The organism is Croceibacterium xixiisoli (assembly GCF_009827305.1).
Classification (GTDB): domain Bacteria; phylum Pseudomonadota; class Alphaproteobacteria; order Sphingomonadales; family Sphingomonadaceae; genus Croceibacterium_C; species Croceibacterium_C xixiisoli.
In genome coordinates, this window is sequence record NZ_WTYJ01000001.1 from 1,640,462 (window position 1) to 1,696,879 (window position 56,418).

Genomic DNA, 56,418 nt, shown 5'->3' on the forward strand with positions numbered 1-56,418 from the left:
TCCGACCGGTCGCCATTGCCTGCGGCCCAGCTGACGATGGCCACGATCTCCGGCCGCTCTGTGCCGAGCAGATGATCGTAACGCGCCTTCAGCCCGGCAAGCCCCGCCGGGGTGATGAGATTGGTTTTTTCAGCCATGCAGCGATGTTCGAAAGTTTCCGGCAGCAACGGACGGCGGCGCGCGCCGCCCGTGGCCTGCGATCAGCGGAGGAATTCATCCACCCCGCGGGCGCGGCCCCAGGTGGATTTGTCGGGATGCAGCGCTTCATACACCACGGCGTTTTCGATCACGCGGGTGACGTAGTTCTTGGTTTCGAAGAACGGGATCTTCTCCACCCAGTCCAGCCAGCTGATCGCGCCACTGCGCGGGTCGCCGTTCTGGTTCAGCCATTTGTTCACATTGCCGGGCCCGGCATTGTAGGCGGCAATGGCCAGCGGATAGCTGCCGTCATAACGGGCGAGCAGCCGCTGGAAGTGATTGCTGCCCAGCTGCACATTGTAACCGGCATCATCGACCAGCGACGCCGACAGATAGCTCATCCCGGCCTTCTGCGCTTCTTCCCGCGCGGTGCCCGGCATCAGCTGCATCAGCCCGCGCGCGCCGGCATGGCTGACGGCGTTCTGCGCAAACTGGCTTTCCTGCCGGGTGATCGCATGCACGATCGTCCAGTCGGTGCCGGGCGGGGGCACCAGCGTGGGGAAACCGATCTGGATGAAGCCCGGATGCCCATCGGCAGCGGCGGCATCGGCCAGATTGACCGCCAGATCGCGGCGACCGATGTTTCGCGCCAGTTCGGCCACCAGCACATGCTGGCCGATGGTTTCGGCCTGATCGGCAATTGCGCGATAGAACCTTATGCCGGTGCTCCACGGCGCGTCGCGTGCCACTTCGCTCACCGCCAGGGTGATCGGCGCAGACTGGAACGCGGCGCGTTCCTCGGCGGTCGGCTGGCCCTGCGGCGCATCGGCGAAATTGGGCAGCGGGCGGCCCAGTTCCTTCAACGCCATCTGGCCATAGAAACGGTCGCCATATTGCGCAGCCATTTCGTAATAACGCTGTGCCCCGCCGGCGTCACCGGCCTGCGCCATGGCGCGCCCGGCCCAGAAGAAGCCCTTGGAACGGGTCTGCGGCGTGCGGGCCGCGGCGCCATAACGATAGAACAGTGGCGCGGCAGAGGCGGCATCGCCCAGTTCCCACAGCGCGCGCGTGCCGCCCAGCCACATCAGCGACGTGTAATCGTCGCGCAGGCGGAAGCTCTTGGTCGAAACATCGTCACCCGGGGCAAACGCTTCATCGATCCGCGCCGCTATCTGCACCGCGCTGCGCGCGCCCGTGCCCTTGGCAACATTGAGCTGTTCGGTCACCCAGGCGGTCTGGTCGAACGGCAGCTGGGCCAGCGGTGGCCGGTTGGCCAACATGGAGGCGGCCTCCTGCGTGCGGCTCTTCTGCCGCAACTCGCGGCTGCGGTTGTAGAGATATCCGGGGTCGGACATGGCGGCCGCATCGCTGGTGCTGCCATCGGCACCCTGCAAAATCGCCAGCCGCGCCCGGAACACTTCATATCGGCCGGGGGAAGACAGCCCGATCTGCCGTTCTGCGCCGGCACGGTCACGCTGCCACAGCAGCGCATCCATGCGCGCGTCCTGATCGTCGGTCGTGAAGCTGGATCCGTAACGGCCCAGGATCGCGGCGGAGGCATTGCTGCCCATTTCCCCGCCGCGCCAGGATGCGCGCGCCAGCGGTTCGGCGGCATCGGGGCGTACGCTCATCAACGCCAGGGCATAATGCGCCTTGGCCGAATTGGTCACCGGCGGGAACCGGTCGAAAAAGGCGACGATTCGTTCCGGGGGCACGAATTCCTGGTTCAGTCGCCCTTCGGCATAGCCGCGCAGCTTGGCCTCATCCGGAAATCCGGGGTAGCTCATCAGGAAGCCCGAATAATCGTCGAACCCCATGTTGGGCGTGGCCGAAAGCTGTTCCCAACGGGCAATGCCCGCCGCGATCGCCCCCGGTTGCCGCGCCACGAGGCTGGCGCGGGCCTGATCCCATTCATTCCCCTGAGCAAGGGCCGGGGATGTTACGAAAATGCCGCTGGTGAGCAGTGCGGCGATGCATGATGAGCGAACCATGCTGGACATCTTGGGGGGCGGCTCCTTATCAGGCGCTGAACGGGGCTGGTCCCGACTGTGTGGGGAATGCTGTCTCATACAGAATAAATGTATTTTCTGGAGCGGTGCAAATGTTCTCTGGCTCAATTCCGGCACTGGTCACGCCATTTCGCGATGGTGCCGTGGATGAAGCGGCCTTCCGCCGGCTCGTCGACTGGCAAATTAAAGAGGGTTCCAGCGCGCTGGTTCCCTGCGGCACCACGGGTGAAGCCTCCACGCTGGACAATGATGAACATCATCGCGTCATCCGCATTTGCGCCGAACAGGCCGCCGGGCGCGTGCCGGTCATTGCGGGCTGCGGCAGCAATGATACGCAGACGGCGCTGTGGCACATCAAGGAAGCGACCGTTGCCGGTGCCGATGCGGCGCTGATGGTCGCCCCCTATTACAACCGGCCCAGCCAGGATGGGATGATCGCGCATTTTTCCTGGCTTGCCGAACGCAGCGAACTGCCGATCGTGCTTTACAATGTGCCCGGCCGCACCGTTACGGACATGCTGCCCGATACCGTCACGGAACTGCACCGCCGCTTCCCGGGGAAGATCGTGGCGATCAAGGATGCGAGCGGCGATCTGGCCCGCGTCACCCAGCACCGTCTGGGCGCAGGGCCGGATTTCTGCCAGCTGTCGGGCGATGATCCGCTGGCGCTGGCCGGCTATGCGCTGGGGCAGGTGGGCTGCATTTCGGTCACCGCCAATGTCGCGCCGAATCTTTCCGCCCGCTTCCACGCCGCTGCCGCCGCCGGGGATTTTCCGGCCGCGCGCGAATTGCATGATCTGCTGTTCCCGCTGCACAAGGCGATGTTTGCCGATGCCAGCCCGGCGCCGGCCAAATATGCCCTCAGCCGCCTGCATGACTGGGTCAGCGAAGAGGTGCGCCTGCCGATCCTGCCCTGCAATGAAGCCGGCCGTCAGGCGGTCGATGCGGCCCTCAGCCGGGCCGGGCTGGCTGTGGGGCTGGCCTGAGGCCAGCCCACGCCGGGTCAGAAGCGGGCGCGCAGCCCCACCGTGTAATAGCGGCCGATGGTGTCGAAATAGACCGGATTGGTTGGAAACTGGGTTTCCGGCACGATCGGCGGATCGGTGTTGAGCAGATTGTTCACGCGATAGAACAGCTGAAACCCGCGCCCTTCCTCGGCATCCGGACCCAGGTTCACCGTGCCTGACAGGTTCAGATAGAACCGGCTCGGCACGCTGTTGTCATTGATCGTGTTCAGCGCGCCGGCAACATAGCCGTCATCGCCCGGCTGGGTGTACAGCGCATCCAGCACGCCCTTGTCGATGTAACGCCCCTGCAGCGTCAGGGTGAAGCGCGGATTGACGAAGGTGACGAAGCCATTGGCGCTCCATTTCGGCGCGGCGATGGCCCCTGCCACCCCGGTCTGCCCGGCGCGGTCGATCGTCTGGCCGAAGGCGATGCTGGTCAACTGGTCGGTATAGGTGGCCAGCCCCCGCAGCATCAGCTGGTTGCGCCCGCCCAGATCGAACCGGTAATCCGCTTCGATATCCACCCCGCTGGTGCGCAGCTCTTCGAGGTTGAGGGAGATGTTGCGCACCTCGGTAATATCGTCGCCAGCCGCAATGCTGCCGTCGTTGATCAGCGCGCAGGCCGATGCCAGCCCACTCTGGTGGCAGACATTGATGATGTTCTGGAACCCGCCGGGCGGGGTGCCGATGTAATCCTTCACATTGATCTTGAATTAATCGACCGACAGCCGCAGCCCGTCGAGCGCGCCCTGCGGCTGCAGGATCATACCGATGCCCAGCGTATCGGCCTTTTCCGGGCGCACGAAGGGGCTGCCGCCATTATAGAGATCGGGGTTCTGCGCGATATTGCCTTTGAACGGATTGACGATCGGGGTGAAGGAACTGGCCGATGCCAGGAACAGCTCGGCAAAATTGGGCGCCCGGATATCGCGTGATCGGCTCACGCGGAACCGCAGCCAGTCGTTAACCTCCCAGTTTGCGCTCAACTTCCAGGCGGTCGCATCGAAGGAATTGTTGGCTTGCGTCTGCAGATAGCTGCCGAAGCCGGAAATGCGGTAATGCGTCTGCCGGATCGCGGCGTTGAGTTCCACCGCCTGCGCGCCCGGCTCATCCTTGAACACCGGCACGCCGATTTCGGCAAAGCCTTCGATCACCTCGGTCTTGCCGTTGTAGTCCGAACCGAAGTTCTGGAAATAGGCATAGAGGTTGGACAGATCGTCATGCGTCACGTCGATCCGGTCGACGCGATATTCCCCTCCCAGCGCCAGGCTGATCGGCCCGGCCGGCAACTGGGTCAGCTCGCCGGCGACATTGGCCGCCACCACATGCTGTTCCAGCTTGATGTCCTCGATCAGCGTCCCATAGATGTAATCCTTGGCCGCCGGATCGTAATTGTTAGCCCCGAACAGATTGAGCGGCACGCAGCCCTGCGCTGCCGCCCGCAAGTCCGGATCTGCACTCAGCAGCGCGCGGCAGGTCGGATTGCCGGTGGCCGGATCGACCACCGCATCGGCCGCGAAATAGAACAGCGCATTGCTCTGCGCGATCGTGGCCGGGTTGCCGATCGGAAACGCCGCCGCGCCGACGATCAGATTGTCTTCCACCCGCTGGTTGCGGTCGGTGCGGCTGTATTGATAGCTGGCGTCCCAATTCCAGCCGCCGCCGAACTTGCCGTCGATCCCCGCCGCAATGCGATAGGTGTCGGCCTTGGATGTGCTGTATCCACGGGCAAAATCATCGAAGCTGCGCGCCATGCTGAAGGCGGCCGCGCCCGGTCGCACCAGCGAAGCCGGCCCGGTCGGCTGGGTGTTCTGCCCCGCCGGCAATTGCGCCCGAACTTCGTCGGGGATGAAGGGATTGTCGGCAAAGATCGGCATGCCGGCGGTGAAGAACGATGTCTGCAGCAACTGCCCCGCCACATGGCCATAGGTGCCATCGACGAAGATCCGCAGATTGTCCGACAATTCGTAATCGGCAAAGGCGTTGAAGGAATAGCGCTGCACGGGGACGGTGATATTGGCGTTCAGATAGGTCGGGGTGTGGTCGCCGCCGATCTGGGTCAGGCCAAACGCGCGCGTGCCCGTGTCATAGGCGATCGGATTGCCATTGGCATCGAAGGTAACCCCGCCCGTGCCGAACAGATTGGTCGCGCTGCCGATGGCGCCGCCTTTCAGCACCCCGCTGCTGTTGAAGGCAAAACCACCATCATTGTTACTGCGGATGAAATTGTTCGGCCCGCCCGGATGGGTGACGATCGCGCCCGATGTGCACCAGTCGCGGGTGAAGCAATTGCCGATCCCCTTCTGGTCGGCCCATTCGCCCCCGATCACGAAATGCCCGCGATCCCCGATCGGCGAGCCGAAGGCGAGTGCGGCATGATAGCGATCGCCATCCCCCTGTTCCGATACACCATAATCGGCCTCCGCCTTCAGTCCCACCAGATCTTCGTCCAGGATGACATTGACCACCCCGGTGATCGCATCTGAACCATAGGCGGCAGAGGCACCACCGGTAACGATCTCGGTCCGTTCGATCAGGATCGAAGGAATGAAGTTCAGATCGACCGAACCTTCGCGCGTGCTGGGGGCAAACCGGCGGCCGTTCACCAGGATCAGGTTCCGCGTCACGCCCAGGCCGCGCAGATTGACGATGCGCGCGCCGACATTGAAACTACCGAAACCCTGCGTCTGCGGCCCGGTGCTGTCGCGGAAAGACGGCAGTTCGGTGATTGCTTCGGCAATATTGGTAATCCCGCGCCGCGCCAGATCATCGCTGCCCAGCGTGGTGACGGGGGAAGGGGTATCGAATGTGGTGCGCTGCAGCCGCGATCCGGTGACGACGATCGGCGCCTCGCTGGCTGGGCTTTCCGTCGGCGCGGGCGTCTCCTGCGCCATCGCGGGCATGGCGATGGTCGGTATCAGCGCGCTGGCCGCCATCAGCAGGGGGCGCGTTCGCAAGGGCTTCGGGTGGTTCACTGTGTCTCTCCCCATCGTGCAATTCTGACGAGGAGGGCGGCGATCGCCGCATCGTTCAGGCGCGCATCGCCATGCACCGGAAATCCAGCGTCGCGGCGTACAATCCTCTCCTCACCCGCTGTCGTTCAGCCAGCCTGTGTTTTTGTTTTATGCGGAAACTATTGCAGTTTTGACTTAGTCAAAGTCAAGCATCAATTGATAAGGTCAATAAGGCGGCGCAAAACGGATGGAGGAGGGGGCTTCCCGTTCGCCTTCCGGCTCACTACATGCACTCGATCTATGGCGCGTCCCAAACCCTCCACCTTCGACAAGGTCAAAACCGTCGCCGAAAACCGGCGTGCGCGGTTCGACTATTTCATAGAGGACAAGTTCGAGGCGGGCATCGCCCTGTCCGGCACCGAAGTGAAGAGCCTGCGCTTCGGCGAAGGCTCGATCGCGGAAAGCTATGCCGAGGTTCGCGGCGGAGAGGCTTTCCTGGTCAACGCCAACATCCCCGAATTCAGCCACGGCAACCGCTACAACCATGAACCCAAACGCCCGCGCAAGCTGCTGCTGCATCAGCGGGAGATTGAAAAGCTGGTCGGCGCGGTGGAGCGCAAGGGGATGACGATGGTTCCCCTGTCGATCTACTTCAACTCGCGCGGCCGGGCGAAGGTCGAACTGGCCCTGGCCAAGGGTAAGCAGAACCATGACAAGCGCGCCACGATCAAGGATCGGGATTGGCAGCGGGACAAGGCGCGCCTGATGCGGGAACGCGGGTAGTTCGGCTCCGTTGAACGGCTGTTCGACGAATCCTCTCCCGCGTCCGGTATCGGTCTGGTTCGAAAGGTGTAAGAAGGCTCCATGGTGAGCAGATTGGGTCAATGGTTGCGGCGCAGGATGCCGGAAATGCCGACGCGAGAGGATATGGCGCAGAACCGCTATCTCGCCCCGATCGCGCACCGGTTCCTCAGCCCGGAACTCTGGCGCTTTACTCGCCGCTCCGTCCCGCGCGGGGTGGCGCTCGGCCTGTTTGCCGGCTTCATCGTTCCGGTCGGGCAGATTTTCCTCGCCGCCTTCCTGGCCATGCCGGCTCGCGCCAATGTGCCGATCTCGGCGCTGATGACCTTCCTCACCAATCCCTTCACATTGCCGTTCTGGCTGCTGCTGGCCAACAAACTGGGCGGCTTCGTGTTGCGGATCGACGCGGTGGCCGGCGGGGATATCTATGCCGATATCATGGCCGGCCATTGGGGCGGCTTCGGCTGGTTCCTGGAAACCGCGGGAGTCACGGCCTTCGGCTTCATCGTGCTCGCCGTGCTGAGCGCGGCGCTCGGCTATGCCGCATCGGTGCTGGTCTGGCGCCTGATCGTGTCGCGCAAATGGACCCGGCGCAGCGCGCGGATCCTGCGGCCATCCCCCGCGCAATGAGGCCAGCACAATGAACCGGGCACAATGAGCATAGAGGTTCGGGACCCTTCCCGCCGCCTGCTGGACACTGTCGCCGTGGCGGCTGCGGTGCTGGCCAGTATTGGCCTGATTCAGTTCGTCACCAGCAGCACCCAGGTGACCATGGCCTTTGCCTGCGGGCTGGTGGTCCTGGGGCTGATCGCCTTTTCGGCTGGGCGGCGGAGCCATGCGCCGGCTGCGCGGGAAGAAACTGCCGTTCCCGACTGGTCGGTCACCGTGGCCGCGATCGAACAGCCGGGCGTGGCCGTGGCGATCACCGATCGGGCCAACCGGCTGGTCTGCGCCAATGCCGCCTATGAACTCTGGTTCGGATCCGCCTTCGCCCCGCCGCGCGTACCGGTGGACGGGGCATCTGCCGATCAGCTCAATCGCCTCGCCCGCGCCGCCTGGCGCGAAGGGGATGGCGGCACAGCGACAATTGCGGATGAAAACCGTTCCTGGGTTGCCGCTGCCGTGCGCGCCGGCCGGGCCGGGGATCATCTGATCTGGCGTTTCGCCCCGATCGACCGCAGCGATCCGCTGGGCGGGGTGGGCAAGCATATTGCGGGGCTGTTCGGCCGGGTGCTCAGCGCCGGCGGTATGGAGGTTGCACTGGTCGGGCCCGATGGCGCGATCCGCGCGGCCAATGAAGGCTTCGCCCGCCGGGCCAGCGGTGACCCTTCTGCCAGCATGGCCGGTCAGGATTTCGTCAACCTGCTGCGAACCGATGAACGCGACCGGATCTATTTCGCCCGCGAAGGGGTGAAGGGCACGCCGCAGACGCTGGTACATCTGCCGCTGATCGATCCGACGCAGGATGGGCGCAATCCCGACGAAGCGCCGCAGCTGATGCTGCTGCTCGATTCAAGCGTCGGCATGGGCGGCTGGGGCAGCGATGCTTCGGGCCAGACCCCGCAGCTGGAAGCTTTGCTCGAACAATTGCCGCTTGGCCTGGCGATGACCGATCGCGACGGGCGGCTGCTGTTCGCCAATCCAGCCTTCTGCCGCGCATCGGGCTGCGAAGGGCGGGCCCTGCCGCCCTATCCTTCCGATCTGGTCGTGCGGCAGGACAAGACCGCCATGGCCGACGCCGTCCGCCGGTTCGGTCAGGGCCCGGCCAGCAGCGGCGACATCGCCATCCGGCTGCGCAATGAACCCGAAGAGCCGGTGTCGCTCGGCCTGGCCGGCGTGCGCGGTCTGGGGGAAGCCGCCGTGCTGCTCAGCCTGGCCGACACGACCGAGGAAACCCGCCTCAAGCGGCAGGTCGCCCAGGCCAGCAAGATGCAGGCCGTGGGCCAGCTCGCCGGCGGCGTGGCGCATGATTTCAACAATGTCCTGACCGCCATCATCGGCTATTGCGATCTCATGCTGCTGCGCCACACACCGGGTGACAGCGATTATGATGACATTCAGCAGATCAAGGCCAATTCCAACCGCGCCGCCTCGCTGACCCGGCAATTGCTGGCCTTTTCCCGTCAGCAGACGCTGCAGCCGGCCGTGCTGCAATTGCCCGACGTCATCACCGAAGTGGGCCAGCTGCTCAAGCGGCTGCTCGGCGCAAAGATCACGCTGCGCACCCACCACGATCGCGAACTGGGCGCCGTCCGCGCCGATCCGCGCCAGCTGGAGCAGGTGATCATCAATCTGGCGGTCAACGCCCGCGATGCCATCCAGTCCAAATTCGGCGAACATGCGCAGGGCACGCTGACCTTTTCCACCCGCCGCGTCGCCGCGCGCGATATCGGCCGGCTGGAAAGCGAGATCATCCCCACCGGCGATTACACCGCGCTGATTGCGGAGGATACCGGCGGCGGCATCCCGCCCGAGCTTCTTTCCAAGATCTTCGAACCCTTCTTCACTACGAAGGAACTGGGCAAGGGCACGGGCCTGGGCCTGTCGACCGTCTATGGCATCGTCAAGCAATCCGGCGGTTTCATCTTCGCCGACAATGCGCAGAATCCCGACGGGACGATCAAGGGCGCGCGCTTCACCATCTATCTGCCCGTCCACCATGCGACCGAGGAAGAACTGCGCGCCGCTGCCGCCGGCCCGGAAGAGGCCGTGCGGCAATGGTCGGGCGGCGGGCGCATCCTGCTGGTGGAAGACGAAGACATGGTGCGCGCCGTCGCCGAACGGGCGCTGACCCGCCACGGCTACACCGTCGTCACCGCCAGCGATGGCGAGGAAGGCGTGGCCGCCATGCGCGATGGCGGCGATTTCGATCTGGTCGTCAGCGATGTGGTGATGCCCACCATGGACGGCCCGGCCATGGCCCGCGAAATCCGCCAGGAACGTCCGAGCATGCCGGTGCTGTTCATGTCCGGCTATGCCGAGGAACAGCTGCGGCGAGAGATCAATATCGAAAAGATGCACTTCATCGCCAAGCCCTTCGGCGTGCAGCAGATCGCCGACAAGGTCGCCGAAGTGCTGCGGGCTGAGCGGCGTTAGGAGCGTTTTACTCGGAGCTTGGGAAGACCCAGGCGGGGCCGGGGCGGCCAGAAGGCGGCAGGTGAGACTGCAGCAGCGTCAGCAGTTGCTGTGAGATGCCGAAGAAAAGCTGGCCTTCCTGCACTACGCCGCCGCCATGACTGGCAATTGCGTTCCGCTGGCGCTCGAACGTGATCGAAGTTCCGTGGAACAGCTGACTTGGCGGCAGACTGTCGCCCCGGTGCGTCGCTGTTTCCGCATCGAAGCGGGCAAGAAACGGTTGCCAAACATCCGCCGGAACATCGAAGCGGACCGGGCCGATTTCCGAATATGCGCCACCGGCTCGCCCTTGCGACAGATAGCCGATACTGGCCGATTGGTCCGCATAGATATCGATCGCCAGCCAATAGCCTGCCGCCTTATCGAACGCGACCACCTCTATCAGCAGTGAATTAGGGGAACGACCGGATATGGCGGTCTCCTGATGGATCAGCGCAAACGCCATTTGGGTCCGACGCACGATCAAATCTTCATCAGCGGCGTTGACAGCGGTTGTTTCGAACCGCGTCCCTGGGCACGTGCCCGTGCATTTTTTCGGCAAATACAGGACGATCGCCAGCGCAACCATCGGCACGATGACCATCATGAGCAATCGAAAATGGCGAGAAGAGAGGCTTCCAGCGGTTTTTGTCATTCGTCTTGCATTCAGTTTGCAACACGCATTCAATAGCACGGTAACGGAGAATTGCTCGCTCCGAACAGGACAACAGGGAGAATTGGGAATGGCACGTCAGGCATCGTTGGTTTTGCGCGCGGCATGCTTTGCCATCCCCGCCATCGTCCCTGTTATGTCCCATGCCCAGACCGCTCCCGAAACCGAACAGACCTCTCAGGGCGATGTCTCGGTCACCATATACAACAACAACCAGGCGCTGGTGCAGGATATCCGCCAGCTCAACATCGCCAATGGCCGCAGCACCGTGTCCTTCCCCGATGTTTCGGCGCAGATCCGGCCGGAAACGCTCAGCTTCGCGGCCGCCAACACCGCAATCGTCGAACAGAATTTCGATTTCGATCTGCTCACGCCCGGCAAGCTGATGGAAAAGGCGATCGGCCAGACGATCACGCTCGTGCGCACCAATCCGGCCACCGGCGTGGAAACCCGCGAACGCGCGACCGTGCTGTCCACGGCCGGCGGCGTGGTGGTGCAGATCGGTGACCGGATAGAGGTGCTGCGCGATGACGGCCTGCCCGTGCGCGCCGTGTTCGATCGCGTGCCGCCCAATCTGCGCGCGCGCCCGACGCTCTCGGTCACGCTGCAGAGCACGCGCGGCGGCGCCCGTCCGGCCTCGATCCGCTATCTCACCCCCGGGCTCGGCTGGGGCGCCGATTATGTCGCGCTCTATGATGAAACACGCGGCACCATCGATATGCAGGGCTGGGTCACGCTGACCAACAACACCGGCACCACCTTCCATGCGGCCAACACGCTGCTGGTTGCGGGCGAGCCTGGGGAGGGCGGCGGGTATCAGCCGCCCCGGCGCGGAGTGACCTCGCGCGGTCGCATGGCCCCCGGCACGCAGACCGCCGATCGCGAACGGCTCGGCGATTTCTACCTTTATCCGATCGCCGAACGCACCACGATCGCCAATGCCCAGACCAAGCAGGTCAGCTTCCTGGATTCGCAGGGCGTTCCCGCGCGCAAGGTCTATGGCCGGGAAGTCGGCTGGCTCAGCAGCGACGACGCGCCGGTTGCGGTCAGCAGCCAGATCGCCTTCTCCTCTTCCCGTGAAGGCGGGCTGGGCGACGCGCTGCCCTCGGGTACGGTGCGCTTTTATCAGCGCGATGCGCAGGGCAATCCGCAGTTCATCGGCGAAAACGGTATCGGCCACACCCCCATGGGCAGCGAATTGACGCTCCGCACCGGCGATGCCTTCGATATCTTCGTCCAGGCGGAGGTTGAGGCGCGCGACAAGATTACCGCGGCCGAATATGAACGCAGCGCCCGCTATCGCGTGATCCAGGATGGCCAGGTTACACGCGAAGTCGAGGTGGAACAGGCGGTCGATTTCTGGCGCACCACCATGCGCTACACCCTGACCAATGCGAAGCCCGAACCGGTCGAGGTCGAACTGCTGCAGGGTGGGCTGGACCGGGGCTGGTGGGGCCGCGATTTCCGCGTCGTGAATGAAGATGTCGCCGGCACGCAGATCAATGCCGACCGGCGCAAATATGTCATCACCGTGCCGGCCAACGGCAAGCGGGAAGTGCGCGTCACCTACGAAACCCGTTATTGAGGGCGACGGCGATGCGCCGCCTTGTCACACCCCCACGCTGCGGCTGGCTGATCCTCGCCGCCGCTGTCATGTCGGGCATCCCGGCCGTGCCCGCCACCGCGCGGGAGACTGTGGACGCCTCCGCGCCCCAGTCGCTCGCCGTCACGCTCTATCGTGATCCCAATCGCGGAGAGAGCCAGGCGATGAATCGCAACTGGCCGCAGGGTTTCGCGATGATCACCGAAACCCGGCAGGTCACCGTGCCGCCGGGTGAAACCACGATCCGCTTCGAAGGCGTGGCCGAAGGCATGGTCGCGGTCAGTGCCATCGTCACCGGCCTGCCTGGCGGAACGCTGGAGAAGAACCGCAACGCCGATCTCCTCAGCCCGGCGGCGCTGGTCGATGGCACGCTGGGCAATCGCGTCACCATCACCCGCACCAATCGGGCGACCGGGGCTGAGGTCGCGGAAGAGGCTGTCGTCCGCACCCGCGCCGATGGCGGGCTCGTGCTGCAGACTGCCGACGGTTTTGAGGCGGTGCGCTGTTCCGGGCTGCCCGAACGACTGACCTTCGACCGCGTACCGCAGGGGCTCTCCGCGCAGCCGGTCTATTCGATCAACACCAACAATGCCGCCGGCGGCACCTACACCATCCAGCTGACCTATCTGGCCTGGGGCTTCGACTGGCAGGCGCATTATGTCGCGCAACTGGCCGAAGGGGGCGATGCGCGGAACATGCGCATGGGGCTCACCTCCTGGCTCACCCTGCTGAACGACAATGGCCAGAGCTTCCCCGATGCCGAGCTGCTGGTGGTGGCGGGTAAACTCAATGTCACCAGCGATTACCGCACCCTGGCCGCCGCCCCCCAGGCGCGCGGGCTGCAACTGACCTGCTATCCGCTGGGCAGCACGGCGGCCGGCACCCCGGTCGAAAGCCTGATGCCTCCGCCACCGCCGCCCCCACCGCCGCCGGCCCCTGCCATGGCTGCGCCGATGATGGAGGAGGTCGTCGTCACGGGAAGTCGCCTGCAAAGGGCCGGTGCGGCCATGGTCGCGGTGGAAGAACAATTGGGCGATCTCAAGCTCTTCCGCGTTCCCGAACGAGTCACCGTCTCGGCCAAGGGCCTCAAGCAGGTCGCCTTCCTCCAGCGCGACGAGGTGAAGGGCCAGCTGGTTTATCAGGGGCAGTGCGATCCCTGGAATGCCGATGAAGACGCGGTCGCCGCGCGGATGCGGTTCGAAACCGTCAATGACAAGGCGCATGGCCTGGGCGTGGCCATGCCGATGGGCGGGATCAGCTTCTTCGAACCCTCCTCGGCGGGTGAACTGCTGGTCGCGGAACAGCAATTGCGCGATCATGCCGAAGGGCAGGATGTGGAGATCGATATCGGCGAAAGCGCGCAGGTCTTTGTTACCTGCGATCTCGTCGGCGACGCCGATCCGCAGGCGGGCTGGGCCAATATGCGCGCCACCATCACCAATGCCAATCCAACGGCCGCGCCCTTCCGGCTGCAATTCGGCCAGCCGGGCGAATGGGTGTTCCGCCAGCTTGCCGGCCTGCGGGTGAAGGACGGCATGCAAGTGAAGGATGTCACCGTGCCCGCCAATGGCCAGCTGGTGGTGAACTGGCGTATCCGGAGCGCCTCGCTTGGCAGCTGACTATCGGCCAATGGCGCAGATTTCCTACGTTTTGCAGGGAAACGTAGGAAATTTTCGTTCTCCTCTTGTTCTTATGGAACAAAGTGGGTACATACACCTTCGTTGAAGAACACCGGGGCAACCCTAGCTAACTGACGGAGGCCATGTCATGGCAGCGGAACTGAAGCTGGTTTTTGAAAAGGAATCCAAAGTGGACCGTCAGAAGGCGCTCGACGCAGCGCTCGCGCAGATTGATCGCGCGTTCGGCAAGGGCTCGGCGATGAAGCTCGGCCAGAAGGAAGCGATGCAGGTGGAAGCGATTTCCACCGGTTCGCTCGGGCTGGATATCGCGCTGGGCGTGGGCGGTCTGCCGCGCGGCCGCGTGATCGAAGTCTATGGTCCGGAAAGTTCGGGCAAGACCACGTTGGCGCTGCATGTCATCGCCGAAGCGCAGAAGGGCGGCGGCACGGCGGCTTTCGTCGACGCCGAACACGCGCTCGATCCGGTCTATGCGAAGAAGCTGGGCGTTGATATCGACGAACTGATCGTGTCTCAGCCCGATACCGGCGAACAGGCGCTCGAAATCGTCGACACGCTGGTCCGCTCCAACGCGATCGACGTGCTGGTGGTCGATTCGGTTGCCGCCCTGGTGCCGCGCGCTGAAATCGAAGGCGAAATGGGCGACAGCCATGTCGGCCTGCAGGCGCGACTGATGTCGCAATCGCTGCGCAAGCTGACCGGCTCGATCAGCCGTTCGCGCTGCATGGTGATCTTCATCAACCAGCTGCGCATGAAAATCGGCGTGATGTACGGCAACCCGGAAACCACCACCGGCGGCAACGCGCTGAAGTTCTACGCCTCCGTCCGTCTCGACATCCGCCGCACCGGGCAGATCAAGGATCGGGACGATATCATCGGCAACGCCACCCGCGTGAAGGTGGTGAAGAACAAGGTTGCCCCGCCGTTCAAGCAGGTCGAATTCGACATCATGTATGGCGAAGGGATCTCCAAGATCGGCGAAATCCTCGATCTCGGCGTGAAGGCCGGCATCGTCGAAAAATCGGGCAGCTGGTTCAGCTATGATTCGATCCGCATCGGTCAGGGGCGTGAAAACGCCAAGAACTTCCTGCGGGAAAATTCCGAAGTTTGCGACAGGTTGGAAGCCGCGATCCGCAGCCGCACTGACGCTGTCGCCGAAGAGATGATGACGGGCCCGGACGCGGACGACGACATCTGATCTTCAAGAAGCGGCGCCTGCCTGATCACATCGGGCAGGGCGGTCGCTTGCGGAAACGGGGCCGGCGTGCATTCCTTGCGGGGAACGCGCCGGCCTCTTCCGTTTCGGCTCAAACATTTCCCCAACCAAAAGCTTACCTCTTGTTGCGAATTGATCGCAAAATTGCCATGATCGCGACCTGTCGAAGCGAGGGAACGAACAATGGCACTGGCGCATGACTGGCGCGGCAAGACGGGCGACAGCTGGGCCGCCGAATGGCGCCGGACCGATCGCAGCTTCCATGCGCTGACCGCCGAACTGCTGCGCCGCGCCAGCGCCCATCCTTTCACGCAAGCCCTGGAAATCGGCAGCGGAGCGGGGGAACTCGCCATCGCCTTGGCCGACCGATCGCCCCAGGCGCAGATCATCGGCGTCGATCTGTCGGACAGTCTGACGCAGACCGCCATCGCCCGCGCCCCGGCCAATGCCAATCTCGCCTTCGTCGCAGCCGATGCCACGCTGTGGCAGGCGCCCGACGGCTTTGCTCCGCAGCTGCTGCTCTCACGCCACGGCGTCATGTTCTTCGATGATCCCGTGGCGGCCTTCCGCCATTTCCACGATCTCGCGGCGCCGCGCGCGCGGCTGCTGTTTTCCTGCTTCCGCAGCCCGGCGGAAAGCCCCTTCTTCGCCGATGTCGATGCCCTGCTGCCCAACCCGGCAATCTCCGCCGATCCGCTGGCGCCGGGGCCCTTCGCCTTTGCCGACCCTGCGCGAATCGAGCTGATTCTCGGGGCATCAGGCTGGCGCGATGTCACGATCACCCCCTTCGACTTCGCCATGATCGCCGGCGCAGGCGAGGATCCGGTGGCCGATGCCATGGACTATTACACCAGCATCGGACCGGCCGCGCGCAGTATGGCCGCGCTCGATGATGCCGCGAAACAGGCACTTCGCGCGCAATTACGGCATTATGCTCATGCAAATCTGCACGGCGGGCAGATTTCCGCCGCGGCCGCAATCTGGATCGTCGAGGCACAGAAAGGCTGAATCGGGCCTCGATTGGGGCATTTGTGTCGCTGATCGGCTATATCTGTTACACACAGCGCCTTAATCCGCTTGTCGGGCGGGTTCGCGCGCCTTAATTCGTGGCCATGAACTCTACCAACGATATCCGCCGCACATTTCTGGATCACTTTGCGGCCAATGATCACGTCATCCGGCCGTCTGCGCCGCTGGTGCCCTATAATGATCCCTCGCTGATGTTCGTGAACGCGGGCATGGTGCCGTTCAAGAATGTCTTCACCGGGCTGGAAACACCCCCGGCACCACGCGCGGCCAGCAGCCAGAAATGCGTCCGCGCCGGCGGCAAGCACAATGATCTGGACAATGTCGGCTATACCGCGCGTCACCTGACGCTGTTCGAAATGCTCGGCAATTTCAGCTTCGGCGATTATTTCAAGGAACGCGCCATCGAACTGGCGTGGGATCTGATCACGCGCGAATTCGGCCTGCCCGCCGATCGGCTCAGCGCCACCGTCTATCACACCGATGATGAAGCCTTCGAACTGTGGCGCAAGATCGCCGGCCTGCCCGAAGAACGCATCATCCGCATCGCCACGAAGGACAATTTCTGGGCCATGGGTTCGGATGGTCCCTGCGGCCCCTGTTCGGAAATCTTCTGGGATCACGGCCCCGATGTGCCCGGTGGCCCCCCCGGCTCGCCGGATGAGGATGGCGACCGTTTCGTCGAAATCTGGAACCTCGTCTTCATGCAGCATATGCAGGAAAACGATCAGATTGTCGCGGATCTGCCGCGCCCCAGCATCGACACCGGCATGGGTCTGGAACGTATCGCCACCGTGCTGCAGGGCGTGCACACGGTCTTCAAGACAGACACATTCCGCAAGCTGATCGCCGCGAGCGAGGATCTGACCAGCACCCGCGCCGAAGGGGCGCAGCAGGCCAGCCACCAGGTGATCGCCGATCATCTGCGTTCCACCAGCTTCCTGATCGCCGATGGCGTGCTGCCCTCCAACGAAGGGCGCGGCTATGTGCTGCGGCGGATCATGCGCCGCGCCATGCGCCATGCCCATCTGCTCGGCGCGAAGGAGCCCTTGATGCACCGCCTGGTGCCTTCGCTGGTCAGCGAGATGGGGCAGGCCTATCCCGAACTGCCGCGCGCCCAGGCGCTCATCACCGAAGTGCTCGAACGCGAAGAAACGCGCTTCCGCCAGACTCTGGAGAAGGGGCTGCGGCTGCTCGACGATGCCACCGAGGGTCTTGGCGAAGGCGACAGCCTGCCCGGCGCGACCGCCTTCCGCCTCTATGACACCTTCGGCTTCCCCTATGATCTGACCGAAGACGCCCTGCGCGCGCGCGGCATCGCCGTCGATCGCGGCGGTTTCGATGCCGCCATGGCCGAACAGAAAGCCGCCGCCCGCGCCGCCTGGAAGGGTTCGGGCGCGGCTGCCGATGGCGAACTCTGGTTCGACATCGCCGAACGCGAAGGCGCCAGCGAATTCACCGGCTACGGTGCCACGGCCGGCGACGGTCGCGTGGTCGCCCTGCTGGTTGACGGCGCCGAGGTGGAAAGCGCCTCTGCCGGTACGGACGTCACCGTGCTGACCAACCAGACGCCGTTCTATGGCGAAAGCGGTGGGCAGGGGGGCGATGCCGGCACCATCCGTGATGAAAAGGGTCTGTCGATCCTCATCTCGGATACGGCCAAGCCGCTCGGCCGGCTGCACGCGATGCAGGGCCGGATCGAAAGCGGCACCATCACCCGTGGGGAAACCGTCCATCTGGCCGTCGACGCCGATCGGCGCGATCGCATCCGGGCCAACCATTCGGCCACCCATCTGCTGCACGCCGCCTTGCGCAACCGCCTGGGTGATCATGTCACGCAGAAGGGGTCCTCCGTCGCGGAAGATCGGCTGCGCTTCGACTTCTCCCATCCCAAGCCGCTGACGGCAGACGAAATCGCCGCTGTCGAGGCGGAGGTGAACGCTGAAATCCGCCAGAATGAGGAAGTCCTCACCCGGCTGATGAGCCCGGACGATGCCGTTGCTGCCGGCGCCATGGCCCTGTTTGGGGAGAAATATGGCGAAGAGGTTCGCGTGCTCTCCATGGGCCGCTCGGATTGGCAGGGCAGCGGCCGCAATTATTCGGTCGAACTGTGCGGCGGCACCCATGTCCGCGCCACCGGCGATATCGGTCTGTTCCGGATCATTTCCGAAGGCGCGGTGCAGTCCGGCGTTCGCCGGATCGAGGCGCTGACGGGTGAAGCCGCCCGCCAATGGGTCGTGGGTCGCGAAGATCAGCTCAAATCGGTCGCCGCCGTGCTGCGCACCAGCCCGGACGAGGTCGAAGGCCGCGTCGTCGCCCTGGTGGAAGAACGCCGCCGGCTCGAACGCGAACTGGCCGACGCGAAGAAGCAGATCGCTCTCGGTGGCGGCGGCGGCGCAGCCGCGCCGGCCGCAGACGAGGACATCGGCGGGGTGCGGTTCTCCGGTCAGGTGTTCGACGGCATGGATCCCAAGGAACTGCGCGGCCTGCTGGATGAAACCAAAAAGCGGATCGGTTCGGGGGTGGCTGCCATCGTCGCCATCAACGAAGGCCGCGCGGCCTTTGCTGCTGCGGTGACAGAGGATCTGGTCGGCCGCTTCAGCGCGGTCGATTTCGTCCGTGCCGGGGTCGAACAACTGGGCGGGAAGGGCGGCGGCGGCCGGCCTGACATGGCCCAGGGCGGCGGCCCCGATGGCACCCGCGCCGCCGATGCACTCAACGCCGTGCGCGCGCTGCTGTCAGGCGAAACCGTTGCCTGATCTGAGAATCACATAATACGAAAGGGCGCCTTCCATCAGGAATGGCGCCCTTTTTGTTTCCGCGCTCCGCATCGGCCTCCGAACCATTGCGCTGACTGAATTCTCGCCTTGGCAAAAATGCGAGGCTAAGTGATTGCTTTAATTCGCCATTCCCGCGAAGGCGGGAATCCAGTTGCAACCTTGCAACCCGGCACGGCGGCCCAAACATTGCCCACTTTGCCGTCTGCAGGTGAGGTGAACCCGTGAAGTTCTTTGGTCGCGCAGCGGGGGCCGATATTGCCGACGGTCAATGTATAGTGCAAAATTGACAAATGGCCGATCTGTCCAAATCTGAGCGCATGGAATTGCGGCGGGCGTCTGGAAACCGGGTCGTCCATCAGCCGCATGTGCCACTTCTGCATCGCGGTCCGGCATGCCTCTGGCCACATGCTTGCTTCGAATGCCGAAAGTCTTGGAAGCTGGCTGAGGAAGCAAGTGCCATCTGCCCTGAATGCAAGGCCGATCTTCATTGGATGGGGCGTGCATTCAAGGTGCCTCGAAAATCAGATGTTGAGCAATGGGCCAAAGTCCAGGCGCTCTGGAATGCAGGATTTCGCTTCATCAATCATACGAGATGGCGAGATGTCGAGGCTATGCCAGAACGGTTACGCGACGTAGAGGATTTCATCCGCCGCAATTCAGAACATCCCTTCCGAATTGGCGCATAAGCTCCGCTATCGCTGGATTTGCGAATGGCAGCACACGAAAAAGGGCGCCATTCCCCCCGGAACGGCGCCCTTTGTGCCGGCTCTGTCAGCCTCAACGCCCGCGACTGGCGCCGCGCGTCTGGGGCTCGCTGCCACGCGCCAGATCTTTCTCCGGCATCTCGCGGTCGGTCATGCCCTCGCTCTTGACCGCGCCCTTGGTTTCGGCGGTCTGGTTCTGCGGCTTGCGGCGCTCTTCGGCCGCTTTTTCAGCATCGGTGATATCGGTCATGGGGTCATCCTTTCCACCTGGCCAACGTCCGATGGCGTGGGGCCGTTCCCCATTGCCTGGTTCCGTTCTTCAGCCAGCCGCTCAATCGGCAAAGGTACTGGTCCGCAATTGCGGCTTGGTGGCCAGTCCGGCGTCCTCGCGAATCTGTTCCCGGAACTGGTCGCGCCGTTCATGGATCGATGCGATCACCGGCCCCATCGCCACGCCCAGATCGGCCAGCACCGCTTCGGACAATTGCAGCGAACTTTCCAGCGTCTCGGGCACCGCCGTGCTGGCCCCGGCCTTGTAGAGTTCGGCTGCATGCACCGCGTCGCGGGCGCGGGCGATAATCGCGACATCGGGATATTGCGCGCGCAGGCGGCGGGTCAGCCGCTGGGCCAGCACCGGCTCATCCATGGTCAGGATCACCGCCGGGGCATGGCGCACATCCAGCCGGTCGAACGTGTCGGCGCGCGCCGCATTGCCGAACACCGCGCGAATGCCGTCGCGCCGGCAGCCCTCGACCAGCTCGGAATCGCTGTCCACCGCGACATAGGCCTTGCCATGCCGCGTCAGCATCTCTGCCACCAGCCGCCCGACACGGCCGCAACCCACGATGATCACGCGCCCCTGGTCGCTGTCGTCTGGCTGGTGCTGCGCGGTCATGCCGGCCGGCTCTACCCGCGCGGCGATCTGGCGCCCCAGCATGGCAAGCAGCGGGGTGATGGTCAGCCCGATGGCGGTCACGATCTGCCAGAACTGCGCCGTGCCGGGCTGGATCAGCAGTGCCGTGGTCGCCGTGGTCAGCACGATCAGCGTCGTCTCGGACGGGCTCGCCATCAGGATTCCGGTCTCGATCGCCGTGCTGCGGCGCGTGCCCATCATTCGCAGCAGCACGGTGGTGACCACGGCCTTCAGCGTCACCACGCCCACCACCGCCAGCGTGATCATGCCCAGATTGGCCCAGATCGCCTTCAGATCGATACCCATGCCGACCGTGATCAGGAACACGCCCAGCGCCAGCCCCTTGAAGGGTTCGATGATCCCCTCGACCTCGGAATGATATTCGGTTTCCGCGATCAGCAGTCCGGCGATCAGCGCGCCGACAATGGGGGAAAGTCCGGCCAGCGCGGTCGCCAGGCTGGCACCGATCACCACCAGCAGCGATGCGGCCAGAAACAGTTCGGGGCTTTTCGTGCGCGCCGCCTGGGCGAACAGCCGGGGCAGGGCCAGTCGCCCGATCACCATCATCAGCGCGATCACCAGCACGCCTAGCAGCACGGTATCGAGCAGGCCCTCCATCCCTTCGCTCTGGGCGAAGGGGGCCATCGCCCCCAGGATGAAGATGATCGGCACCAGCGCGATATCCTCGAACAGCAGCATGGACAGCGCCGCCTTGCCCACTGCCGTCTGCGTACCGGCAATCGGCAGCACCAGCGCGGTGGAAGACAGCGCCAGCGCCAGCCCCAGGCCCAGCGCCCCGGTCCAGAACTGCCCCATCATGGAAAGCACGGCCGCCAGCAGCCCGGCAATGATCATCAGTTCCAGCGCGCCCAGGCCGAACACCAGCCGCCGCATCGCCCACAATCGGTTGAAACTCAGCTCCAGCCCGATCACGAACAGCAGCAGCACGATGCCGAATTCGGCGAAGGGAGCCAGCCGTTCGGGATCGGTGATGGTCACATAGAACAGCCATTCATGCTGATAGACCATGCCCCCCAGCCCATAGGGGCCGACCAGCAGCCCCACCAGGATGAAGCCGATGACGGGGGTAATGCGGAAACGGGCGAATACCGGGATAACGATCCCTGCCGCACCAAGGATGACCAGCGCATCCGACAGCAGGGGAGACAATGTTTCGCCGTGCATGCGCCTTGATCAATCCCCTGTGTCAGCCGCCGCCCGGGCCGCTGCGTGTCGTCGGCGGCGCGCCGGTGTGCTCTCCGCCCCCTTTGGAGGCTTCATCCCATTCAATTCGATAGAGGTCAAACCGCCGGTCGGCCAGATTCTTCACCGTACCTTCGGCGCGGGCCCAGGCGATATCGGCCAGATTGACGTCGCTGATGGTCAGCGTTTCCACATTCTCGCTCGCTTCGGCGGCGATGCCGTCGCGGGCAAACGGGAAATCGCACGGCGTCAGGATGCAGCTCTGCGCATATTGAATATCCATGTTGGCGACATTGGGCAGATTGCCGACATTGCCGCTCATCACCACGAAGCACTGGTTCTCGATTGCGCGGGCCTGCGCGCAATAGCGCACGCGCATGTAACCCTGGCGGCTGTCGGTGCAGAACGGCACGAAGATGATCCGTGCCCCTTCATCCACCAGCCGGCGGGCCAGTTCGGGGAACTCGCTGTCATAGCAGATCAGCACCCCGATCGGGCCGCAATCGGTCTGGATCACGTCGATCGAATCGCCGCCCTTGATGTTCCACCAATAGGCTTCGTTGGGGGTGGGGTGGATCTTTTCCTGCTCGTGGATCGATCCGTCGCGCAGGCAGACATAGGCGACATTGTGAATGTCGCCATCGGGCATGCGGGTGGGGTGCGAACCGCCGATGATGTTGATGTTGTAATTCAGCGCCATGTCGGACAGCGCCTTGCGAATCTTGGGCGTATAGCGGCTCAGCGCCTCGATCGACTGCTTGGAAGACAGCTCTTCCGGCTCGGCGCTCAGCAGGGAGAGGGTGAACAACTCGGGGAACAGGATGAAATCCGCCTCGTAATCGGCGGCCACGTCCACGAAATATTCGATCTGGCGGATGAACTCGGCGTAATCCTTCACCGCCCGGGCCTGCAACTGGCAGGTGGCGATGCGCACGCTTTCCACCCCGCGCGGCACGCGCGGTTTGGTGCTGTCTTCCTGATCGACGAAGGGGTTGCGCCACACCATCTGCACGGCAAAGGCGCGCGACTGGCGGTCTTCGGGCAGGTAGTTTTCCAGAATGCCGATCGGCTCGAAACCATTGGCCAGCTGGAACCGCAGCACCGGGTCGTGCAGCTTGCCCGCCACCACGCGGTCGAGATAATCCTGCGGCCCGTCCACCCGGCGCCATACACGCGCCAGATTGGGCATCCGCCCGCCGAAGACGATGCCTTTCAGTTCCAGCCGTTCGGCCAGGGCGCGGCGTTCTTCATACAGCCGCCGCCCGATCCTGGTGCCGCGCACCTTGGGATCGACACACAATTCATAGCCATACAGCCAGTCGCCAGCGGGATCATGCCGGCTGCCATAACCATTGCCGGTGATCGAATCCCAGCTGTGCTGGGCCAGCGCCAGCTCTCCGCGCAGCCGCATCGACGCGCAATAGCCAACGACCTTGCCATCCAGCACGGCCAGGAAACAGCCTTCGCCGTAATTGTTCAGCTGCCCGCGCAATTCGCTGCGGGTATAGGGCGGCAGGTCGTCATAGGCTCGCCGGACGAGCGCCGCGATCGCGGCGACATCGCCCGGCTTGGCCTGCCGTACCTCAAGGCGCGCCTTGGTCATGACTTGGGGCGCGCCTTTCCGGCCATCGGGGCTTACGCCCAGCTGGCCATTTCCTTTTCGAGGTTTTCGACAATCGCTTCGAAGAACTGCTCGGTCGTCATCCAGCTCTGGTCGGGGCCGATCAGCAGCGCCAGATCCTTGGTCATCTTGCCGCTTTCGACGGTTTCGATGCAGACCTTTTCCAGCGTTTCGGCGAAGCGGATCACGTCGGGCGTGTTGTCGAACCGGCCGCGATAGATCAGCCCGCGCGTCCAGGCGAAGATGCTGGCGATCGGGTTGGTGCTGGTCGACTTGCCCTGCTGGTGCTGGCGATAGTGACGGGTCACCGTGCCATGCGCGGCTTCCGCTTCCACGGTCTTGCCATCTGGGGTCATCAGCACGGATGTCATCAGGCCCAGCGAACCGAAGCCCTGCGCCACAACGTCCGACTGCACGTCGCCGTCATAGTTCTTGCAGGCCCAGACGAACTTGCCGTTCCACTTCAGGGCGGACGCGACCATGTCGTCGATCAGGCGATGTTCGTAGCTGATGCCGGCTTCGGCAAACTTTTCCTTGAAGCCTTCGCTGTCGAACACATGCTGGAACAGATCCTTGAAGCGCCCGTCATAGGCCTTGATGATCGTGTTCTTGGTCGACAGATACACCGGCCAATTGCGGTCGAGACCGTAATTGAAGCTGGCGCGGGCGAAATCGCGGATCGATTCGTCGAGGTTGTACATCGACATCGCCACGCCCGATGCCTGGAACTGATAAACCTCGCGGTCGATCACCTGGCCGTCGGCGCCTTCGAACACCAGGCGCAGCTTGCCCGGCCCGGGGACGAGGAAATCGGTCGCGCGATACTGATCGCCGAACGCGTGACGGCCGACCACGATCGGGTCGGTCCAGCCCGGCACCAGGCGGGGCACGTTGGAAATCACGATCGGTTCGCGGAAGATCGTGCCGCCCAGAATGTTGCGGATCGTGCCGTTCGGGCTCTTCCACATCTGCTTCAGGCTGAATTCTTCGACGCGCGCTTCATCGGGGGTGATGGTCGCGCACTTCACGCCCACGCCATATTGCTTGATGGCATTGGCGGCATCGATGGTGATCTGATCGTCGGTCTCGTCGCGCTTTTCGACGGAGAGATCGTAATATTTCAGCTCGACGTCGAGATAGGGCAGGATCAGCCTTTCGCGAATCCACTGCCAGATGATTTTCGTCATCTCGTCGCCGTCGATTTCCACGACGGGGTTGACGACCTTGATCTTCTCCATTGGGCAATCCTGTATAGCTGTCTTGCGGGAATGCGGCGGTCTTACGGAGCGCGCGAGGGGTTCGCAAGAAAGCCTGTGTGAAAAAGTCACGAATTCGACCTCGCGACCGTGTTTGCGGCACGATCCGCCGCCCGCGGCGCGGGTTCAGGGCAAAGAAAACCCCGGCAAGCCAGCGGCTTACCGGGGTTTTTCTGTCCCGCGAATGGTGGGCGTAGCAAGGATTGAACTTGCGACCCCTACGATGTCAACGCAGGGGTTCCGTCATTTTCGGGATAAGAATGGCAGTTTTCCGCCATTCCAGCATCGCATAAGAACGGAACGGGCCGGGAACAGAACTGCTTTTTGAGTGAATTTCACCCAAAACTCACCCAAGAAAATGGGCGTCCAGATGATTGAACATGACCGGCTCTGTAACTGCTGCGGCGCCCCTGCCTACATCTGGATCAGGGGGTGGTACGCTCGCTGCCGCAAGCACGAGAAGAGGAACCCGTGCGCGATCGCGGGCTGCTGTCGGACAACAGCCGCGAGCGATGGCAGGCTGGCAAATGATCAATATCTGTGCGGTGAGCACTGGCAGGCATTGGTGCCGCCCCGATCGCGTGCCCGGCGGGCGTACCATGCACATTTCAGACGGGCAAAGCGGCTTGGATGGAATGATCAGCGGAGGCGTGCCTTCGGGCTGTTCTGGGACAGCCTGGTGAAATTGGCCCGTCGGCGCGCCGAGGGCGGTTTCATCAATGAAGCGGAGATCAACAGGATCATGGGCTGGTGATTATCAGGCCGCCGGCTAATTGATCTGTAGCAATCGTCAAAAAGGTTCTGCCGTGTAACATCCCGTAAAATCGAGTCGGGGGATGGGGATGGCAGAGAAAAAGGGGAATGCCGGGTGCATCGGCATCGTGGCGCTGTTGGCGATCGGGTTCATCGCTGGCCGAGGCAGCGTGGAGGATACATCGGAGAGCGATGCTGTGGAGGCGGCGGTGGCTGCCGCCACCTACGATCCTCCCGCAATTGATGTCATCGAAACGGCTGCAGCAATGCAGACCGATATCCCGTCACCCCAGCCGCTCTACATACCCCCACCCGAACCTGCATACGAACCGCCGGCCCGCCAGCAATCGTTTTCAGTGTATTACCGGAACTGTTCAGAAGCCCGGGCAGCCGGTGCTGCTCCGGTGATGCGCGGTGATCCTGGCTATGCGCCCAAGCTGGACCGGGATGGCGACGGGGTTGGGTGTGAATAGATTGGCAGGGCCAACACAGGGGAGGTGTTCAATATGATCTTAGGGTTTCGATTGCTGCAGAAATCCCACGCGAAGGCTCTGCGCCGCATTACAAAAGCTGTGGGGGCAGGAGAGGCGCTTGAAGTGCCGATCACGCCCATAGGTATGCCCGAGCAGTGTTATTGGGAGGTTCGCAAACATGTCGCAACAAATGGCGGATCGCTGAGAACCGGTTGGCGGTTACTTGATGCCATGGGAAAGGTCGTCCAAGCCCAGCACCATGCCGTCTGGGAGCGGCCAGATGGGCAACTGATAGATATCAGCCCGCCCCCGTCTTCGCTGGACGCAGGCGTACCTGTGTCGTTGTTCATACCAGATGATCGGCTCGATATTGGGGATTTAGCCTATCCGCCTTCCTTCGATAACATCAGCGTGGTGCTGAGCATGTCATCCCATCTAGCCGGCTACACCCAAGCATCTCAGAGGCAAACGACCGTTCTGAGGGCGGGCTATGCGAAGGCACGCGAAATCGGCATCGACCGGCATGAGGCTGGGATGATGATGCGACATTTAATCCCCTGCCACCCCCAGATGCAGGCGATCGCTGCGGAATATTACGAAACACGCACAGCTATGGACCCGTTCATCAAAAAGCTGGGCGCGAGATCTTAGCAACACCGTACAAACATAAACTTAAAACTGTCAGTTGATTGAAGTGGTCTTCGTGGAAAATAAAAAGCGGTCCCTATGCGCTTATCGTTCACAAAACGCGCAGGTAGGACCCGCGATTTATTTGCGTAATACTTCCAATTATTCTTGATAAGTGCTCAAATTTGAGCATAATGGGAGGGCCAGAGGGGGAGGCAATCCCGCTTCCTCACGGCAAGGGAGAACGAAGCAATGTCGAACCTCGACCTCTTCTTCGCTCTTCTGTCCGTCACTGGGTTGATGGTCAGTGTAGCAGCACTGGTCATTTCCATAACCCAGCGACGGTAGAAGGGGTGGCCGGTCTCGAAAGGGGCCGGTCACTCCCTCCCAAATATCATCGGAAGGGTTGCTGTTCAATGACTGGTGATCAGTTCAGAGGGTGGATGGGGCAGGTGGGGCTCAATAAGGCCCAGGTGGCCGCCCGGCTGGGCCTTAGCCGCAACAGCGTGGCCAAGTACGAGGTGGAGGGCGCGCCTGTTTCTATCGCCTATGCATGTGCCGCTGTGGCGGCTGGGCTGGCCCCGTGGGGCGCGGAGCAATGACCGGGCGGCTTTGCCAGCTTGCGACCGATTGGCGCGGCTCAGTGCCGCCGTTCGGCACGATGGCTGAAGAAAAGATCGATGGGTGGCGCGCGCTCTACCTGCGCGGCCATGACGGCACGCCACGGCTCTACACCCGCAACGGCCGGCGCATCGAAGGGGTGGCGCACATCGTCCACCGTCTGGCGCAGCTTGAGCGGATCGCAGGGCAGCCGCTGTTCATCGATGGGGAATTGCAGGTCGATGGGACCTTGGACGCCACGAAGCGCTGGTGCGAGGCTGGCTGGCGCATGGGAGGCGACAAGGGGGTGTTCCATGCCTTCGACTGCCTGCCGCTGGCAGACTGGCGCAGCGGGGGCGGGGATGCCCCCCTCACGGCGCGCAAGGCGATGCTGGTCGATCTGATCAGGCAGGCTGATGCTGATCCCTCCCTATCGTGGGAATGGCGCCCAGGCAGCCGTGGTGCGGATGGGGAAGCGTCGCCGGTGCGGCTGGTCGATGACGTCTGGCTGGGCGATGGTGACGACGTGGAGCGGGAGGCGCGGCGTGTCTGGTCGGCGGGTGGGGAAGGGCTGATGCTAAAGGATACGCAGGCAGTCTATCGGCGCCACAGGAACGCTAGCTGGCTCAAGGTGAAATAGCTCACCCGGTGATGAATGCCTGGCCTCGCAACGGGCCAGGCATTCAACTTTTAGCAATCAGGCAGCAGCAGCAGATTGTTCTGCCCGTAGCCGTCCGCACTCGTTGTGAGGTACTTACGGTTGTTTCGCACTCTCACATAAACGTCCGCCCGACGACCGTAATTAGTGAAGAATGTGTGCGTCCTGTTCTCGATGAATGAGATTATGTCGTCAGTGCCGTAGATGTGTCCGCCAACCTCGCATGCATCGATGCGACGATCAGCATCGGGACCGTCCTTGCGCGTTCGAGTGATCTGATGATCTGCCATGTTATTTTACTCACATCGTGGCGAAAGCCCATCGGCCCGCCGTAGTTTGGGTGTGAGGTCGCTTGACGGCGATGAGGCAAATGACGAGACCGTCATCGCTTCCAAAAGCATCGATATCTGCGCGACCTCGTCGTGTTGCATTCGATCTGAAGGGGGCTGGGTTGCCGCCCGGCCCCCTTCTTCGCTCCTGCTTGGTTAATGGTGGTCGTTCAGGCTGCACTTGCAAGAGAAAGATTTCCCCCATTTCCACAGGTTCATTGCAAACAGCGCCGCGACTCACGCTGAACTGTGGGGTTCGTGTGTTTCAAGGCAGATTAGCAACATATCTTTCCCCCGAGTTGTTGGTTGAAATGAGAACTGCCCCGTCTTTTTGTCGCTGCATGCTTATGAACGGGGCAGGCGTGCTGGATCTTCCGAGAGAGTAAAGAACTCTCGTCGCATGCGGACAACGAAGTGGCGCTGGCTTATGAGCTGGCGTGCCATCGGCATCGGCTGGGACAACAGGGCCCGGAACATGGCGCTCGGCTGAAAGCTGGGACAGTATGTGGAATAGCACAAGCGTTAGGCGGATGGCCGGGTGACTCCCGCTCGGGAACTGATAGGCTCGCGCAGCAGCTTTGGAGAGCGCCATGAACGGGTCAGATATCGTGTTACGCGATAAGATAATTACGCTTGCCGCCGAAAACCGGGAAGTCACGCTGCAGCTGGTCAGCGGCGATGCAATCAAGGTCACGCAGGCCTCATATAGCGAAGCGCACGGCGACCTCTTGGACTGCAGAACGTCTGATGGTCATGATGCCATAGTGAGAATCGAAGCTGTGGTTGCTGTCGTCATCTCGACGTTCGACCAACATTGAAAGCTGTCGCGAGGGGGGATTAGGCTTTCGATCGTCCTGGCATTGTTTCGTCAAACCTATGCTGTGATATCGACGCGGGGCGGCACATGCCCATGCCGCCCCGCTCCACATCGGCAGGGGACTATCTGCCGACGCGGATCCCGTCAGATCACGGATTGAATCGCGAAATCCTGCGCAAAGGTCGCAGGCTTGGGCCGGCCCTTGGCAAAGGGCGGCTTTTTCAACACGCCGAAATAGGTTTTTGCCTGCCGGTAGGGGTGGGGCTCAGGGTCGAAGCATAGATAGACCATGCCCCGCGTGCCCAGCTGGCGCGCCATCGGCTCGAACATCTCCACGATCTCGGTCTCGGTCTGCCATGCGAGCGTGAAATCGACCGTCCGGATGGTCACGCCAGGCTCGATGTTGAGCACGCCCCATTGCGTGAACTTGGCCGCGCCGAGATCCTCCACACCGCGCTGGAAATCCCGGTCATAGAACCGGCCGGGCTCGATCCGGCGGCCGAGCACCAGCGTCGAGGCTTCGAACGGGCCGACATGCCCGGCGATATCGATGCGGAACCATCGCGCCTCGATCGGCTGGGGCAATTCCAGATGGGAGTGATAGAGACCGTCATCACGGACGATCGCCGGATCGATGAACGGCAGAGCGCCGCTATCGAAGGGCGCGGCCCCGCTGACCTGCGCAGACGTGGCGCCCAGCCGCAATCTGATAGTGGTGCCCGGCTGGGCGTTGGCGGCCAGCATGGCGCAGAAATCGATGGGCTGATCCCTGCCGAATTCGCCGGTGCACCAGTGGGCGCCGTCGAATTCGCTGCGCCAGGTCAGCGCGACAGCGTCCTCCCGCGCGAGATTGTGGACCGGCTGGCCCAAGGCGGCGCTGCCGGCGTTTAGGCCTTCCAGCGGCACGGGAACGACGAAGAACGGTTTTCTGATCGCCATGGCCTTACCCCCACACCACCATTTTCGCGGTCTGCGTCGCGAAGTCCATAGAGACGTCCGCCACAAGGCTCGGCTGGGACGTGCCGCGCTGCCGGTCCTCGTAATGCGCGCTCGGCACAACCGGGCCTGACAGGGGCAGGGCGAGCACCTCATCCAGCCCGGTCACCGTGACGCCGAATCGGCGGCGATCGGCAGACAGCAGGTCGTGCCGCTGGCGGGCCATGATCTGGGCATCGGCGACATTCACGAAGAAGCTTTCGACAGGATTTTCATCGCTGCGTGCGAGGTTGCCGTACCGGGCCGAAACCGGCGGACTCTCAACGGTTGCGCGGCGATATTCGCTCAGGACGAAGCCTATTCTGGCAGGTGAAGCGGGCATGCTTGTTCCTTTCAAACGTGACGGATGTTCTCAATTCGTTCTCGTTGGCGTAAATGTCCATGCGCGATGGCGAACCGACCGATTCCTGACCTGACCCGGCTGGCCCTGCGCGTGGTGATCGATGCCGCCGCCCGGGCGGAGGCGGGCATTGTCGAGCGGACCTGGGGGCATCGCTTTGCACTGGCCTATCTGGTGGGGCAGAGGATCGCTCAGCCTTGGCAGGCGGCCCATTTCTGGGAGCACCTGGCGTACGAGCATCTGGCCTCTGAATTCGAGCATGGCGCTAGCTACCTCGATACGACCGCGCTGACGGGCTGCATCAATAATTGGTGCTACGCGGCTGGCGTCGATTTGCCGGATCTCCGTCGCCTCGGGCGGCGTTATTTCCCTGACCTCGAGATTGAGGCCGGAACGCAGGACCATCCCGCAATGTGCAATCGCTACAGACCCGGCGAGCGTGACACGATCCGCTCGCTATTCGATGCGCGGATGCTCCGCGAATTCAACGAGGGCCCTGAGATCGTCCACCCCAAGGATCCGGCGTGGGTTGTCCGGCTGGATCAGGGCGCCCGGGTCATGGATCAGATGATCTGGGGCTTTCCGACCTATGTCCGCACCAAAGCAGGCGTGCCGCTGAAACCCCGCCCGACGAACAATGCGCGGATCGAAAAGCTGGACGGCTATTGGCGACGCTGGGCCGAAAAGCCGGAGCACCGCTGCCTGATCCCCACCGCCGCATGGGCGGAAGCTGTGGGCCCTGCCGGCGAGATGACTACGACATGGCTCTCTCTCGACGGGGCGCCGATGTTCGCCTGGGCAGGCCTTTGGCGCGACAGCGACGAGTGGGGCGCCTGCTACACGGGCGTGATGACGCAGAGCGACGAGCGGCTGGCGTCCATCCACGAGCGATCCCCGGTGATTCTGAGGCCCGGCGAGTGGGAAACCTGGCTTAATGCGCCGTTACCGGACATTATGCAGTTCGACCGGCAGTTTCCTGCCAGCGAGATCAAGGTCGAACCTACCCGGAAATTATGGGGCAGCGGCAAGGAAGCGCCGCTCAACACGCAAGGTGGCCTCCTACCAATGATGACGGGGAACAAGGAGTGAGACGATGGAAATGGTACCGATGACGATCCCGCCAGCTGATGAGGTGCGCGCCCGCCTGGAAGAGCTGATCACGGCGCATGGCGAGCAAGGCATGAACAGCCCACTCGGTGATTACATCGCCAGCCTGGAGCCTGACGTGGTCACCGATTGGGCCGATCCGAGGGGCGAAGGGTTCGGCTATAAGTTCGAATGCACTGGCGGCGACGAGGTCCGCCTCGATATGCAGCTCGTTCATCGCTCGGCGATCAACAGAAATGGTATCGGCTGGCGGGTATCGTATGAACTGAGCCTTTTCCGGCGAGCGGAGCATAAGGATATCCAGATCATCGCCAACAACATGGTGTTGCTGGATGCTGAGAAGCGAAACCATCCGCCGACCTGGGAGGCCTGATGTGTCTGAACTGCTGAAGCAACTGCGCGCGGTCGATGATGAGGCGATTCAACGCGCGCTGGATGGCGCCTATGTTGCCTTTCCGATCAACAACGCAGCCGAGTTTGCCGAGGCGTTCCAGCGGGTGCTGGGCGAGGTAGCGGGGCATTGGGGCGGTGATGACCAACCGTCCGATGAATATGTGAGCGTGCCTCGGCTGGGTTAATCCGGCCGATAGCGGGAGATGGATGATGGTGACCCCTGAGCGGAAATTCGTGGTTGAAGAAATCGAAGGCCAGTTCGTGGTTGTCGATCAGTCCCTGACGATCCGGCACAACGATAGTTGGACCATCGCGAGCATCGCCGGCTCTGCCAAGCTCCACGAAATCCACGACACCCGGGCGGCTGCTGATCGCGCCTGCCATGAAGCCAACGCGGGACTGACCAAAGAGTGATCCTGTTCGCTGCGGCGCTTTCCATTGCCGTCTGCCCCACCTCCGGCCAGCGCTTCACCTGCGTCCACGATGGCGACAGCATCGTCATCGACCGCGAGCGCATCCGCATCGCCGATATCGACACGCCTGAGCTCGACGGCCGATGCCAGGACGAGCGTCGCCGCGCGGTCCGCGCGCGCGATCGGCTAGTGCGGCTTCTGTCGTCGGGCGATATCGAGATTCGGCGGACGGGCAAGGATCGCTATAAGCGGACGCTGGCGATCATCACTCGCGATGGGCGATCGGTCGGCGATATCCTCGTCAGCGAGGGGCTGGCAAGGACTTGGGCGGGACGGCGGGAACCCTGGTGCTGACCTGTTTCGAGACACTCACCTGCAGGTCGTTTTTCACGCACATCCTTAATGTAACGCAATTGTTTCATGGCGCTCAGTGATCCGCGAATCTACGTGGCGCGCGACGAGGGGGCTTTGGACGGCAACTATCGTTGGACATGACAATGACGGCCAGGGGGCAGCTCTATGTTTATGCTGACTATTTGTGAATTTTTTGGGCATCGCGTTAACCGGAAAAGGGTGGGTCACGATGGTCTGAATTATCGGACCCAATGCACACGCTGTAACTCGTCTCTGATCCGCCATTCCCATGGCTGGGCGCTATATGATCCTGCTGCACATGCCGATGACCGGCGCGCGGAAGTATTCAGCTGAGCAACCCGTTTGCACACGAATTCGGCGACTTGTTACGTCAGGAGCGGAAACAACGCTCCCTGAAGCTGGCCGACTTGGCGCGCGAGATTGACCTGAGTGTCCCGTACCTCAGCCAGATCGAGACAGGCGCCAAGCCGGTGCGGCATGCTCATGTCGCTCGCATTATTCACAAGCTGGGTCTTGATGCCGACACGGAAACCAAGCTTCGCCGTGCCGCTGCTTTGTCAGCGTCACAGTATGTTATCGCACTGCCAGAGGGTGCTCAGGCTGACGATCGGATCCTCGCAGCCCAGATTGCAGCGATGTTTTCCTCGCTGACGCCTGATCAGAAAGAGGCGCTGCGGGTGATCTTCTCGAGCCCCGACAACGTTCGTTATTCTGGCTGCTGAACCACAGCGCCTATCGTACTGGTCGTTCTCACGGCCACGAGGACGGGAGGGAACTGGCCCCAGGCAAAGAAAACCCCGCCGATCCGGAGATGGCGGGGAATTGTCACGGCACTATGCTGCTTCAGTCGTAGACAGCCAAAAGCCCTTGCTTGCCGTAATGATGCTGCACCTTCTGTCGCAACTCATTCATTGTTTCACAAGATTTTGCGAGCCCAACGATCTCGTAACACCGGGCAACCAACTGCCGGGCACCGTGGTTTTCCGTGAGATTTTGATGCCAGCGGATGCCTGGCGCTGGGCGGTTATCACGAAGATACTTCGCCACATCGGGATCCAAGGTATCGTAAATCAGTTCGATGACGAGCTTGCCCCAGTATTTCGGCCTGCTGCTTAATGGGCCCTGCCAATTGGTCAGCCGTCCGAACTCCTCCCATAGGTCGTCTGGGAATGTTTTTTCCCAAGCGCGCAACTCTTCGGCAATGAAAAGCCTGAGCTTGACCTGGAGAGCATCCTCAGCGCGTTCAAACTGATATCCCGTCGCCTCGTCAATCAGGGCATCAAGTCCGGTGCGGGTCAGACCCGCAGTGAGAACTGCGCATTTGATCGCGATTTGCCTCTGTCGGTCTGTCAGTGGGGCCTGCTTGTACAGTGCCTGCACATAACCTCGGCAGATCAGTTCAAAGTGCTCTGTGGTCATCCCCCTACCGGAAAACTGAGTGCCCGGGATGGAAAAATCCAAAAGTTCGGCCAGGATCAAGTCATTGTTAATGTAAGACTTTAGTGCAGACACACCAGTAAACTTGGCCAGGTCGCCGCTGTCTGCTTCGGCAATCGATTTAACTGCCGATCGAAGGGAAATCACCCTGTCGCCAGTGTCGAGGACATAAACGTCAAGTTCATCCCCGCCGAGGTCAATCTTACCCCTCCATTTAGCGAATGGCGATGCTGGAAAACCGCCTTCAGGTTCGACAATAATTTTGGATGGTTGCCGACCAGGTTGCATTTCCAATGGGTCAATAGACAGGCCAATTTCCGAACCGGCTGTGATGATCTTGTGGTGCCACTTCGCCGGGATCCGTCCGGTACTCACCCAATATTGTACGGTGCTCTGCTTAACGGACAGCATCCGCGCCAGTTCGGACTGGCTACCAAACCTTGCGACTAATGTTTCGACTCGGTTCATGCGCAACTCCTTCCCACCAGCAGCTAACAAAAATTATTGGTAGCTGCTAACGAAAATTTTCGTTGGCCAATTCCCTACGCATTCCCACGCACATAGAAACACGGCGCCGACTAGCAACGCACCATAGCCCAGTCGCACACGCCCGCGGCTCCTGAAAGATAACGCCCGAAAATTCTCAGTTGCCGCTGCCATCGGCCCGCTGCATGTTTCCGCATGGAGAGGAAGACCATGCAAGACCGTGAAACCTTCGTATTCTTCGTCGGCATCATCTGCGGATTTATCGTGCTCTTCGGCGGCCTCGCCCTGTTGATCAGCTGGGCATTTTAGCCATTCCGTCATTTTGCCGCCCCGCCTCAAACGGGATCACCCAGTGGATGTGCCAACCGTCAACGTGTTTGATCGACCGCAGCTGACCTGAAGGCTGAAATCTGCAGCATGTATAGAATCAATCCCTCGGCGTTAGTGACGTCCATTTGCCATTCTTGATCGACCCAGAGTTCACCTGCGTGCTCCGTCAAAAGCTGACCAGTTCGCTTCGCTGCCTCCACGCGTGCCGCAGTGCTGTCAGCCAGCTCCGCCCCTTCTGTGAGCATTACATGCGTTGGTGTGCGGACCTCGAAGTTGTAAAATGGCAAACGCGCTCTCCCTTGAACGCTTAACCACGGTTGGGCCCTATGTATCCGCAGCAACTGCAGATATATAAATTAATGGGCGGTGATGGCATTCGCGAGGGTGCCGCGCTCGACGCAACCTGTGCAATTATTGCACTGGTTGCCTCCGAATCTCTGCCGCCCACTCCCGCGCCTGGCGGCGTCGTCATTGTCACAGCGAATTCTCCCGTCAAGCAGCGGATACTGCACAGCCCCGCCAAGTGGAGGCGGGCTTGGCGTATATCGTAACGAACCTCATTCAGCGGCACTTTTGAAACCATCTGCGGTTGCTGCTACGTGTTTGTACGTGCATTTTGCCGCAAAAAGGGGGTGCGCGTGCGTGGATGGAAACGAGAGCTGTTGCTTTTCGCCGCCGCTGTCAGCGCGTTTATCCTGTTGGTTGGCGCCGCGGGCCTTTTAATTCAGCGACTGCTGTGATCAGTCAGGCCGATCAGCGGATCGACGCGGCTGCCAACGGGAAGCCGGGGGCGGGGTAGCAGCCGGCCCGGCATTCCCCCGCCTTGCGGAATCGTGGTGCGCTGATAACCCTCGCGCGACATTGGAAAGGCGGGGCATGGAACCGGAACGCAAGCGGATGGACAACGCGGGACGCGCCGGCATGGTGCTATGCTTCGTCCTGCTCATGGTTGATTACTTCGTGTTGGAGCGCTCGGCTGCGACCAGTGTGTTGTTCACCGGCGCTGCGCTCGCCCTGCTGATCGGTGCGATCACCCGCTAACTTTTTCCTCGCTTGCCTCTCCGGCAAGAACTGCGCTTTCCTGTCGATCAACGACCGACGGGGCGTTGTGGGTCAGCCTGCGCAGCAAATTCCCGACCGGTCGCTCGAAAGCCCAGTGGATCAGGATCGCGAGGATAACGGCGACAGGGACAGCGAATAGGATTGCGACAGGAAGGGCTGCGAAGTTGCCAACCTTCGCACTGACCCGATCAGCGGCAGCCGTAGCGAACGGATGAAACAGGTAAAGCGCGTAGCTGGCCGCGCCGAGCAGCAGGATAAATTTGTTCTGAATGGCCCAGCCGTGCCGCTCCAGTGAAATCACGCTTCCAACGAACGCCCCCGTGGCAGGCAGCAGCCATGCATTGTGAAACCCGATGCGCAGGTGCGGATAGATGGCCATGAAGGCTGCGCTGACGAACAAAAGCACCCACGACGCTCCCGCCGGGATGACCATGCCCCGCGCATAGGCAAGAGCCATAACCATGCCGAGCGCGAACTGCAGGATAATGGGCGAGGAATAGAATTTCAGCGCCACATCGGCCGGCTGCAAGACCGCGCCGAGGACTGCGATCGTGACGATGACGGTAACACACGGCCAGATAGTTCGGTCGAGGCTACCTTTGCCGAACGCCACGCACGCAGCGAAGAGCGCGTAGAACGCCATCTCCATATTCAACGTCCAGCCGAGAAAGAAGATAGGCTGGACGTTGCCGTCCGGGCGCAGGAACGGGATGAAGAGCAGCGATTTCCAGAATTCTGGCCAGGTCGGAAGGCTGGCTTGCATCAGTGGGTAACCGAACAGCAACGCGACGGCGAAAATGCCCATCGTCAGCGCCCAGTAAAGCGGAACAATCCGCGTAATCCGATTGGCGACAAAGTTGCCGGCCGTCACGGGTTTTTTCCAGATGGAATGCACCATCACGAAGCCGGAGATGAGGAAGAATATATCGACGCCGGTATGCCCGAACCGGAACATTCGATCAGCGTGAAGATGCTCGATCGCCCCAATGTGAACGAACACGACCATGAGAGCGGCCAGGGCCCTCAGCACTTGCAGATTGTAGAGCATGCAGCGGCGATTCCCTGTTCACGCGCTGCTTACAGGCTGGCCCGTTAGCGCACATCAACTTTCAGTCGACAATCGTGATCTGTTTTGCCCACTCCCGCGCCTTCCCGAGCCGCACGGTGTTTTCCGTGCAGATCAAAATGTCGGATTCTGGCACCGCGATCAATCCAGCATCCAGCTGGGCCGCTGCACCGGATCGGTCAGCACCTGGGGCACCGTCACTGTCGGCGCGGGCTCCGGAGCTGCCGGCCGCACTTCCAGCTGCCGGGCACTGCACCCGGTTGCGAGCAATGAAATCGCGAGCATCGGCCATGGCGTCAGCCTGGGCTTGTTCTGCATGTTCGTCGGTCCTTTGTGCGAGCGTCTGATAGCGCGCTTCCTGTTCGACCCGGGCAAGGCGGGCGAGGTCGGCGGCGTGCTTCTGCGCGTTTTCGATCCGGGCAATGGTTGCGGTCAGCGTGGCATTGTCCTGCCGCTCGCGGCCGAGGCGCCAGGTCTGGACCGCGAAGGCTACCAGCAGCGCCACGAAGACGCCCGCCACCAGCGCGCCGACGTATGGCGCAATCCAGGCTTTGACGGCGCCGATCATGCCAGCGACCGCCACGCCGCAGCAATCTTGATATGGTAGCCGCCCTTTTCGTAGCCGGTGCCATTGTAGCCGCGTGCCAGCGGGCGGGCGTTCTCAGGATCGCCATTGATCGCTCGCAGCGCCGGCAGGAGGCGGTTCACTTCGAGATAGCGGCCGAAGGCGTCATAATGCGCAGCCTCGTTCCGGCTTAGCTGCCAGACGAAATCCAGCGCCGAGGAATAGCCGAGAGCCTTCCAGTGCGCGCCCATAATCTGGAACTTGCCGAAGCTGGCGCATTCAAGCGCGGCCTCCACACCGAACAGCGCGGTCGCATCGGCCAGCTTTTCCCAGCTGTCATTCATGCCGTTGTCGTTGACGTCGGTCGTATAGCCGCCGGGCGTGGGGTTGGAGAGATAAGCCTGTCGCGCACCCGACCATAGCGCCCAAGTCTTGACCCGACGCCAGAGGTAATGCCGCTCATACAGGCAGGCCAGCAGCCCGGAGCGATCCCAGCCACTGCCGCCGCCTTCGACCTGGGCAACCGCTCCGATCTGCCGCGTGGTGCATTTCAGACGCGCGGCAAGGGCGGCGATGTCGGCCGGTGTGACCGCCGGCGCTGACCGGTTGCGAAACGCCTCGATCATCGCGGCCTTGGATTTCGGACCGAACTGGCCATCGACCACCAGCTCGGCGCCCCTGGCGTTCAGCCAGGTCTGAGATTGCTTCGTATTCATTGAGGTGTACCTCCGGGGTCTGAAAACAGCCGGCGCACGTAGTTCTCGGCCAGTTTGAAGAAGCCTTCGCCCAGCACGCCCGATCCCGCGCCGAACAGCAGGCCGACCAGCGGCGTCGGGCGGTTGCCGATGACCAGGCCAGCGGCCAGCGCCAGCATCATCACCGTGACCGGGGCGTCGAGCTGCCAGCGGTATTGCTTGCGGGTCGATTGGGCGGCGCCCAGCCACCATCGCGAGGTGGCGCAGGCGAACAGCGCGGCGCACATCGACGCGGCTTCGAATGGATAGCCCAGCAGGTGCCAGATGACGGGTTGAGCGGTCGCGACCGTGGCCCCTTGGACCGCTGTTGCAGCGATAGGCGTTGCCGCCAGCGAGATTGCCCCCACGCGCCCGATCACCGCAGGCTCACGACGCAGATAGCTGCGATGATGGTGGAGATCACCAGCAAGGCCGGCTGTCGCAGCCGGTCTTTCGATCGCCAGAAGTGGATAGGGTGAGGCCGTTTGCGAAGCTGTTCGGACATCCCGCGTTCGGCGAGAAAATAGAGCCCGATGGCAGCCATGCCCAGCGTCGCCGCCAATGGATCAACGAAGCGCTTGACGGTGATGATCAGGGCGCTCGTTTGCGGGTCCATGGGGTTCCATCCCCAGATAACCAGCGCCTCCGCCCCGAAGCGCATAGAGCCGGCTGCGCCCAGCAGCAAGCCAATGGCGCGCCATACGCCGATTGGGTCGATCAGCCGCTCGCAGTGACGCCGCTGCCACATTTTGCGCGCCAGGTAGATGGCCAGCATTGTGAACAGCAGGAAGCCGGCGGTCATCCATGCCATATTGATGGCAACCAGCCACCCGTGACCGTCAAATGAAGGCGGCGCCACGGTGAGCGGCCCTTGCACGATTGAGCGTTGAGCGAAGCTCATAGCCAGCCCTTTCAGTGATATTGATGGAAGCAAAATAAGCGGGTAAAACGATGGCTATGATCAAGCGCATCATTGAATCGCTCAGAGCGTTTTGGGCACCATGCCCAGACTGTCAGGCGCACGCGTCGAAGCAGTGCGACGACTGCAATCTGCACATGATGAAGTGATCATTTCACCCAGCCGATAGATTTCAGATAGGCATGAACCCCGGCGGCGAGCTCTTGCTGAGCCGCCACTGTTTCATGTCGCCCGTCCGACAGCTTCGGGCTCGCGGCTGTCTGCGTCAGCACGACGAAGCTGCGACCATTTGCGCTCTTCGTTTCGCCGCCGCCGTTGCCTGCGTGGAATGCCAGCGCGTCGAAATATGCCGGGCAGAGCCGCGACAAGCCGGAGCGCTGACTGTCGATGTTGGCCAGCTTGATTTCCGACTGTTCGGGTGTGAGCGTCGAGGGTGCCCCGCCGGCAGTGATGCCGCCCTCGGCAGCCGTCAGATCGACCGCCCCGTTGCACGGCCCCACCACAAGTATTTTATCGGTATAGCGCTGCAGGTTGTCGTGCAGAGTCATGATATTGGCGATGGTGGTTTGCGCATAGGGGCGCAGCGTATAACCTTGGTCGTTCACGCCGACCCGGATGACAGCGATGGCATCACTGAACATTGTACGCATCGAAACGCAGGCCGCTGGATTGGTCCCGATGACCCAGCCGGTCAGCGGCATGATGGTCAACGGATTGACCACCGGGATCGCGGTGCGGGGATGCTCCACCGGGCGGAGGGCATAGGTCCCGCCGGCCGTGTAATACCGCAGTTCACACAGATATCCGGCTGCCATCACAAGCATGACGCAATCGGTACCGCCACGCGAGTTTAGATCATCAAGCGGCGCGGCGGGTGTGATCGCCGCCTCGCCTGCAGTGGGGATCGACGCGCCGGTGACAGTGACGGTCAACGGGATGCCACCAAACAGCGCGGAGACGGCGTTCGATCGCTTGCCCCCAATCCCCTGCTGGTAGGTGGTCAGGCCAAGCTCTGCCCCCAGTTCATCGCCAAACCCGGCGGTGCCGGTGGCTGACATGCTGTCACCCACAATCGTCAGCTTCGTTGGCAGACCGGTGCCGGAGAGGTTGGAAACAATCTCAGCCAGATTGTCGACAACCTCAAGGAATTCGATGCGGATCGGCGCCGAGTTTTTGCCGTCCACGCCCAGAGCTTGCGCGCCCGGCGGGATGTCAAAAATGGTGTTGGCATAGGTGGTGTTGGGCGCGCCATCGACCCGGCCAAGATAGGCTGTCGCACCTGCGTCCGAATACCAGCTGATCAGTTGCAGCGCTGCAAGCGACCCTTCAAATCTGGTCGAGATGCGTACCTTGGATGCACCTGCAGGGATGGCGGCTTTCGCATAGCGGAAGGTAGCCGCCGCTACCACGGCCCCTGCGCGGTTCAGATAGGCGTCAGCAACCACCGCCGCGCCGCTGTCTGCATAGCTGGAGACAGCGCCTTGGATCACTGGCAACGCAGCCGTCAGCTGCTCAAGGTCGATAAGCCTAGGGGCAACTTCTTGGGCCACCTCCAGAAACTCAATTTTGATGGCGCGCGTGTTGTGGCCATCCACCCCAATCACCTCCGCTCCGAGAGGGATATCAAATTCGGCCGCCAAGTAATCAGCGCCAGAAGTGCCGTCGACCCGCCCCATGAACGCGGTGCCAGCCGCGTCACCGTACCACGTGATCAACTGCACCAAATCGAGAGTGCCGCGGAAGTTGGTGGTGATTCTGACTTTCTGCACCCCAGCCGGAATGCTCGCCTTGGCGAACCGTAGACCTGCACTGGCCACCGCCACACCATAGCGGTTGAGATATGAGTTCTCGGTTGTGGGCGCGACGCTGTCGATCCAGCCAGCAAGTGAGCTTTGGATGGCGCCAACAGATGCTTCATTCGCCAACACGCGATCGTTCAAATCTGCGGCAATCTCTGCAACCTCAATTTTGATGGCGAGCGCGACCCGGCCGTTGACGCCGATCGATCGAGCGCCAGGCGGGACATCGAATACCGCCGCGAAATAGTCTGTGTTGGGGGCGCCATCGAGCCCGCTGAGGTATGCCACGCCGCCAGCGTCCGAATACCAGCTGATCAGCTGAAGTTCTGCCAAGCTGCCCTCGAAGCGTGTCGAGATTCGGACTTTGGTCGCCCCAATCGGAATTTCCGCTTTCGCGTATCGCATATTTGCAAGGGGCACCGCTGCGCCGATCCGATTGAGATACGCACCGTTGACGTTGTTGGCTTCCGTATCGACGAAGCTGGAGACGGCCGAGAGGATGGGATTGAACGTAGACGCCACATTCTGCTCGATGGTGTCGCGCTCTTCTGCGACCAGTCTCGCGATGCGTCGCGCCTCGGCCAGGTTCTCGCCGACATAGGCGATGGTCCGTCCGCCCACGCTCTGCTGGTGGATGGTCATTCCTGAGGTACTCCCTGTCTGATCGTGAAAGAGCCGGACCGAACGACGCGCTGGGGGCGGCCGGGCGGAGTGGCGTAAAGCATGTGGACCAGCGCGATATTCGCGCTCTCGACCGTGGGGTCGGGCAGCGCTTCGAGGGTCGCTTTGTCGATCTGGGGCCGGATAATCGTGCCGCCGACGATCGCGCCGCTGGTCGGGTGAACCATATCGGGGTCGTATGCGGCGGAGATCCCCTGTTGCCCCTCAGGCTGATTGGTCAGCGTGATGATCGGATCAGCGCCGTAGTCGCTCGCGATCACCATGCGGAACACCGCAGCGCTCCAATCATCGCCGATCCAGATGATATCCTCGGCACCTGTCGTCCCGCCCCAGGGCGCGTGCCTCCACGCGCTGAGCGCTTGCTCAATCGCCATATCAACCTTCCTGTTTTTCGTTTTGTTGGCGCCGGAGCGCTATGCGGCCGGCCAGCTGACGGCGGCGGCTTCGATGATCTGGGCAAGATTGCCGGCGTCGCGGATCAGCTGCTTGTGTGTAACGCGGCGCGCTTCGATGTCTGCCTCCGCTGCGGCAGACGCAGCTGATTGGGCCAAGATCTGATCGCGAATATCCATCATCGTCACATCAGCGCCGACGGCCGCCGCTGCGTCGCGTGCTGCCAGCATGAACGGATAGCGCTCGGGATGCGTGACCTCGTCGCCTTCCGACCATTCCCGGGCCTCGCGCGCCTTCAACAGATATCGGCGGTCCTGCCCGGCGATATCGGTCACCACGCCAGCGAACAGCCGGGCGGCCTGAGCATCAATCTGCTGCTGCAGCCAGAGCCTTAGTCGTGACAAATCCGGCTCGGGCGTCAGCGGCCCGCCGATCAGCCCATCGGGCAGCACCAGCAGATGCAGATCCTTTGCCGGTACCTGCTGCCCGGCCTCTGCTTCGTTCGCGCACAACCCCGCCTGGCGGATAGCACCGGTGGCAGGATCGTAATGGACCCACGTCGTCATCGTTTGCGTTCCTCAACGTCCAGGAAGGTCAGGTTCATGTAAGAGGCGTTGGGCGTCGCGCCGTTGGTGATCCGGCAGCTGAACGTCACCGTGTGGGTGCCGGCAGACAGGCCCCCGAGGATCGTCACGCAAGCCTCTGTTGCATAGGTTGTGTCATCGCCCGACGGCTGCACCAGGGATTGCCAGACGATGTTGCCATCGACCCTGATGATGTTCGTGCGATTGGTGTTGTCCTCGAGCCGAGCATTGGCGTGGACCATGATTTTCAGGACGCTGTCTGCCCTGTCCTTGTTCACGACCAGTGTGGCGCAGGTGATTTCGACGTTGTTGGTCAGATAGACTAGGCCGGATTCGGCATAGGCGATCTTCGACGCGGCGTTGCTGGCGATCTTGTCGGTCGCAACCGCCCCATCGAGGAGCGCATTGGTGGTGACGGTGCCGCTGATCAGCACATTGCCATCGACCCGCAGGTCGCCGACGATATCGACACCGCCGCCGCCATTGCTGTCCGAATAGACCCGCAGCTGCGCCCGGCCGCCGGCGATCGCCTCGACCTGCCAGTAGGACGTCAGCTTGCCGCTGTGCTCCAGCAGCACGCCCGCCTGTTCGGTCACCTGGCCGCCCAGCGTGTCGAGGTCGGAGAGAAGCTGCATCGCCTCGCGATCGCCGACAGGGGTGCCCGGAGGTGCGCCAACTGTCGAGCCTGGCTCGGCCGGTTTCAGATCCTCGATGGGCGTCCCGTCCGCATAGGTCAGGTCGGTTGCGGATGCCGGGGGTGTCATGTTCGACCACCAGGCGTTTTCCGTCTCCGGCCAGACCGGGGGAGCGTTGCCTGTTGTCGCGCCGACGCCGATGTATATCCATTCGGACAGATCGGGCAGGGTGACGATGTTGCCGTACCGGTAGAGCGTGTCCGCATCCCACCGCCCGCGCGGCAGCAACTCGGCATCGAAGGCTATCTCGTCCATCGTCTGGACGCGCCAGTTCCGGGCCCCGCCGAACATCGTCTTCGCGAATGGCGCGGTGACGGTCAGCTCTTGCGCATCTGTGACCTGGGGCGCGGTGCGGCCCTGCGTGTCGAGCAGCAATGCCGGATCCTCGCCGACGGTGACCGCTGTCACGAAGAACCGGCCATCCAGCGCGATCCCGGCCTGATGATTGCAGGGCAGGGCCAACCGGCGCGCCACATCTACGAACGTTGCCTGCTGCTGCAGCACGATGCCGATGGGGTGGGGCACCGCATCATCGAGCGCGTCGAGCGTTTCGGTCGCAAGCAAGTCGACCGGCACGCCAGCAATTGCCGCCAGCGCCGCAATGACGGAGCCGGTGCGCAGCGGAGAAGCATCGCCCACGACATGCCCATTCACATCGGCGGTGATCACCCCCGCCGCTGGCGCGCCGAGGCGGACCATGCCTTGCGCGAGACAGGTGGCCCAGGCGCCCCGCGGTACCGCCGCCGCTAGCAGCGAAGCCAGATCGGGATAATCAGCCACCGGGGGGCCAAAGGCGGAGGCGCGCTCATACAGCGCGTCGATCGCCTCGATTGGACCATAGGCGGAAAACTGGTAGAGCGAATCCACCGCGTCCAGCAGCACCGGCTCGACGTTGAGCGCCCGCCCGATGATCAGTGGCTTCTCGCGGTCCTTCAGGTCGGTGCCGCCTTCCGCGCCGCCGGTGCCCGCATAGGTTGCCGGGAGGACCTTGGCTGCGAACGGCTCGGCGTCGACCTGGCAGGACAGCGCCAGAACGTCGTTCGTCGTCGAGAATGTCGCTACCCTGCCACGGAACAGCAGGCGCCACGGCCATGGATCGCCGACACGACCGACCCTGATGTCAACCGGCGCGCTCGCCATGTGGCACCCGTCCACCCACTGATGGCTGCGCCGGAGCGCGCCCAGCTGCAGTGAGAACCGGGCGTCACCCGGTTGCACGGCCGATCCGAACGCGCCGTCGAACAGGCTGATGCTCATCGCCGGCAGGTCAATCATCGCCGGTTCGCGGAGCACATCGCCGAGCCCGGTAATCTCGCGCAGCGCTGCCGAGCACGCGCTCATGTCAATCCTGGCATCCTCGGTGGGGTGCCACGGCGATATGGTCGCGATGCAGTGCCAGGGCTTCACCAGGATCCCCCGCTGCCCTGCCAGACCGGCATGCGCTGCGAGGAGCTGTTCTGAGCGATAAGCGTGCCGAGATTGTCGTTCACCGCGTCGAGCTTGTTAGCGAGGCCGCTGGCGATGTCAGCGCGCAGATTGTTTACCGCATCGATGACACCAGCGTTGTCGGCCGGGGCGGTCGTGCCGAAGGGGCTTTCCCGATCTTCGATGCCGGACAGGCCGCCGGTGACGTCGTCGAACGCGCCCTGCGTCAAAGCGGTGATCTCGGCCAGAAGGTCGAAATAGCCGCTCTGCGATCCCGAAATCTGCCGCTGGATGTCGAGCAGCTGGCGGGCCGCCTCGACATAGTCGTCATAGGCGGTGGCGTCGCCGGCCGCGACCCGCTCAGCCAGCGGATTATATTCGGACAGCGCCATCGATTGCCGCTCGCGCAGGGATATTGCCGAGTTGCCGACCGTCAGTTCGTCAAGGAAGCCGCGCAGCGTGCTGAGTTCGCGCGCCGTGGCATCCTTGATTAGCTGATTGCGCTCGATCCAGTAGAGCTCTTCTAGATCAGCCATTTCCTGGGCCGTCGCGCCGGCGCTGGTGAACGTGTCCTTCAGCCGCGAGAATTCTTTGTCGAGCGCGTCCATCTCGAAACCGATCGGGTCACGATGCTGGGCCAGCCGGTTGAATACGTCTTCGATGTCCAGCGCGTCGGCGAGGGCTTCCTCCAAGTTCTTGGCATTCTTCAGCAGGTTCTGTGACAGCCGCGAGATGCCCATCATCGCGCCATCGTTGAGCGCGTTGAGGATGGCTACCTCGAGCGCTGCCTGAGCATCCTTGCCGTTGTAGAGGGCACCCTTGGGGTGCTTGGCGCCCGCGTCGAAATTGGCATCGCCGCCGACGCGGAAATAGTCTTCTCGCTGACCGATCGATACGCTGAATGCGCCGATCTCGGCGTTCAGTTGCTCGGCGATCTGCTTGAGCCGGGAATCCAGCTGCCCGGCCATGCTGCCCAGGTTGCTGCCGATTTCATCTCGGCTGCTGCGTGACTGCGTGCGTCCGCCGATGCCGGTGATGCCGAGGTTGCCGTCGGGTGTGCTGGTGAACATGTTCCCCAGAATGCCGCCGGCGATTGCGCCGATGATGTCCCCGCCCGGGATTGGCAGGGCAGACCCGATCATCCCACCGATCTGCGAGCCGGTGCCGGACATGTTCAATCCGAGCATGTTGCCCAGACCCGCTACCATCGATCCGGTCTGAGCACCCTTCAGCGCGTCGCCCAGAGCGCCGGAAATAGCGCCGCCCAGCTTCTCGCCGAAGATGTCATTGCCGAACGTCTTCATAGCACCTTGGGCGGCGCCGAGGATGCCGCCCACGTCCCCGCCGGTGGCGTAACCGTAAAGGGCGCCGGACAGGACACCCTGCATCTGGGAGAAGAAGCTTGTGCCGAAAATCGAATCCAGTTCGCTGGTGAGCGGACCAACCAGCTTTTTCGACATCGCCTCGAAGTAGGCTTCCGGCGTCATGTTCGAGAGCGTGCGCCGGGTGCCGGTCACAACGATCTCGTTGCCGTGACCTTCATTGTCGTTTGCGGCGTCACCAGCAGGATCGCGCAGATGAGCAAAGGCCTCATCGAACGTCAGGCCAGATAGCGTTTGCGGATCGGAAATCTGCTGCGCCGTGGTGGCCAGGCTCGCGGCAAGGGTGGCGGCGGCCTCGGCCGCACGCTCATTCTGCTCGACGATATAGTCGACGCTGTCCTCGAGCTTTCCGCCGCCCTGGACCATCTCATCCATTTCGCGAAGCACATCGCCGAAGATGTTTTCGACGGTGACGCGAGCCTTCAGGTCGCGGAAGATCTCGCCAAAGTTCGCCAGGCTGCCACGACCAGCGAAGATTGCCTCCAGTTCCGACCGCACGCTACGCGTCGTATCCAGATAGTTAAGTTGCATGTCCTGAGCGCGCTCAAGCATCTCCAGCTCGGATTCTCGCGCGCTGACAATGTCGCGCACGGTTTCCAGCTGCTCGCGGTTGAGCGGCCCAAACTGACGCTGCAGCGAAAGCACCTCTTGCACCAACGCCACGTCTTCGCGCCGGCCACGGTTGGTGGCCGTCTGCAGCATGATCTGCTCTTCGGACGCGCGGTTCAAATCGCCCATCGCCTGAGCGAACGCCAGGCCGGGTAGCGCGTCGCGCAGCTCTACGGCCTGTCTGACCATTTCCGCGAAGTTTTCCGGCTTTTTCGTGGTCAGATCACTGATGAGATCGTTCAACTCGCGGGTCGACGAATTCACGCGCGCCACTTCCGGTGGGATATCTGAGAAGCGATCGCGAACGGCGGCAATTTTCCGTTCCGCGTCCTCGGCAAATTCTGCAAGCCTCTGCGCTGCGCGTAGCTCAGCTGCCGATGTATCGCGCTCTTTGCGTGGCGTGCGCCGCGCTGATCGCGCCGCTGCCTCGGCCGCTTCCTTGATTCCGGTCAGACGATCGAATTCGGCCTTGTACCCTTCCTCAGAGATAAAGATGCCGCGGTCGGCCGCCCCGACTGGATCTGCGTCGCTTTGGTCAAATCTGTGCTTCAGTTCGCCAACTGCTCGCTCGTACTGCCCGCGAGCAGCTGCCAAGGGATCTCGTCGCTCCAGCACTTCTCGCTGAGCTACGGCGATCTTTGCATCCAGCTCCGCCTGCCGAGCCCCCTGACTGCCTCCAAGCTGCTTTTCTGCCTCTTCGATCTGCTGCTCGTACCAGCCCATTTGAATATAATTCGGCTGATTGAAGGGAATGAGAGACGTCCAACTGTTCGCCTGCTGCCGTCGCCTTGAAAGCTCAGCTTGGTATGTGGCGAGCCGGCCCTCAATTTGTTCGCGCCCAAGGGTCGCGATGTTCTTCTGCATGTCGAGGAAATCGCCTTGGACGGCAATTGCGGCCCGCATTTCCTCAGCCAATTGCGCAACAGCGTGAGACGCTTCACCAGTGCTCAGGCGCAGCACATCCATGCCGTTTGAGAAGTCATAAGCTTTCTGCTCTGCTTCAGATGCCGCTTCGCCTGCGAATATAAGGTCGTAGATGAACGGCCCCAGGATCGCCGTTGCAGCAAAAAAGGCAGCACCCCAAGGGCCGGACATGAACGAGGCCATCTCGCCCACCTTCGACAGGGTCTCATCAGAGCTGTCTGCCAAACCGGACAAAGCATAGGCAGCCTGCGGGACCTGCTGCGTGAAAATGGTGATACCGCTCGTGCCCATTTGTGCCTGCACGAGCACATCCTGCATCTGCTGCCCCAGCATCACAAATGCAGCCTGATTTGACCTTGCTACTGCAGAATTCGCCTGCCCCGCGCGCTCCACGGCGGTGCTATTCTGCATCACAGCCTGTGCGGATTCCCGCAGGTTGTTGCGCGCCAACTGCTGCGCCGCCGCATATTCGCGGACCCCACTGATGCCCGCATCGTAGAGCCGGTCAGCGCGCTCCATCTCATCGTCGAACCGGCGCTGAGCCGCATACATCGGGTCGAGCTGCGTTCGGAGCTCAACCGCGCTTGCTGCCAATGCTGCGTTTGTTTGCGCAGTGCGCTCTTGCTCTGCAAACATCTCCTGGAACGCCTGGGCACTTTCGCGCGCGCTCTTCGTCTGGCGATCAAGGCCGAATGCGTTGTCGAGAAAGCCCTGAGCGGCTCGCTCGTCTTGCGCAGCGGTAGCCTCGATCAGATCGCGGAAGGCATCGGCACTGTCCCTAGCGCTCTTTGCAGCACGGTCCAGCCCCGTGCTGGCATTGATCGCCGACAGCATCTGAGCGCCGTTGGCCGCTGCCGTTTCAGCCTGTGCCAACTGGAGATATTCACCGCTTAGAACGGATACCGTCGACCGCTGCGAGTTGAGCTGGGCTTGGACCTGGGCGATTGCATCGGCATGCGATCGGGAAGCGCGCGCAGCCTCTTCCTCTTCTCTCGCAAGAGCCTCCGTCGCGGCGCGCGCTAGTCGCGCATTATGGCTGTAATCGCCCTCAGCTTGCGCCGCGCGGGCTGTTGCCTCAGCGACCTCGCGGGCAGCCTTTGCGCGCAGCTCTTGTGCCCGCGCGTTGGCCTGGAGTTCGCCAACGTCAAGATTGAGACTGCCTGCGGTGGTGCGGGGCACTGTCATGGCCGTATTCAGCTGGCGCTGGGCCTCCCGCGTGAAGCTTTCCAGTCGCGATTCCGCCGGTCGGAGGGCACGGTCAATCTCGGACAGGAATGCAGATCCTGCAACGCTGTCCTGATGCTCAAGCCGCAGGTATGCGGGAAAGACTGTATCGGTCACCGGCGCACGCTCCTGACGGCTTGGTTGAACATTTCGGGCAGTTGGGCTTGGACGCCAGCGACTATGTTCCGCACGTCGACACGGGCGGCGCGTGAGGTGCGGGGGATGCCGACAAACGCGACCACGAACGCCTTTGCCCGCTGGCCGGCACGTGGAATCCCGCTGCGCTTTAGAGACCGCGCTTTGCGCCGCTGGCCGAGTTCCGACACGCCGACATTCTTCGCGACCAAAAGGGGGTTGCCGTTCACATTCCGGACGAAGCTCAGCGGGCCGATCTTCTGTTCGAACCCGTTGGCGCGATAGAGCTCAGGCGTCATGCGCTGGCGGTTCGTCACACGCGGAATTTCGTCAGTTGCGATCCAGAGCCAGCGGCCCCGGCGTGGGCCGATCTCCGCACCCTCGGTGTAAGCCTCGATCGCTCCCCGCGTTCGGTCGGATTTGGAGCGGACATAGATCATGCCCGATGCGGAGAAACCTTCCGCACTGCGCCGGTAGACGCCCCGGCCGCGCTCGAGGTCGGAGGTAGACCCAATCCCGTTGCCGAGCCGCCCGAGCCGGCCAGCTTGCATTTCCCGCCGAATTTCAGCGAGAGCAACCCGCCGGCCGCGATCGGTGGCGATCAGCGCAGCGCGTTCGATGACCTGGATAGCACCGCGGTAATAGGCGTCGAATGCCGCCCGGTGGTTACCGCGATCAAGTCTTGTCCGGACGCTCATTTTTGCGCGCCTTTACCTTGGCATCGCCAACGACGGCGAAAGCGTCGAGCAGCAGCAGCGGCTGATCGAGCACGGCACCGCCATCGGGATAGACCATGCCAGCCATCCCGCGGTCGCACTGGTCGTGTAGGCGCAGAAGGTCGCGATCATCATGCGTTAGCGCTTCGAGGTCTTCGCGGCAGATTTGGCCTTCGATGCCGTCGATGTCCCACGGGCCGTCGCATTCGAATTCAGCGGGGGCGTGTCGGACGGCGACGGCGATGCGGAGTTTTTTTCCGTGCTCGCGCGAAGGAACATGCGCAGCGCACATTCGGAATAGAGCTCCTGAAACGCGGTGCCAGGTTTGCTGCCAGCGCGAAGTTCCAAAACGCCAAGCGCTTCACGCATGCCCTCGGCCGTATCAAACGTCAGATATTTGCCGTCGCGCTCGGCTTCGAGCTCGATGCCGGAGAAGGTGTCGATCATGACGGCGATCTGGGCCACGGCAGCGATGTCGCCATATTCGAGATTGTCGGCGCGCATCTTCGCCAGCGGGCGCCAGCCGCGCTGAACCTGCTGCTCCAGCTGGTGAACCGCTTCTTCGATTATGGGATCGCATTCCCATTTCAGATCCGGATCGTCTTTCCGCTGTAGTGCGTGCTCGTCGAAGGCCGCCCAATATTCACGCAACATGGGAATGTGCTGCCCGCACGTGGCGGCGTCCCACTCGGCTTGGAGACCGCGCACCATCTCCTCTCGAATCGCTTCGATGGTGTGTGTGCGGGCGCCTTCCTCGATCAGCAGGCGGCGCCACATGCGCTTTTCGCGCGTGGTCGCAGTGCGCAAGGTAAAGGTCGGGGCAGGGGATGCGCCTTTCAGCGCGTCGGGGGTGAAGGTGAGCGTGTCGCTCGCCTCCAAGGGTATGTCCTGGGGCATGTCAGGATGGTCCTTGATGTGCGAAAAAATGGCCCCACACTGCTGCCGGGCCCAGGGGGAAGATGTCAGTAAGGGAAGTAGATCCCGATCCCGCGATCGAATGCGTCGACCATCAGATCACCGCTTTCCATCACCAGCCCGCCACCGAGATCCGGCGACCCGTAGTTAAGGCGAGCATCGGGGACGACGATGCCGACCATGGCGCCGGCGGCACGGCCATATTGCGCCCAGAACGGATGCTGCAGCTGAGCGTCGGCCAAGGCCAGCGTGTCGAACACGTTCTTGCGGTAATGCTGACGTGTCATGGTGACCGATGCGGTGCTGGCGACGATCTCGGCCAAGTCGTTGCCGTCAGCCTTGTTGGGGTTGGGCGGCAGTTCGGTCTGAATGCCGAAATCGATTGTGAAGGTCTGGCCGCCAATCGGGAAGCGGCTGAGGTGCTGATCGCCGTCCTTGAACAGCGGCACTGCGCCGAGGCTGGGCACTGCCGGGGTGGCTTCGTTGTCCGTGGCAGCGATCACCGCATCGAAACCGACCTGCAATTCCGGATAGGCTGCCGTTTCCTTCGTGCTGGTCGGTACCACCAGGCGAAGCGAGTTGATGCGCAGGTCCTTCAGATCGAACCGATGGCCGTCGATGAAGACCTCGTGGCTCAGGATGATCGGATCGTCAGACGTGATCGACCGGTAATAGCCCAGGAATTTGGGAATCTGGTAATTGGCAGCCGGCGCGATCGCCAGCACTTCCATCAGTTCGGCCTTTCGGTCCGCGCCATAGCTACGGATTGCGGTCAGGCGCCGGGGATAACTGGCTCCGTTGTCGGACAGGATCAGTGGGAAGCCTTTATAGAGCTGCGCGGTCGCCGCTGCCGAGGCGCCAAGCACCGCATTGGTTACGTCCGAGCCCACGCCAAGGGCTTCCGGCGCAGCAGGGATAGCGGCAGTGTTGCGGACTTCGGTCAGCTTGCCGGCCTGCAGGATCCGCCCCATCAGGAAAGCATTGGCCGCAGGCACGTCCACCCCGCCGGGCGGCCGCAGCTTGATGTTGTACGACAGCGTGACGCGCTTGCCGACGACGGCGGGGGCGTTCTTTGCCACGCTGCCGGTGTATTCGTTGTTGTCCAGCGTGGTCCCCTGGATGTTCAGCACCAGATTGGAGACCGGCATCAGATCATTGGGGCCGGCGGCTTGGAAGATGTCGGCCGCTGGCTGGATGGTGACCGCGACGGCGGTATTGTTCGACTTGAGGGCCATATCGGCAACCTTTCTCTGTCAGAGGTTTAGCGGCGAGGCGCCTTGGCGGGAGCCGGTTGGGCCGGGGGCTGCTCGGTGATCGGTTCGTGTTCTTCCACGGCGAAAGCCACGGGCTCTTCGGTCGCATTCGCGATCAGCGCGACGATCGGCACCGGCGCGCGTTCGGTGGCGTCATCAAGCGCCTTCGCCAGATCGGCGCCGTCCCGCGCGGCGTTGTGCAGCGCGTGCAGGTCAACAGAGCCCGTCCCGAGCGGCGGGCAGGTCGCATCAGCCATGTTTGATTCCTTTGGTGGAGAGGTCAGAAAAGCACACCGCCGACGCCAACGATGGTGAACCAGTCGTCGCGCGGGGTGTAGAAAATCACTTCGGTTTGCAGTGAGGCAGCGGCGTGGTCGCGGCCATTGGCCTCCAGCGGCGCAACATCGATTTCCTGCACATCCTCGATCATGCCGCCCAGCGAACGGTCGGCAGCCAGAGCGGCGACGATATGGGCGATGGCGTTCTGATTCTGCCGGCTGACGGTGCCCGCAGCTGACGGGCCGGTGAGTGTTTCGAATTCGATTGTCGCGATGTGCCGGGTCTGGCCCTGCTCATCGGACTGCACGGTTTTATAGGACGTCGTGTAGATCACGATCGTTTCTGGATCGATCGCGTCGGCCGGGCTGGCATCCGCTTTGACGGTGAAGCCAGCCAGCCCAGGCCACGCGGTCAGAATTTCGCCGAGCCGATACTCGACCTTGGAGATGGCAGCTTCAGACACTGACGATCCTCAATTCGAAATCCCAACGAGTGCCTGACTTGTTCGATCGAACGTTTTCAGGGCGAAAGAGCAAGCCGGGCGCCTTGGGCAGAGTGATCCGGGCATCTTTGCTGGGCTTGGCCGGAACATCGGTCTTGATGACCGAAATCTGGATATTCTGCTCGATCACCTGAGAGGCGTCGAAGCCCTGCGCGAGATCGCGATAATCGACGTGCGCTTGCAGCGACACGAACGCGACAGAGCCGGCTGCTCTGTATTGAATGGCGTCGCCCAGAACGTCGACGCTGGTGCGACGCAGGCGCGCCGCGAAAGCAGCGAAGTTGGGAAGGGCCATGGTGGGTAGGGGGCGAGACAGGCCCGCCCCCAATCCTTATTCAGCCGGCGCGCCGTCGTCGCCGCTGCCGGCGCCGTCGTCGTTGCCGGCGTCGTCATTGCCGCCTTCTTCGCTGGTGTCGTCATCACCGCCTTTGTCGTCACCATCGCTATCAGCGTCGGCGAGTGCGGCTTCCAGTTCAGCCAGCTTGGTCTTGGCATTTGCCTCGCCTTTGACCTTCACGGGGGTGGCAGGGTCGATTCCCGGCCCGGTGATCACGTACCAGCCAGCGTTGCCCTTGGTCGCAACGAAGTCGCCGACCGTCGCGCCGTCGTCGCCGCTGCCGGCGTCGTCGGCACCGCCTTCGCCGTCAGCGGCTGCGCCCTCCTGCTTCAGCGCCTTGTGCTTGGCGAGAAACGCGAGGGAGGATTCGGCGACAGTGACCGTCTTTCCTTTCGTCAGAACGATCATGCTGCGGCCGTCGTGCAGGGTGGCGGTGATGGCCGCCACCCGTTCAACTGTTTTCACAGGTTCCATGCGGCACCTCAGACGGTTGCGGTCAGGACGAGGTCCGGACGCGCGTTGAGAAACAGCGGGTAGGCGTAGATTTCCGGCTGCACCCACTGATTGCGGTCCCGGTCGCGCACCAGGAACGGGACGTAGCGGCGTCCAGGCTGATGGATCAGGTCGAGGAATTCATTCGCTGCCCCCATGACATGCTGGAACATGCCCTTGAGGCGGTAGGGGAAAACCTTGGCCTGGTTGGTATTGATGGCGATAGTCGATCCATCGTCTGTTCCACGGTAATGGAACCAGAGCACCCCGCCGAACGAGAAGGTTTCCCAAAGTTGCTCTTCGCGGAGTGCGGCCGCTGCAGCATAGTTGAGATACGTCTTCTCAAGCGCTGGGTGGCCAGTGAGCTTGAACCAAAAAGTGTCACCGCAAACGGCGCGGATCTGCATCCGTGCACCTTTGCCCTGGCCGGCCCCCCGCGCGATCGCCATCACGATCAGTGTCCCGATTTTTTCGCGCAGTTCGCCGATTGTCATGTCGGGATCATCGAGGCCCAAATCGATCGCAGATGGCGGGACGATCCCGAACTCGGTGTAATAGTTGACGATCGTCGACAGATCCTTGTCGAGCACGGTGCCGTTGAGTGCGCCAAGGCGCATATGCTCTTCGGTCATTTCCACGTCGCCGATCAGATCCTCCTGCATTTCGGCGATCCTCGCGGCAACCACGTCTTCCTCAGTCTGCTCCTGCCAAGGGGCCATGACTGCCAACTCGTGAGCGAACAGCTTGTCGCCTTCGGCGATGCGCGGGATGCGGATAGGGCGAGCGTTTTCGTCGTCGCGACCGCGCATTTCGATCGGGGCGCCGCGCAGCGTGGTCTGGATCACGCCATTGGTGCGGTTCTTCTGACCGATATGCACGACATCAGTCGTCACGCGTTTGGGCTCGAACCCAATGATCTCGTCCAGGCCGTTGGGGATGTAGGTCCGCTTGTCGAGGCCAGTGATCATCGAGGACTGCTCGAAAGCTTCCCCGTCGAAAATTGCCATGCTGATGGGCATGTAAGTGTCCTTTCTGAATAAGCTGGTCAGGCCGAGTGCTGCGGCAGGACCTTCATGCCCTTGGCGCGCAGGGCGTTGAGCGCAGCTGCTCTGTTGGCGGCGCTGATGCCTGCCTTGAGGATCAGCATGTTGCCGTTAATCGTGGCCGGGCCGTTCACGGTCGCCACCGACTTAGCGTCCGCCGCCGTGGCATCGACGCGGTGGAAGAGGATCGCGGCCGCCACTTCAGCGCCGTTGGTCAGGGCGGCGTCGTGGGCGACATATTTGCCGCTGGCGGTGATCTTTCCCAGAACCGTTGCAGGGCGAAGCACACCGGCGCCCGAGGCGACGATGATCTCTTCGTTGACGATGTTGAGGGATGCGGTTTCGCCCAGGTAGCACCCGGATCCGCGATTGTCGAAAGTTGCGACTGCCATGGTTTCAGTCCTTCTTCACCCGGCCAACGGCAGCGTTGGCGCGGTCCCAAACTCCATCGGTGGCAGCCTTGGCGCTGCCGCCGCTCTTGCCACCCGTCGGAACGATGTCGCTGTTCTGCGTCTCGCTGATCGCGTCGCGCATCTCGGCCCGGGCAGCCGCCTCGGCAGCTTCGGTGGCGTCGGCGCCAGCGGCCGGCGCTTCCGCTGCGGGCGTTGTAACAGGGTAATCCGCCAGCAGGTCGGTGATGTCTTCGGCCGACATGTTCGGCTTGCAGAGCATCTTCATTGCAGTGGCCTCGCGGCCCTGGGCGGCTTCATGCCCAAAAACCGCTGTCATGCGGGCAAGGGCGGCGGACATGCCGGCAGCGTGGCCGGCCTGGTAATCTTCCCGCTCGGCGAGCGGCGTTTCGTCGGCCATGTTCTGGTCCTCTTCATTCTCCGGCTCGGTTACCGGGATCTCTGTGGCGCCGGGCGCTGCCGGCAGGGCAGGGCGGCCTTCGAGCCGCGCCTGAAAATTCGCAAAGCGCTCGGTCACGACAGGTGCCTCCTTTCACGTTCGCTGCGTTTGATGCGGTCGCACTCGTCTTCGAGCCGGGCCCATGCAGTCCGCTCGGCAAGCACCTCATCCATCAGGCCGAGCCGCACGGCGTCATCGCCTGAGAACCAGTCGGCTTCGGTGGCCAGCACGTCGGCCACGGGCAGGTTGCGTCCCATCGAAACCAGGTTCGCGAACCGGTCGCGAGTTTCGTCGACGGCCGTCTGCAGCTTCGTCTCGGTCGCCTCGTCCAGCTCTTCCATCGAATTGCCGCGGTATTTCCGCTCGCCCGCGCGGATCACCTTCACCGACACGCCGCCTTCTTCGAGCGCCGCCGCAATGCTGGTGTGGACGATGACGCTGCCGATTGATCCGACGATCGCGTCACGGGGTCCGAAGACCTTGTCGCAGACGCAGGCGATGGCATAGGCGGCCGAACAGGCCATCTCGTTGACCCAGGCATAGACGGGCTTGCCGCCCATGCTCTGGGTGCCGAGCGCGATTTCCTCGACCAGTGCGAACAGACCGGCGACCGATCCGCCCGGGCTGTCGATCTCGACCCAGATGCCGGTGACGTCAGGATCCGCAAAGGCGGCAGCGAAGCGCTGGGCCAACGTGGTGTAACCGCAGAAGCCGCTCAGCGCGTCGAGCCAGCCCGCCTTATGGACCAGCGTGCCTTCGATGCGGATAACTGCGATGTCTCCGGACATCTCATAGGGCTTGCGCCCTTCGCGGTCGTAGCTGGCATCGCGGGCAAGGGCCTGCTGCTGGGCCAGCTCAGCCTGGTGGAGCATGCCTTGCGCTTCCAGCGTCACGCCGTCGATCGTTTCCATCTTCACGATGCCGAGCTTGGTATGCAGCGCGCAGACCAGCACCTCGACCTTGTGGGGATGGATCAGGAGCGGCCGGTTCAGCATCTGGCTCGCGATGTTGGAGAAGCCGCAGGGGCGGGGCGGGAGTTTCATGCT

At 62.6% G+C, this 56,418-nt stretch carries 57 protein-coding genes (2 of these 57 only partly in view); 21 read left to right on the forward strand and 36 right to left on the reverse strand.

The genetic code is table 11. The features are described 5' to 3' along the window. Together greB and GRI97_RS07880 are read right to left on the reverse strand one after the other, a co-directional pair. Window positions 1-137, reverse strand: the start of a protein-coding gene (greB, locus tag GRI97_RS07875; RefSeq protein ID WP_161390492.1) for a transcription elongation factor GreB. 349 nt of this gene lie to the left of the window's left edge; the window shows 137 of its 486 coding nt (coding positions 1-137); the start codon lies at window positions 135-137; its stop codon lies off the left edge, out of view. Window positions 138-200: 63 nt separating this feature from the next. Beyond that, complete coding sequence (locus GRI97_RS07880; RefSeq protein WP_161390493.1) at window positions 201-2,138, reverse strand: lytic transglycosylase domain-containing protein; 1,938 nt, start codon at window positions 2,136-2,138, stop codon at window positions 201-203. A 101-nt stretch (window positions 2,139-2,239) separates the two neighbouring features. On the opposite strand from GRI97_RS07880, the gene dapA reads away from it, so the two are divergent. Continuing rightward, on the forward strand, window positions 2,240-3,133 hold the full coding sequence (gene dapA / locus GRI97_RS07885) for a 4-hydroxy-tetrahydrodipicolinate synthase (RefSeq protein ID WP_161390494.1): 894 nt from the start codon (window positions 2,240-2,242) through the stop codon (window positions 3,131-3,133). A 17-nt stretch (window positions 3,134-3,150) separates the two neighbouring features. On the opposite strand, the gene GRI97_RS07890 is transcribed toward dapA, so the two are convergent. Together GRI97_RS07890 and GRI97_RS07895 are read right to left on the reverse strand one after the other, a co-directional pair. Then, window positions 3,151-3,855 (reverse strand): porin family protein, encoded by a 705-nt coding sequence (locus GRI97_RS07890; protein ID WP_161390495.1) that lies wholly within the window; start codon window positions 3,853-3,855, stop codon window positions 3,151-3,153. A gap of 12 nt (window positions 3,856-3,867) precedes the next feature. Then, a complete protein-coding gene (locus tag GRI97_RS07895) occupies window positions 3,868-6,090 on the reverse strand; it encodes a TonB-dependent receptor plug domain-containing protein (RefSeq protein ID WP_235917645.1) in 2,223 nt (740 codons plus the stop codon). A gap of 318 nt (window positions 6,091-6,408) precedes the next feature. Between GRI97_RS07895 and smpB the strand changes: the two genes are divergently transcribed. The 3 genes from smpB (at window position 6,409) to GRI97_RS07910 (ending at window position 10,005) form a co-directional block, all read left to right on the forward strand. Further along, window positions 6,409-6,891: an SsrA-binding protein SmpB gene (gene smpB, locus GRI97_RS07900; RefSeq protein WP_161390497.1), complete on the forward strand. Its 483-nt coding sequence runs from the start codon at window positions 6,409-6,411 to the stop codon at window positions 6,889-6,891. A 126-nt stretch (window positions 6,892-7,017) separates the two neighbouring features. Further along, entirely contained in the window at window positions 7,018-7,539 is a 522-nt protein-coding gene (locus GRI97_RS07905; RefSeq protein ID WP_202392601.1) for a DUF2062 domain-containing protein, read from the forward strand. Window positions 7,540-7,563: 24 nt separating this feature from the next. After that, a complete protein-coding gene (locus GRI97_RS07910; protein ID WP_161390499.1) occupies window positions 7,564-10,005 on the forward strand; it encodes a response regulator in 2,442 nt (813 codons plus the stop codon). A 7-nt stretch (window positions 10,006-10,012) separates the two neighbouring features. Here the strand turns inward: GRI97_RS07910 and GRI97_RS07915 are convergent, their stop codons facing one another. Further along, window positions 10,013-10,678 carry a hypothetical protein gene (locus tag GRI97_RS07915; RefSeq protein ID WP_161390500.1) on the reverse strand — a complete coding sequence of 222 codons (666 nt, stop codon included), beginning with the start codon at window positions 10,676-10,678 and terminating at the stop codon, window positions 10,013-10,015. Between the two features lie 88 nt (window positions 10,679-10,766). On the opposite strand from GRI97_RS07915, the gene GRI97_RS07920 reads away from it, so the two are divergent. The 6 genes from GRI97_RS07920 to GRI97_RS07945 all read left to right on the forward strand — a co-directional run bounded on the left by GRI97_RS07920 (window position 10,767) and on the right by GRI97_RS07945 (window position 19,644). Next, entirely contained in the window at window positions 10,767-12,281 is a 1,515-nt protein-coding gene (locus tag GRI97_RS07920) for a DUF4139 domain-containing protein (RefSeq protein ID WP_161390501.1), read from the forward strand. Between the two features lie 11 nt (window positions 12,282-12,292). Beyond that, window positions 12,293-13,918: a DUF4139 domain-containing protein gene (locus GRI97_RS07925; protein ID WP_161390502.1), complete on the forward strand. Its 1,626-nt coding sequence runs from the start codon at window positions 12,293-12,295 to the stop codon at window positions 13,916-13,918. Between the two features lie 148 nt (window positions 13,919-14,066). Continuing rightward, entirely contained in the window at window positions 14,067-15,134 is a 1,068-nt protein-coding gene (recA, locus tag GRI97_RS07930; protein WP_161390503.1) for a recombinase RecA, read from the forward strand. Window positions 15,135-15,335: 201 nt separating this feature from the next. After that, on the forward strand, window positions 15,336-16,160 hold the full coding sequence (locus tag GRI97_RS07935; protein ID WP_161390504.1) for a class I SAM-dependent methyltransferase: 825 nt from the start codon (window positions 15,336-15,338) through the stop codon (window positions 16,158-16,160). A 104-nt stretch (window positions 16,161-16,264) separates the two neighbouring features. Further along, complete coding sequence (gene alaS / locus GRI97_RS07940) at window positions 16,265-18,937, forward strand: alanine--tRNA ligase (protein ID WP_161390505.1); 2,673 nt, start codon at window positions 16,265-16,267, stop codon at window positions 18,935-18,937. Window positions 18,938-19,248: 311 nt separating this feature from the next. Then, window positions 19,249-19,644: a hypothetical protein gene (locus GRI97_RS07945; protein WP_161390506.1), complete on the forward strand. Its 396-nt coding sequence runs from the start codon at window positions 19,249-19,251 to the stop codon at window positions 19,642-19,644. A gap of 91 nt (window positions 19,645-19,735) precedes the next feature. Here the strand turns inward: GRI97_RS07945 and GRI97_RS07950 are convergent, their stop codons facing one another. From GRI97_RS07950 to GRI97_RS07965, 4 genes are all read right to left on the reverse strand, one after another. Further along, a complete protein-coding gene (locus tag GRI97_RS07950; protein WP_161390507.1) occupies window positions 19,736-19,912 on the reverse strand; it encodes a hypothetical protein in 177 nt (58 codons plus the stop codon). A gap of 81 nt (window positions 19,913-19,993) precedes the next feature. Then, window positions 19,994-21,760, reverse strand: coding sequence for a cation:proton antiporter domain-containing protein (locus GRI97_RS07955; RefSeq protein ID WP_161390508.1), 1,767 nt, complete (start codon window positions 21,758-21,760; stop codon window positions 19,994-19,996). 22 nt (window positions 21,761-21,782) lie between these two features. Next, on the reverse strand, window positions 21,783-23,381 hold the full coding sequence (locus tag GRI97_RS07960; RefSeq protein ID WP_161390509.1) for a bifunctional GNAT family N-acetyltransferase/carbon-nitrogen hydrolase family protein: 1,599 nt from the start codon (window positions 23,379-23,381) through the stop codon (window positions 21,783-21,785). A gap of 32 nt (window positions 23,382-23,413) precedes the next feature. Continuing rightward, complete coding sequence (locus GRI97_RS07965) at window positions 23,414-24,637, reverse strand: NADP-dependent isocitrate dehydrogenase (protein ID WP_161390510.1); 1,224 nt, start codon at window positions 24,635-24,637, stop codon at window positions 23,414-23,416. Between the two features lie 860 nt (window positions 24,638-25,497). Here GRI97_RS07965 and GRI97_RS07970 point away from each other — a divergent pair. From GRI97_RS07970 to GRI97_RS07980, 3 genes are all read left to right on the forward strand, one after another. Continuing rightward, complete coding sequence (locus GRI97_RS07970) at window positions 25,498-25,881, forward strand: excalibur calcium-binding domain-containing protein (protein ID WP_235917646.1); 384 nt, start codon at window positions 25,498-25,500, stop codon at window positions 25,879-25,881. Window positions 25,882-25,914: 33 nt separating this feature from the next. Beyond that, window positions 25,915-26,532, forward strand: coding sequence for a hypothetical protein (locus tag GRI97_RS07975; RefSeq protein WP_161390512.1), 618 nt, complete (start codon window positions 25,915-25,917; stop codon window positions 26,530-26,532). A gap of 574 nt (window positions 26,533-27,106) precedes the next feature. Beyond that, complete coding sequence (locus GRI97_RS07980) at window positions 27,107-27,748, forward strand: ATP-dependent DNA ligase (RefSeq protein ID WP_161390513.1); 642 nt, start codon at window positions 27,107-27,109, stop codon at window positions 27,746-27,748. 50 nt (window positions 27,749-27,798) lie between these two features. Here the strand turns inward: GRI97_RS07980 and GRI97_RS18965 are convergent, their stop codons facing one another. Beyond that, window positions 27,799-28,056, reverse strand: a complete 258-nt coding sequence (locus GRI97_RS18965) for a DUF3892 domain-containing protein (RefSeq protein ID WP_161390514.1) — start codon at window positions 28,054-28,056, stop codon at window positions 27,799-27,801. A 629-nt stretch (window positions 28,057-28,685) separates the two neighbouring features. Between GRI97_RS18965 and GRI97_RS07990 the strand changes: the two genes are divergently transcribed. Further along, on the forward strand, window positions 28,686-28,913 hold the full coding sequence (locus GRI97_RS07990; protein ID WP_161390515.1) for a hypothetical protein: 228 nt from the start codon (window positions 28,686-28,688) through the stop codon (window positions 28,911-28,913). 143 nt (window positions 28,914-29,056) lie between these two features. Here GRI97_RS07990 and GRI97_RS07995 read toward each other — a convergent pair whose 3' ends face one another. Both GRI97_RS07995 and GRI97_RS08000 read right to left on the reverse strand, forming a co-directional pair. Then, window positions 29,057-29,851, reverse strand: coding sequence for a hypothetical protein (locus GRI97_RS07995; protein ID WP_161390516.1), 795 nt, complete (start codon window positions 29,849-29,851; stop codon window positions 29,057-29,059). A 4-nt stretch (window positions 29,852-29,855) separates the two neighbouring features. Further along, window positions 29,856-30,230 (reverse strand): hypothetical protein, encoded by a 375-nt coding sequence (locus GRI97_RS08000; RefSeq protein WP_161390517.1) that lies wholly within the window; start codon window positions 30,228-30,230, stop codon window positions 29,856-29,858. Window positions 30,231-30,296: 66 nt separating this feature from the next. Here GRI97_RS08000 and GRI97_RS08005 point away from each other — a divergent pair, with 66 nt between their 5' ends. The 6 genes from GRI97_RS08005 (at window position 30,297) to GRI97_RS08030 (ending at window position 33,258) form a co-directional block, all read left to right on the forward strand. Continuing rightward, a complete protein-coding gene (locus GRI97_RS08005; protein ID WP_235917647.1) occupies window positions 30,297-31,337 on the forward strand; it encodes an SOS response-associated peptidase in 1,041 nt (346 codons plus the stop codon). 4 nt (window positions 31,338-31,341) lie between these two features. Continuing rightward, on the forward strand, window positions 31,342-31,728 hold the full coding sequence (locus GRI97_RS08010) for a hypothetical protein (RefSeq protein WP_161390518.1): 387 nt from the start codon (window positions 31,342-31,344) through the stop codon (window positions 31,726-31,728). Between the two features lies 1 nt (window position 31,729). Further along, complete coding sequence (locus GRI97_RS08015) at window positions 31,730-31,933, forward strand: hypothetical protein (RefSeq protein ID WP_161390519.1); 204 nt, start codon at window positions 31,730-31,732, stop codon at window positions 31,931-31,933. 22 nt (window positions 31,934-31,955) lie between these two features. Further along, a complete protein-coding gene (locus tag GRI97_RS08020) occupies window positions 31,956-32,162 on the forward strand; it encodes a hypothetical protein (protein ID WP_161390520.1) in 207 nt (68 codons plus the stop codon). Beyond that, window positions 32,159-32,515, forward strand: a complete 357-nt coding sequence (locus GRI97_RS08025) for a thermonuclease family protein (protein ID WP_328598515.1) — start codon at window positions 32,159-32,161, stop codon at window positions 32,513-32,515. The genes GRI97_RS08020 and GRI97_RS08025 overlap by 4 nt, the downstream gene beginning before the upstream one ends. A gap of 383 nt (window positions 32,516-32,898) precedes the next feature. After that, window positions 32,899-33,258 carry a helix-turn-helix domain-containing protein gene (locus GRI97_RS08030; RefSeq protein WP_161390521.1) on the forward strand — a complete coding sequence of 120 codons (360 nt, stop codon included), beginning with the start codon at window positions 32,899-32,901 and terminating at the stop codon, window positions 33,256-33,258. 121 nt (window positions 33,259-33,379) lie between these two features. Here the strand turns inward: GRI97_RS08030 and GRI97_RS08035 are convergent, their stop codons facing one another. Both GRI97_RS08035 and GRI97_RS08040 read right to left on the reverse strand, forming a co-directional pair. Continuing rightward, on the reverse strand, window positions 33,380-34,441 hold the full coding sequence (locus tag GRI97_RS08035) for a P63C domain-containing protein (protein ID WP_202392602.1): 1,062 nt from the start codon (window positions 34,439-34,441) through the stop codon (window positions 33,380-33,382). 386 nt (window positions 34,442-34,827) lie between these two features. Continuing rightward, complete coding sequence (locus GRI97_RS08040) at window positions 34,828-35,076, reverse strand: DUF6894 family protein (protein ID WP_161390522.1); 249 nt, start codon at window positions 35,074-35,076, stop codon at window positions 34,828-34,830. 589 nt (window positions 35,077-35,665) lie between these two features. Between GRI97_RS08040 and GRI97_RS08045 the strand changes: the two genes are divergently transcribed. Beyond that, entirely contained in the window at window positions 35,666-35,830 is a 165-nt protein-coding gene (locus GRI97_RS08045) for a hypothetical protein (RefSeq protein WP_161390523.1), read from the forward strand. Here GRI97_RS08045 and GRI97_RS08050 read toward each other — a convergent pair. The 22 genes from GRI97_RS08050 to GRI97_RS08155 form a co-directional block, all read right to left on the reverse strand. Continuing rightward, entirely contained in the window at window positions 35,820-36,899 is a 1,080-nt protein-coding gene (locus tag GRI97_RS08050; RefSeq protein WP_161390524.1) for an acyltransferase family protein, read from the reverse strand. The genes GRI97_RS08045 and GRI97_RS08050 overlap by 11 nt on opposite strands. Window positions 36,900-36,960: 61 nt before the next feature. After that, entirely contained in the window at window positions 36,961-37,485 is a 525-nt protein-coding gene (locus GRI97_RS08055; protein WP_161390525.1) for a hypothetical protein, read from the reverse strand. Further along, window positions 37,482-38,198: an N-acetylmuramidase domain-containing protein gene (locus GRI97_RS08060; protein WP_161390526.1), complete on the reverse strand. Its 717-nt coding sequence runs from the start codon at window positions 38,196-38,198 to the stop codon at window positions 37,482-37,484. Before GRI97_RS08060 ends, GRI97_RS08055 begins: the two co-directional genes overlap by 4 nt. Continuing rightward, entirely contained in the window at window positions 38,195-38,596 is a 402-nt protein-coding gene (locus GRI97_RS08065) for a hypothetical protein (RefSeq protein ID WP_161390527.1), read from the reverse strand. Before GRI97_RS08065 ends, GRI97_RS08060 begins: the two co-directional genes overlap by 4 nt. Then, window positions 38,593-39,117, reverse strand: a complete 525-nt coding sequence (locus GRI97_RS08070) for a hypothetical protein (protein ID WP_161390528.1) — start codon at window positions 39,115-39,117, stop codon at window positions 38,593-38,595. The genes GRI97_RS08065 and GRI97_RS08070 overlap by 4 nt, the downstream gene beginning before the upstream one ends. 167 nt (window positions 39,118-39,284) lie before the next feature. Further along, window positions 39,285-41,576 carry a hypothetical protein gene (locus GRI97_RS08075; RefSeq protein WP_161390529.1) on the reverse strand — a complete coding sequence of 764 codons (2,292 nt, stop codon included), beginning with the start codon at window positions 41,574-41,576 and terminating at the stop codon, window positions 39,285-39,287. After that, window positions 41,573-41,989, reverse strand: a complete 417-nt coding sequence (locus GRI97_RS08080; RefSeq protein ID WP_161390530.1) for a hypothetical protein — start codon at window positions 41,987-41,989, stop codon at window positions 41,573-41,575. Before GRI97_RS08080 ends, GRI97_RS08075 begins: the two co-directional genes overlap by 4 nt. 39 nt (window positions 41,990-42,028) lie before the next feature. Beyond that, window positions 42,029-42,574 carry a hypothetical protein gene (locus GRI97_RS08085; RefSeq protein ID WP_161390531.1) on the reverse strand — a complete coding sequence of 182 codons (546 nt, stop codon included), beginning with the start codon at window positions 42,572-42,574 and terminating at the stop codon, window positions 42,029-42,031. Continuing rightward, entirely contained in the window at window positions 42,571-44,694 is a 2,124-nt protein-coding gene (locus GRI97_RS08090) for a hypothetical protein (protein ID WP_161390532.1), read from the reverse strand. The genes GRI97_RS08085 and GRI97_RS08090 overlap by 4 nt, the downstream gene beginning before the upstream one ends. Continuing rightward, window positions 44,691-48,968, reverse strand: a complete 4,278-nt coding sequence (locus GRI97_RS08095; protein WP_161390533.1) for a hypothetical protein — start codon at window positions 48,966-48,968, stop codon at window positions 44,691-44,693. The genes GRI97_RS08090 and GRI97_RS08095 overlap by 4 nt, the downstream gene beginning before the upstream one ends. Beyond that, window positions 48,965-49,684 (reverse strand): hypothetical protein, encoded by a 720-nt coding sequence (locus tag GRI97_RS08100; RefSeq protein ID WP_161390534.1) that lies wholly within the window; start codon window positions 49,682-49,684, stop codon window positions 48,965-48,967. Before GRI97_RS08100 ends, GRI97_RS08095 begins: the two co-directional genes overlap by 4 nt. Before the next feature lie 156 nt (window positions 49,685-49,840). Then, on the reverse strand, window positions 49,841-50,599 hold the full coding sequence (locus tag GRI97_RS08105; RefSeq protein WP_161390535.1) for a hypothetical protein: 759 nt from the start codon (window positions 50,597-50,599) through the stop codon (window positions 49,841-49,843). Between the two features lie 65 nt (window positions 50,600-50,664). Further along, entirely contained in the window at window positions 50,665-51,852 is a 1,188-nt protein-coding gene (locus GRI97_RS08110; protein WP_161390536.1) for a hypothetical protein, read from the reverse strand. Between the two features lie 26 nt (window positions 51,853-51,878). Then, complete coding sequence (locus GRI97_RS08115; RefSeq protein ID WP_161390537.1) at window positions 51,879-52,127, reverse strand: hypothetical protein; 249 nt, start codon at window positions 52,125-52,127, stop codon at window positions 51,879-51,881. 23 nt (window positions 52,128-52,150) lie between these two features. Then, a complete protein-coding gene (locus GRI97_RS08120; RefSeq protein WP_161390538.1) occupies window positions 52,151-52,612 on the reverse strand; it encodes a hypothetical protein in 462 nt (153 codons plus the stop codon). Further along, entirely contained in the window at window positions 52,605-52,946 is a 342-nt protein-coding gene (locus GRI97_RS08125) for a hypothetical protein (protein WP_161390539.1), read from the reverse strand. Before GRI97_RS08125 ends, GRI97_RS08120 begins: the two co-directional genes overlap by 8 nt. 36 nt (window positions 52,947-52,982) lie before the next feature. Further along, entirely contained in the window at window positions 52,983-53,462 is a 480-nt protein-coding gene (locus GRI97_RS08130) for a hypothetical protein (RefSeq protein WP_161390540.1), read from the reverse strand. 8 nt (window positions 53,463-53,470) lie between these two features. Continuing rightward, window positions 53,471-54,499, reverse strand: coding sequence for a major capsid protein (locus GRI97_RS08135; protein ID WP_161390541.1), 1,029 nt, complete (start codon window positions 54,497-54,499; stop codon window positions 53,471-53,473). Between the two features lie 26 nt (window positions 54,500-54,525). Beyond that, window positions 54,526-54,915 (reverse strand): head decoration protein, encoded by a 390-nt coding sequence (locus GRI97_RS08140; RefSeq protein ID WP_161390542.1) that lies wholly within the window; start codon window positions 54,913-54,915, stop codon window positions 54,526-54,528. Between the two features lie 4 nt (window positions 54,916-54,919). Next, a complete protein-coding gene (locus GRI97_RS08145) occupies window positions 54,920-55,450 on the reverse strand; it encodes a hypothetical protein (RefSeq protein ID WP_161390543.1) in 531 nt (176 codons plus the stop codon). Continuing rightward, window positions 55,447-56,415, reverse strand: a complete 969-nt coding sequence (locus tag GRI97_RS08150) for a S49 family peptidase (protein ID WP_161390544.1) — start codon at window positions 56,413-56,415, stop codon at window positions 55,447-55,449. Before GRI97_RS08150 ends, GRI97_RS08145 begins: the two co-directional genes overlap by 4 nt. Continuing rightward, window positions 56,412-56,418: the end of a phage portal protein gene (locus GRI97_RS08155; RefSeq protein ID WP_161390545.1), read on the reverse strand. It continues 1,730 nt past the right edge of the window; the window shows 7 of its 1,737 coding nt (coding positions 1,731-1,737); its start codon lies beyond the right edge, outside the window; its stop codon occupies window positions 56,412-56,414. Before GRI97_RS08155 ends, GRI97_RS08150 begins: the two co-directional genes overlap by 4 nt.

What these genes read in the sequence shown, in the direction of transcription:
- GRI97_RS07880 (WP_161390493.1), bottom strand. Translation starts at nt 2,138, where the DNA reads ATGTCCAGCATGGTTCGCTCATCATGCATCGCCGCACTGCTCACCAGC.
- dapA (WP_161390494.1), top strand. Translation starts at nt 2,240, where the DNA reads ATGTTCTCTGGCTCAATTCCGGCACTGGTCACGCCATTTCGCGATGGT.
- GRI97_RS07895 (WP_235917645.1), bottom strand. Translation starts at nt 6,090, where the DNA reads ATGGCGGCCAGCGCGCTGATACCGACCATCGCCATGCCCGCGATGGCG.
- smpB (WP_161390497.1), top strand. Translation starts at nt 6,409, where the DNA reads ATGGCGCGTCCCAAACCCTCCACCTTCGACAAGGTCAAAACCGTCGCC.
- GRI97_RS07905 (WP_202392601.1), top strand. Translation starts at nt 7,018, where the DNA reads ATGCCGACGCGAGAGGATATGGCGCAGAACCGCTATCTCGCCCCGATC.
- GRI97_RS07910 (WP_161390499.1), top strand. Translation starts at nt 7,564, where the DNA reads ATGAGCATAGAGGTTCGGGACCCTTCCCGCCGCCTGCTGGACACTGTC.
- GRI97_RS07915 (WP_161390500.1), bottom strand. Translation starts at nt 10,678, where the DNA reads ATGACAAAAACCGCTGGAAGCCTCTCTTCTCGCCATTTTCGATTGCTC.
- GRI97_RS07920 (WP_161390501.1), top strand. Translation starts at nt 10,767, where the DNA reads ATGGCACGTCAGGCATCGTTGGTTTTGCGCGCGGCATGCTTTGCCATC.
- GRI97_RS07925 (WP_161390502.1), top strand. Translation starts at nt 12,293, where the DNA reads ATGCGCCGCCTTGTCACACCCCCACGCTGCGGCTGGCTGATCCTCGCC.
- recA (WP_161390503.1), top strand. Translation starts at nt 14,067, where the DNA reads ATGGCAGCGGAACTGAAGCTGGTTTTTGAAAAGGAATCCAAAGTGGAC.
- GRI97_RS07935 (WP_161390504.1), top strand. Translation starts at nt 15,336, where the DNA reads ATGGCACTGGCGCATGACTGGCGCGGCAAGACGGGCGACAGCTGGGCC.
- alaS (WP_161390505.1), top strand. Translation starts at nt 16,265, where the DNA reads ATGAACTCTACCAACGATATCCGCCGCACATTTCTGGATCACTTTGCG.
- GRI97_RS07945 (WP_161390506.1), top strand. Translation starts at nt 19,249, where the DNA reads ATGGCCGATCTGTCCAAATCTGAGCGCATGGAATTGCGGCGGGCGTCT.
- GRI97_RS07950 (WP_161390507.1), bottom strand. Translation starts at nt 19,912, where the DNA reads ATGACCGATATCACCGATGCTGAAAAAGCGGCCGAAGAGCGCCGCAAG.
- GRI97_RS07955 (WP_161390508.1), bottom strand. Translation starts at nt 21,760, where the DNA reads ATGCACGGCGAAACATTGTCTCCCCTGCTGTCGGATGCGCTGGTCATC.
- GRI97_RS07960 (WP_161390509.1), bottom strand. Translation starts at nt 23,381, where the DNA reads ATGACCAAGGCGCGCCTTGAGGTACGGCAGGCCAAGCCGGGCGATGTC.
- GRI97_RS07965 (WP_161390510.1), bottom strand. Translation starts at nt 24,637, where the DNA reads ATGGAGAAGATCAAGGTCGTCAACCCCGTCGTGGAAATCGACGGCGAC.
- GRI97_RS07970 (WP_235917646.1), top strand. Translation starts at nt 25,498, where the DNA reads ATGGCAGAGAAAAAGGGGAATGCCGGGTGCATCGGCATCGTGGCGCTG.
- GRI97_RS07975 (WP_161390512.1), top strand. Translation starts at nt 25,915, where the DNA reads ATGATCTTAGGGTTTCGATTGCTGCAGAAATCCCACGCGAAGGCTCTG.
- GRI97_RS07980 (WP_161390513.1), top strand. Translation starts at nt 27,107, where the DNA reads ATGACCGGGCGGCTTTGCCAGCTTGCGACCGATTGGCGCGGCTCAGTG.
- GRI97_RS18965 (WP_161390514.1), bottom strand. Translation starts at nt 28,056, where the DNA reads ATGGCAGATCATCAGATCACTCGAACGCGCAAGGACGGTCCCGATGCT.
- GRI97_RS07990 (WP_161390515.1), top strand. Translation starts at nt 28,686, where the DNA reads ATGAACGGGTCAGATATCGTGTTACGCGATAAGATAATTACGCTTGCC.
- GRI97_RS07995 (WP_161390516.1), bottom strand. Translation starts at nt 29,851, where the DNA reads ATGGCGATCAGAAAACCGTTCTTCGTCGTTCCCGTGCCGCTGGAAGGC.
- GRI97_RS08000 (WP_161390517.1), bottom strand. Translation starts at nt 30,230, where the DNA reads ATGCCCGCTTCACCTGCCAGAATAGGCTTCGTCCTGAGCGAATATCGC.
- GRI97_RS08005 (WP_235917647.1), top strand. Translation starts at nt 30,297, where the DNA reads ATGGCGAACCGACCGATTCCTGACCTGACCCGGCTGGCCCTGCGCGTG.
- GRI97_RS08010 (WP_161390518.1), top strand. Translation starts at nt 31,342, where the DNA reads ATGGAAATGGTACCGATGACGATCCCGCCAGCTGATGAGGTGCGCGCC.
- GRI97_RS08020 (WP_161390520.1), top strand. Translation starts at nt 31,956, where the DNA reads ATGATGGTGACCCCTGAGCGGAAATTCGTGGTTGAAGAAATCGAAGGC.
- GRI97_RS08035 (WP_202392602.1), bottom strand. Translation starts at nt 34,441, where the DNA reads ATGAACCGAGTCGAAACATTAGTCGCAAGGTTTGGTAGCCAGTCCGAA.
- GRI97_RS08045 (WP_161390523.1), top strand. Translation starts at nt 35,666, where the DNA reads ATGGAACCGGAACGCAAGCGGATGGACAACGCGGGACGCGCCGGCATG.
- GRI97_RS08050 (WP_161390524.1), bottom strand. Translation starts at nt 36,899, where the DNA reads ATGCTCTACAATCTGCAAGTGCTGAGGGCCCTGGCCGCTCTCATGGTC.
- GRI97_RS08055 (WP_161390525.1), bottom strand. Translation starts at nt 37,485, where the DNA reads ATGATCGGCGCCGTCAAAGCCTGGATTGCGCCATACGTCGGCGCGCTG.
- GRI97_RS08060 (WP_161390526.1), bottom strand. Translation starts at nt 38,198, where the DNA reads ATGAATACGAAGCAATCTCAGACCTGGCTGAACGCCAGGGGCGCCGAG.
- GRI97_RS08070 (WP_161390528.1), bottom strand. Translation starts at nt 39,117, where the DNA reads ATGAGCTTCGCTCAACGCTCAATCGTGCAAGGGCCGCTCACCGTGGCG.
- GRI97_RS08075 (WP_161390529.1), bottom strand. Translation starts at nt 41,576, where the DNA reads ATGACCATCCACCAGCAGAGCGTGGGCGGACGGACCATCGCCTATGTC.
- GRI97_RS08080 (WP_161390530.1), bottom strand. Translation starts at nt 41,989, where the DNA reads ATGGCGATTGAGCAAGCGCTCAGCGCGTGGAGGCACGCGCCCTGGGGC.
- GRI97_RS08085 (WP_161390531.1), bottom strand. Translation starts at nt 42,574, where the DNA reads ATGACGACGTGGGTCCATTACGATCCTGCCACCGGTGCTATCCGCCAG.
- GRI97_RS08100 (WP_161390534.1), bottom strand. Translation starts at nt 49,684, where the DNA reads ATGAGCGTCCGGACAAGACTTGATCGCGGTAACCACCGGGCGGCATTC.
- GRI97_RS08105 (WP_161390535.1), bottom strand. Translation starts at nt 50,599, where the DNA reads ATGCCCCAGGACATACCCTTGGAGGCGAGCGACACGCTCACCTTCACC.
- GRI97_RS08110 (WP_161390536.1), bottom strand. Translation starts at nt 51,852, where the DNA reads ATGGCCCTCAAGTCGAACAATACCGCCGTCGCGGTCACCATCCAGCCA.
- GRI97_RS08115 (WP_161390537.1), bottom strand. Translation starts at nt 52,127, where the DNA reads ATGGCTGATGCGACCTGCCCGCCGCTCGGGACGGGCTCTGTTGACCTG.
- GRI97_RS08125 (WP_161390539.1), bottom strand. Translation starts at nt 52,946, where the DNA reads ATGGCCCTTCCCAACTTCGCTGCTTTCGCGGCGCGCCTGCGTCGCACC.
- GRI97_RS08130 (WP_161390540.1), bottom strand. Translation starts at nt 53,462, where the DNA reads ATGGAACCTGTGAAAACAGTTGAACGGGTGGCGGCCATCACCGCCACC.
- GRI97_RS08135 (WP_161390541.1), bottom strand. Translation starts at nt 54,499, where the DNA reads ATGCCCATCAGCATGGCAATTTTCGACGGGGAAGCTTTCGAGCAGTCC.
- GRI97_RS08140 (WP_161390542.1), bottom strand. Translation starts at nt 54,915, where the DNA reads ATGGCAGTCGCAACTTTCGACAATCGCGGATCCGGGTGCTACCTGGGC.
- GRI97_RS08150 (WP_161390544.1), bottom strand. Translation starts at nt 56,415, where the DNA reads ATGAAACTCCCGCCCCGCCCCTGCGGCTTCTCCAACATCGCGAGCCAG.